The following is a 56,483-nucleotide window of genomic DNA, read 5'->3' on the forward strand; positions in this document are numbered from 1 at the left end:
ATTGCCTCCGGCCAAATCAACAGTCGGGGCGATGGAATCATAATTCGGAAGCCAACGGAATCCTCAACGCGATTCCGTGTTCAATGGACGTGCTCTATTATTCCTGCAATGATGCAAGCGTTGCAAAAATCCTGAATGCACTGAAGGACGTGTTTGACAAGTCGCCCACAGTCGACATTGCAGCTTAAGTTTGCAAACCGAAAGGGCTTACGGTTTTAAGCCGACTGGAGCGGAATTATCGGCTCCCGCAAAAAGGCCCACCGGTCACGCATTGATCCTTGGTATGCCATGACGCCGCTCTTTTTATCGGAGCGGCTGAAATTCGTGGTTTCGATCGACTTTTGCAGAGGTTATCGTCTCTCAACCACCCTCCTTTTAAATCGATAGGCTGGGTCCGATGATACCAGGTCGGGTGCGTGTCGGCGCTTGCCTATCAGGCCATCAAAAACGCCGCAGGTTCCACCGGCGCGCCCTGAAGCTCGGCACGATCGAGCCATTTCGCTGCGGTTTCATCGGTTTCCGGACGACGCATACGGTTTGCGATCAAGCGGACAAAACAGCCCCTCGCGGCCTTCGGTGACCAGGCAATATCGCCCTCTGCAGGGCCACTATTTGCGAACTCAAAATAAAACAAGTATCTGTGCAGAAATAAACTAAGGTGTTATTATACTACTTCAGACAATGGAGTAACGATGAAACGTCTAACTCTTTTCGTCAAAGGCAATGTCGACGTGCGTGATTCGTTGCATTCTTGCCGTGTCGGTGGAGAGTTGCTGTGGAATGGCGTCAATGAAGTATTGCGCATGCAATATCCTGGCGTTTCTGCCCGGGTAAAGCATGAAACATGGACACGTTCGGATGCATTATTGGCTGCAGATGGACACATCCCAGCCTCGATTGCTGGAGTTGATCTGGATCCGGGCGCCTATACACTACAGAGCCAATTCAGCGATGCGGTGTTTACAACAGTGGCCGATGCGGTGGTTTTGTCCATCCAGCCAGACGTCACCAATACGATGATGCGGCACAAGAGGGATGGCACCCTTCTTTATCCAAACGACATTCAAGGGCTTTCGGCCGAACAACGGGCCTTTCTCACCACAGAGTTTGATAGCCTGCCGCAATTGTCGGTCGAAACGGCAATGGCCAATCTTCTGGCGGTCATCGAGCGGCTGATCGCGGCCCGCGATATGCCGATCTTGATCTACAACATGTCGCCGGTCATTCCAGGCGACATGATCCATTGTTATATGGGCGTGGGAGAGACATTTGCCACGCGGATCAAACGCTTCAACCTTGCACTTGTCGATCTGTCTCAACAGACAGGCATATCGATCATCGATGTGGAGGCGCTTTTGGCCCGGCGTGGGATCGATGCCGTCAAGCTCGATGTCACACATCTGACGGCTCAAGGTTATGCGCTCATCGCAGACGAGGTCGTGCGTGTGCTTGCCGATTACGGCCTGTTTGAGGACCTGGCCGCATGAAGGCAAGTGTTGTCATTCGCACCCTTAATGAGGCTGACCGATTGCGTCTGACATTGGCCTCGCTGTCGCGGCAAAGCGAGGCGCCCGAAGTGATCGTGGTGAATGACGGTTCAAACGACCACACGGATACCGTTATTGCCGAGGCAAAGCCCGAGATCGACATCGTCACCGTCCACAATTTAATCCCGATTGGCCGATCGGCGGCATCAAATGCCGGGGCCGTGGCCGCCACGGGTGACATTTTAATTTTCCTCGACGGCGACACACTTGCGTCACCGACGCTGGTTGCGGAGCATCTTTGGCTGCACCGGCAACAAACAAAACGCGTGGTGCGTGGCTCGACCTACCACCTTCGGTCTACGCGGTCGTTTATCGATCCAGAACGGGGCACACCGCAGATCGATCAGGTCGAGCGTGTGGCGCGCATGTCGAATGCGGAACTGCGACGCAATGTGGTGACACGCCAGCAGATCCTCCATGCATTTAACGAGATCGAGGCGCGCGGCGAACCGGGTATTTATCCGGGTTTTGGCCCACGCAAGCTGTTTGAACTGGAAATGGCGGCGCTGACACACGCCCCTGATTGTCCTGTTTTATGGGCGGCAGCATCCGGCTCCAACCAGTCCCTTAACCGTCGGTCTTTCCTTGAGATCGGTGGTTTTAATCCTGAGATCGATAGTAGTGAACATCGTGAACTGGCACTCAGATTGTGCAAGCAGGGGTTTTCGATGACGGGAAGTCCGGCGCGCAGCTATCACATGACGCATCGCAGCGGCTGGCGTGATCCATTGGCCGATCATGGCTGGGAGGCCTATTTTTTTGAAGCCCATCCTTGTCCCGAGGTTGCTTTGTTGCGGGTGCTGTGGGCGAGTTTGTCGAGCACACCAGATGTGCCGGAAAAGGCCCGTTTGACGTCACTTCCGGACTTGGCACAGGCTGCCAAGCGCTGTCACGCCATCAAAGGTCGCGAGGCGATGCTTGCGGCACATTTTCGTTGGGCGGAGACGGGTTCGGTATGACCAGTTCTATTGGCTTGGCAGCCTTTGTGGCACCGTCTGAACGGGCGATTATAGAGGCCGCGTCTGCACATCTGGTTCGAGCGCTTGGGGCAACAGGCGGTCCATGGACCACCATGTGCCAATTTGCCGAAACCTTTGCCGATCTGAGCACAGCACCCAGCGGATCGCTGGTTGTGACATCACTATTGCCCGAGGTTGATCAAGACGAAGAGTGGGATAAAACCAGATCCCGATTGCACGATCAGTATGCCGGTTTAAGCGAAAACAGCGGTCCCGTGTTTATTGCGACCGTGCTGCGCCATGTCGCAAACGATGACCGCAAACTTGCGCATGCACGGCGCGTGCGCATACGCAAGCTGAATTCTCTGGCGACCGAGCTGTCGCGTGAGTTTGGGGTTTTCATCATTGATCTCGACCGGGTGCTGGCGGATATCGGTGCTGCACGAATGGGCACCGACTATCAGCTGAAGGGCGAAACAGCGATCGACGTGGCGGCAAAAACCATGGCTATCGAGATCGTCGCAAATGGCCTCGATGGATTGGCAAATATCGATGTGCAAGACGCAGCGATTGTTTATCTGAAGCAATATCAGACAGACCCCCCCCTCCCCTTAGAGATCAAATCTTTGGAGATCAGGCCGCACAATCTGATGGCTTTGGGCCCCGGCCGCCGTAAGCAGCTGGTCGAAACCATTATCGACACCGACCAAAATCGCCATGTCGGCTGGCTGATCCAACAAGCCTTAAAGGGTAAGATTAGCCCGGCCGTCGCCTTCGACAAATTAACCCAGGCGGTGCGGCGACGGGGTCCTGGCGATAGTTTTGCAATGGTGGCAAGAGCTTTGCTGCGGATAGGAAAGCGCGCGTGATCGACAGGCTGCAGGCACTTAAGGTCATGCTGTTGATCCGAGCGTTCGAAACGGCGCTCAGCCAGCAGCGCGATCACGGCTTTCAACTGTTATCGACCGGCGAAGAGGCGGTGGCTGTTGGACTGAGCGCTGCCTTAACCGCCAAGGACCAGTTGTTGACCGGCGGGCGTTCGATCGGCCCGGCCTTGGCGCGCGGCGTTGATCCGAGCCGGCTGATGGCCGAATTGCTGGGCAAAACGGCAGGCATGAACCGTGGTCGTGCTGGACGTGGCCATATGGCGGATCCGGCGGTGGGTTTTTTCGGCGCCCATGCGGTTGTCGGCGGCAATATAAGCATTGCTGCCGGCGTCGCATTGGCCATGCAGATGGACAGAACCGGTGGGATCGTGGCGGTTTTGTTCGGCGATGGCGCGTGTGGTCAAGGCGCCTTGCATGAAACCTTAAATATCGCCGCCTGCTGGAAACTTCCAATTCTTTTTTTATGTAATAACAATAGCTTATCTGTCTCGACCGAGCGCTCATCGGCCTTGGCCAGCGCCAAATTATCCGATCTTGGCGCAGCCTTTGGGCTTTGGGCACAAACGGTGGACGGCATGGATGTCGAGACAACCTCTGCTGCAGCATGCCACGCTGCAGACCATGTCAGATCAGGTGGTGGCCCGGCCTTTTTGGAATGCCTGTCGATCCGTTTTCTGTCGCATTCGACAACCGCGCGCGAGACACGATCCAAGGATGTTTTGGCCACACTTCGCGCCCAATGCCCGATCGAAAAACTGGTCCGGGCGCTGGCACTTGATGGGGCAACGGTGGAAGAAATGCGGTCGGACGCGGGCTTGCGCGTCAAAGACGCTCTCGCGTTTGCCAATGCCTCGTCTTATCCGGACCCGTCCGAGGTCTTTGACAATGTCGGCTGATGGGGCGCCTGCAATGGTCAAATTATACTTTCGCGAAGCGATCAGTCGCGCCTTTCGCGAAGAAATGCGTGCCAATCCGCGTCTATTGATCCTTGGTCAGGATGTCGGCGCGTTCGGCGGCTCTTACCGGGAATTTGACGGGCTTTATCATGAATTCGGCCCAGAGCGGGTGCGCGATACGCCGGTGTCGGAAAACGCATCGATCGGTATTGCCGTTGGGGCAGCAGCGGCCGGGTACCGGCCACTGGTCAGCATCACCTACATGGATTTTCTGATGCTTGGTTTTGATCCGCTGATCAATTACGGCGCCAAACTTCGTTACAAAACCGGCGGGCTGTTAAACGCACCGCTTGTGGTTAAAACGACCGCCGGTGCTTTGGGCCAAGGGGTTGCCCATTCGCAATGTATCGAGGCGTGGTTGATGAGCGTGCCGGGGATCAAAGTGATTGCTCCATCGACACCTGGAGATGCCTATGGGTTGATGAAAACGGCCCTTCGCAGTGATGGGCCGGTTGTTTATGTCGATCATAAGCGGCTCTTTCCTATTCCGGGCGACGTGTGTGTCGCCGAAACGGCGATCCCGTTCGGAGAGGCGATTGTCCGACGCACGGGTCACGATGTGACGATCGTGTCGCACAGTTTTATGGTGCGCAATGCGATCGAAGCAGCCGTTTTGCTTGAGGCGGCCGGCATCGATGCCGAGGTCATCGATCTTCGCAGCCTTTCTCCGCTTGATATCGAGACCGTGGCCCGGTCTGTTGCAAAAACCGGGGCATTGGTGACGGTCGAAGAAGGCCAAACGACAGCCGGCGTGGGGATCGAGGTGTTTGGGCGCATTTGCGAACATTCCGGCGCCGTTGCGTTTATGCGCATCGGCGCATTGCCCGCACCCGTCTCATCCAATCCGGTTTTGGAAAAAACCGTGGTGCCGGACGCGGCGCGGATCTTCGACACCGTGATCCGCTTTTTAAAACGATGACCATATTTGGGGAGAGGCTTTTATGATCTACCAACTGTCAGTTCCAGCTGCCGTACCGGGCGTCGAGGAAATCCGCGTGCTCGAATGGCACGGAACGCCGGGCACGGCGTTTGCCGCCGGCGATCTGGTCGTTGAACTAGAGACCCATAAGGCGGTTGTCGAGGTGCGCGCCGGCCAGGCGGGTATCCTGCGCGAAATCATGGCACAGGCGGGCGATTGGCGTGGCATCGGCGTCAATCTTGCCGTTTTCAGTGATCAGCCGGGTGAGGCAACCGATGGCGAGGCTGGCGATCTTGCGGTTGCGTTCGAGATCACCTGATCGGCGCGACCATCATTGAGGATCGAGAGAATTTCAAGGCGCAGGGCGTGCTGCAACTGACCGCTTTGGTGGATGCCGTCGGGCAGATGTTCAGCCGCCCCCATATCGGTTGCCAAAGCATCGACATCGACAATTGCCAGATCATGGCTGTCTTCGAGGTCATGGAGCATGAGGTTGAGCTCTTTGGCGGCAATGCTTGAAAGTGTCTCGCTCATCGGTGCATCAAAGGCGACATAGTTGGAAATGTTTTCATGGCCGGATGTCGACATGCGATTGATGACGAGCGCACGGGCCCCGGTTCTTTTGGCGATGGTTTCCAGCAAGTGCTGCATGTCGCGGTGGATGTCGTCGACGGTGCGTTTGATGGGTTCAAAGGCGCTTGCCAGCCAAGCATGAAAGGTCGGGCCAGCCGCCTGTTGATGGTGGCGCATCATGTGCAGATGGTAGCCAAGCGTCTTATGGCGCAAAATCGACTGTGGTTCGCTGCTGAGTGACAAAAGCACGGCATCTGCCGGTCTTGTTCGCAACAGGCCTGACGGGGTAAAAAGCGTATAGGGATCCTCGATCGGCGAGCGGGTCATCACCGATAACAACGCCCCCGCCACCATCCAGTCGTCGCCATTTGGGGTCATGCGGGATTTGCAAAAATATCCCTGAAGATCGGCGGCGATCGCGTCATCCAGCGCCGGTGTTCGATGAAGCTGATCGAGCAGAACCGGGGCGCAAGGCGCCATCGGATGATCGGGGACAAAAACCAGCTGATTTGCTGTGTTGGATGCTTCAAACATTTCCAAAAAGGCGCATTTCTCACCCAGCACAACGCCGGTTGCGTCGCAGATTCCAAGACTTAACAGGGTCGGCGGGGCGGTGTTGTCGTCGCTCCACCATGCCCGGCTACGGCCAAGCCATCCCGGCAATAGTCCGGAATGGACATCGGCCAATCCGGTGAAACGTCGCCCGGCAAGCATGAGAAGCCGTAATTGGCCAGCCTCAACGCTTGCGTCTTCTGTTTCGATCTGGGCAACGATTGCCCGCTCGTCCCAGGCATCGACACTGCGAATACTCAGATACCCGCCTCTTTCGCTGCCCGTCCAGGGCCGCACGATCCCGCCCACACGTGGGGCAAGGGCAACCTGAAGTTCGCCCTCCTCGCCAAAGGGTGACGGGCGTTTTAACCGCAGGCCGGCAGGCTCTAAGCTGACGTTACAATAGGCAAATGGCTGGTTGGCGCGGCAATATTGTCCTGGCTGCAACAACCAGCGCAGACCCGAGCGAAGGATATCAAAACCCTCGGCATGCAAAGGCCCAAGGTGCAGTGGGACCGCAGTCATTGTTTATGCCCCGACCACATCGCGTCGTGATGAAGGATGCCGGCGGTGATAAACCGGACATCCCGGGCAATCTGGTTATCGAGATCCTCATCGGGCGTGGTGCTAAACAGCGCCATTGTGTCACCAAGGCTGCAATAATCGCCTCGTTTGATGGTAAACGTGCGCAGGATCGCCGTTTCTCGCAAAACGACCCGGAAGAACGAGATGGGCGGGCATTCCTGGGCAAATGCGCTCGATAGGTCGATGCCCAGATCAAACAGTTTGGCGCCGGCTTTAAGGTCGCTATCGGGTTCGGCGTAAACACATTCAATACGGGCACCCAACATGTGGGGATTGATTGCCGGCAAACGGAAAGCGTAAATCATAGTCGGCTCCAACATCTAGATGATTTTCAGCAGTGACCTCAATTCGGCCCGCGGGCTTGCGACATAACCAACGTTCAAAGGGCGGGTGCTGATGGCGCGCAGCGTTGGCATCAGCAAACGGTGACAAAGTCGGTGTAAAGCGGTCGCGCGTTAACATCGAGCATACCAATGGCCACGCCACCGTCTTTTGCTGCCCATTGCAGGACGCACCATTGCGGCGGCTGTTCAACGCCTGTTGCACCGGTAAAATCAAACGGCATACATTGATTGGTCAGGCGTGGTTCGAGCTCGCCAAAAAAGCGATCGCGCCAGATACTATCTTGTCCGCCGCAAGATAAATCCCAGCAGTAAAAATCGAAGGACGCCCAGCCTTTGCCATCAATCCAGGCCTCGGCCCAGTAGTGATTGGTGGCAAAGGGTTGATAGAGGTAATGGCCGCCCATCAGCCTTGCGGGGATGCCAAAAGCACGACAAAGGCTGCAAAACAGGGCGCTGACAAGTTGGCAATCCCCCCAGCCGCGATCAAGCAGCCAATCCCCGGGCGCATCCCAATTAATCTGATCGTAATGGGTCGCGCATTGGCATATTTCATCCAGGCAATAATTCCAAAACGCACGCAGCGTTTGCAAGGTCGGGCTACCAGGACCGGCAAGCCGCAAAGCCAGTTCTTTGATCCGTCGGGACACAACGATCATGCCATCGCGCGGCCTGAGGTAGACCGGGTCGGGTGCTGATGTGTCAAAAGACGCGTGAGGACCGGCATAAAAAGACAGATTGGCGCCGATGGTCACCGAGGTTTCGTCGGTACTTGTTAAGCGGGCTTCGAGGCGCCCGCGGGTAACGGTCAGTTGCGCCTCGACATCGGCAAAGGGTGTAACGGTTAAAAAGGTGAGATGGTCGGATTGCAAAGGCAAGGGCATACGCAACCGCAGACGTTGTTGTGGCTTAACAAAAAATGTCCTTTTGAACGTGACGGTGAATGTCCGCGATCCGTGCGCCTGCAAATCGTCGACGAGCTGCCGTGCCGTTGGAACCATATGATCGGGCCAAAAATCATCGCGTCCTTCAAGACCAGCCTGTTTTGCGAAACTCAAAACTTCGATCGGATCGAAAAAGCGCATATGGCCGGCTGAGCGAAATGGTAACCCCTGCTCTATCCATTGGCTGACGGCGTTTTCGGCTTTGTTGCGCCCGACGGACTGATCCTCGCAGGCAAAACCTGCCAGATGCGCCATGTCGGTGATCCGCGTTTGAGGAAAATTCCGATATCGATCATCTGCCTGCAATCCCAATGACTTTTGCATCGTTAGCTCAGTCTAAAAAATGGAACTTGCTTCCGCGAATGGCCCATGGGGCCGACGAGGGGTCCATGGGGCCAGTCGTCACTTTTGCATCACGCCCATAATCGCTCCCAAATCAGAGAGTTCATATTTTTGTACTTCAATATTCAACCTCAAGTAATCATTAATACATTTTTTATTATGAAACTGTCAATATTATTACTAAAGCGCCAAGTCACACGGTACAAAATCAATCTTTGATTGCATTTTAAACAATGATATTCTATTTAATCGCCACTTTATCTACTCTTGATTGATTTTTCCGTCTCAGGGCTGATCGTGCAAGGGTCATGGCGGACCGCAACACTCACGCTGACGTCACCGGCCATAGCGGAAAAACTCATCCCATCGAAGACGGTCGATCTTTACCGGTTTGCTCCGTGATATTTTACAATCGATCAGCCGTTTGACGCTGCTGTGACGCACTCAGCCGTAAAGGTTCAGGGTGTGACCCTTTCCTGTCGGGTTACGCTGGTCGTTGAGCGATAACCCCATCGCTCAACGGCCGAAATCCTTGTGATATGCGGCGGCAGAGATAAAATGAGTTCAAGATATTTTATATTCGGCAGCGCCATTGTGTTGTCGCTTTGGCTGGCGGGTGCGACGTCGTTGTTGATCATCTTCGTCTACTGACTGGTGCTGTTGGCACCATTTCCCGGCGCGCGTTTCTTTCCCCTTTTTAAGTCCTGCCCGACCTATCTGCTTGATCCAACGGATGGCTGCGTTGAAAGCTTACTCTCCCTGTGGAGTTGAAACGACAGTCTCTTTTTGCCCAAAGGCTTTGTTTTCTTGCTGTCACACCTATGTCAGACTGGCCGTTAAAGGGTTTCGGGTATGGCAGTGCGGCAAGGGTGACCGATTTTTTTAAAGCTCATGGCATCAGATAAAAACACCGAACCAACAGCATTATGGCTTACGGGAATACCAAGGTTTGAAGGCAGCGCGGCATTTATGCCGGCGAAGGCCTACCCGCTCTTGGCTGCGCTTTTGCTGTCGCCGGACAATAGGATGTCGCGCTCTACAGCTGCTTCGCTGCTTTGGGAGGACGTCGAGCAAAAGCGGGCCCTTGGCAACCTTCGGCAACTGCTCTTGCGGCTCCATCATATTGCGCCGGATGACGGGTTTATTCTGACGCGCGATAGCTTCCTGATTGCCGGTCCCAAGACAGTCCGATCTGATCTTGCAGCATTCCTTCAATCCGTCTTGACCGATGATCCCAGCTTGCGCTTGGAGGCGCTGCTGTCGGTTCGCGGCGAGCTTTTGGAAGGGCTAGAGGCAGGACGAGAGCAATTTTACCTTTGGCTTTTATCTGAGCGGAGCCGGCTGAAAAGCCTGTTTTTTTCAGCGCTTGGCCCGGTCCTCACTGAGCTCACACGGTTCGGGCGGGGAAACACAAAGACCATTTTCGCCATTGCGGAAAAAGCGTTGGTTCTAGATGAGGATCGCGAGCAAACCTATCGAGACATTATGGCGGCTTATGCGCGGATCGGCGATCCGACGTCTTATCGGCAGATTTTTGATAGGCTGCAGACAATGCTTGCGGCAGAGGGACGTCCACCCGAGGCAGCAACACTTGCCTTGCACCGACGCGTTACATCCAATGGCGGATCCGAACCCGATTATAGCGCACAGGCGAATGACCATCGCACGGTGGACGCACCCCGCATTGCCTTCATGCGGCCGGTCGGGATCGACAAACGATCAGCCAGTCCACTCATCCAATCCTTGATCGAGGACGTTGCTTACGGGCTGACGCGATATAGAACGTTTAAGGTTTTATCACCGCATAGCAGCTACGCCGCAGACCAGCATCAACACGCGTATTTCGCGGACAAACTTCGTCCTGACTATGTCGTCAACACGACGGTTTTTGCGGACCGTTACGCATCGGTCGGTCTGGTCAAGTGTTCGTCCTCCGAAATCATCTGGTCACTTGATCTTTCGCTTGACGATGAACGGCTTCAGTCAGCCTTCAGGATCTTGTCGCGCCAGATATCGACGGCGCTGGCGGAGACTTTGGAGCGGCATCAACTGGATCTGACCGACGGGTCGCCATCGGCTTATCTACACCTGCTCAACGGCCAAAATTATCTAAAAGGTCAATGCGACCTGCCGATTTTGCGCAGGGCAAGAGCGGAGTTTCGCAAAGCAGCCGAGCTTGAGCCGAAAATGGCGGTCGCGCACGCACGGATCGGACAAACGCTGCAACTCGAATGGCTGATGCTTGGCGGCGATGATCCACAGTTGTTGCACCGCGCCCATCGGGAGGCCGAAACCGCAATGGATATTGATCCGGCCTCCGGCATCGGCCATTGGGTCAGCGCAATGGTGTCCTTATATCGACGTGATTTCGATATCTCGGCCGAGCGGTTTCTGGAGGCAGAGGCTTTGACCCCGCATTCTGCCGATTTGCTGTTACAACATGCCGATGCTCTGGCCCATTTTGGCCAGCCGGACCAGGCCTGGGACCGGTTCCAAATGGCGATAGATCTTAATCCGTTTGCGCCGGACATCTACTGGTGGGCAGGCGCCAGCATTGCCTTAAAGCAAAGCCATTATCAAACGGCGATCGACCTCTGTGGCCATATGAAACACGACGAACCGGCCTTGCGGGTGTTGATCGTGTCTTACGCCCTGCTTGGCAATATCGCTGTGGCGTCGAGCTATGCTCAACGGTTAAAAGAAACTCACCCGAACATGACTGCCCGCCAGCTTAGTCTTTTATCGCCGGACCGAGATCCGCAGGTCACCGATACGCTTTTCCACGCCTACCGGCTGGCTGGCATAAAATGATGCCATCGCGTCGATCGTCTTTTCGCGGGGCGCCTGTGATTGATGATGGCGGCACGACAAATTCCCCCTTCGCAATCGAAAGCCCAAAATAAAACACAAGCTCATCTTTCTTTTCAACTTGCACTTTACGGGAGATAGAACCGCGATCAGCGGAAAACCTGTATATAACTAAAATACAATATTGCTAAACAAATGTATTTCCGACAGAAGTCGTGCTCCGTTTATTTACATCCAAAAACTGATGAACTTACCTGACCAACAGACCGGGGAATTCAACATGGATTATCAAGTAAATGACAGTGCATCATCTGTGATCGACCAAGGTCATGATTGCCGTAAAGCCGCGGAATCGGCGCTCTCGAGCATGGTTACAATGCTTCAATCCTATGGGTTTGATGAAAGAGAGATCATGTTGTCGCTCGCCGATGTCATTGATGAGCACATCATTTTGATCGCAAAACACTAGGGCCTTGTGGGCATTAGCTGCCCCGGCGGCGGGCGCGTCAAACCGCTGTTTCTTCAAGGATGATTGCGGTTTTGTAAGAACCCAAATTCGAAGATATCTGGAAACGCCGTCAAACGATCCCGGATCAGCGGATCGGACACGATGGGGGCCAAAACCAGGTGAGCGACCACTCGAGGTGGTCTCCATCTGGTCAAGCCACCCTCCCGGGCTCCGCCACGCGCATAAATTTGACGACACCCGGTTCGATCACGGACGCGTTACCCATGCATATCTGCGATGTTGCGCATGTACAAAGGGAATTTCGCCCACTAAAAATCGGATATTTTATTAAAACACGACTTAAGGATTAACTTAGCAAACAATCTATAGTTGACATAAACTTAATTTAAGCAGTTCAATACGGCACTAAACATTATTCTCCGGGGGCGGGAAGAAATGAAAAACGAGTTTATCCCGTCTGGGATAACCATTGCATCGTCGTCCGATGGCGCTTCGATGCGGGCCGCAACAATTGAAACTGCGGTCGAAACACGAACGGGCTCGATTACGTCGCCGTTCGGGACGCTCCACACGGCGGATACGACCTCGAGCGTTGTTCACCTTCTCGACGGTGACTATGTATTCGGCTTCAAAGCTGATGGTTTTGCCAGTGGCTGGTCATCCGCCTATAGCCGGCTTTTTGCCTATCGTGTCACCGGCGAATATCTTGGCGTGATCGTGATGGATTATATCGACAATATGGATGCTGGAAGCGTCGTCAGGGATAAGAAGACGGCCTTCACCATCACCGGTGCAAAAGACAAGATCTTCGTCTGGGATTCAGGTGCGACAGCACAGGGCGGCACCGTGTCTTATGTTTCCAGCCTTGCCCGGGTGACAGAAGTGCCAAGCACCGGCCGGGAGGCAAACAGCAATATGCTCTTAAGGATCGGATTTGGCGCCTATTTGAAACAGCGTCGTGACGGACACCTCCTCCCGACGGCTTCCTAAAACAAATACTGAGCCGAACGGGTTTCGTTTTTTTAACAGCCTGCGCCCGCACACCAATTCAAAACACAAATCACCTTCCACACTGAGTGTTGTCCCGCCCTGCCCCAGGCTTTTGGTCGCGAGGCATTTTATTTCCAACCGGTCTTGCGGGTCAGACGATCCGCAGGCACAGCCCGGTTTTGCCACCGCTGCATCAACGAGGGGCGGCGTTCATCTCACCCATTCTCCCAAGGATGCTGCTCGCGAAAATCCGCACTTTCTTTGTCTTTTATGCAGAGAGAACTGTTGGGCGCTTTATAGTAACCTTCTTGAGATTTTATTTTAATCTATTATCACGCGAGAGTGATACACTATGGACTTTTGCTCAACCTCGTGCGATTTAACGGTTGAGTAACTACACTCCTCCTTAAGGGTTGTCTAATGAACATAAAGTATACTGCGTTTGCCGCGGCGTTGATGATGACGACACCGGCACTGGCTGCGGTTCCAGCCTACGAGACCGAAGCGACTGATGTTGGCGCAAAGGGGCGCCTTTCCACCATTACTCTCGTGTTCAGCTCGGCATATGACGACTGGCTTTCTGGCTGGTCTTCTGTGCTTGGATCTGGCTACACGGTGTCTGGCGCGCAGACGGGCGCATTGGCGGATTTCAGCAAAAACTTCACGTCTTTCCTGAGCTATCCGGGCATTTCGGATGCGTTTGTTTACAAGACAAGCACAGCGGTCAAGGGAAACACGACAACCTACACGTCTACTGCGACCTATAATGCCGCATCTGTGACGGCGGTCCCTGGTCCAGAAGCAGGCGCTGGCCTTGGTGCACTTGCCATGCTTGGTGTCGCCTATTGGGCAAAACGTCGTCGTGACGGACAATCCCTGACCGTCTAAGTTTTGACACCCTGCGATCGACGAAAAGGCCCGCTTGCCGCAAGCGGGCCTTTTGGTTTGTTCTGATATTACCGATTATCAAGCAGAGGCGTCTGCCTTGGCTACGGCGATCAGTTTTACAGATTGCGACAGGCTGACGATTGCGGCCCGTATGTCCGGCTCAACACCGCGTGTTGCGCCATATAAGGCAAATTTCAAAAGGCTGAGCAGGTCAGCCAGCTTTGACAGAAGGCAAGCGGAGCGATCCGCCAAATTCGCAGTTTGCGATTTCTCAAGACAATCGATGACACGCTTATAAGCAGTTTGGATCTCCGCCGACCCCAAAGCGCCCTCAAAATAGTGATTACGTATCGCGATCTTCCGGCTTTCAGCAATATAGCTTAAAATATCGTCTCGTGGCTTTGGATCAACTTGTGAAATATCCATATCTGACTTCCGATTATACACGACTGCCTTCTATCGTTAATATATTCGAAAAGAACAGCCATATTTTCTATTGCCACAGAAATTAACAAAACTATAATAACCCGCAGCTTCAATTCGTAAATAATGAACATTATGAGGATTGACATGCGTTATATTCAATACATCGCAGCTGCCGTGATAACTTTTTCCACTCCCGCTTTTGCGGCGAATGCGACAGTTATCAAGGAAATATCGGCCTCCGTTGCTGTCGGAGAATCAAACTCAAACTCTTCTCTCCTTAAGCTTATTGATGGATTTTACACGCTAAACCTCCACGTCATTAGCTCGGCAGTTGGGGCGACGAGCGCGCACAGCACTTTGTGGGAAATCGTCAATCCGAGTAGCTATAACGGCACGATCGCGGACCTTCACAAATTCCCATCAGCCGGGATCGTGGACTTTAGCGACAGTTTTACATTTGAAGTCGTTGGCGGCGCCAACAAATCGTATGTGTGGCTTTACGGGCTTGATTCCAACGGCGGAACTGCCGATTACACGACCAGCATCACTGCGGTCCCAGGTCCTGAAGCCGGAGCCGGAATTGGCGCTTTGGCAATGCTTGGCCTGGCTTACTGGGCCAAACGTCGACGTGATGAAAAAGCTCCGACTGCGTGAGGTTTTCCTCTTCGCATGAGGAGAAGGGGCTCTCCTTACCCCTGGGGGCCCCTTCATTTCTGAGATAGCAGCCACTTTTATCGGAGGCGAAAATCGATCGCACGTTCGGCTGACCATCAAACGCCGACAATGACAAAACACGCCTGGATACTTCAGCGGCCAAACTCTGACACATGGAGCGTCAGTTGAATTCCGCTTTCTGCGACAATGCGCAACGTGCGGATCATATCGGCGGCCTCCAGCAAAGCTTTGCGCAATTGAGCTTGTGAGCAGAGCTCAATGCCAGCTGCGACCTCGATCAGATCAATGACGGCATCCTTTGATGTGCCACTTCCTGGAATTCCGACATGTTCGCGCATGTCACGGATTAAAACGACCGCCCTTTGCACAAGTGCTGCAACGTCGACGGCGTCGAGACGATCGAGCAAGTTTGCCGTTCGAAGAAGCTCCGGCACGATCAGGTCGACATCAATATCGGTCAGCAAAACAGGGACCTTTAGGTGTCTTGACGGTCAAAGTCAGGCATCCAGCCTCTGGTGAAACCCCGACTGATGCAGCCTTGGGCAAGGACGAGCTGTGTTTGCAAATACGCACAATCTTTTAGAAGCGTTTCAATCGTGGCGCGTGCATCACCACCATGCCAAACCAACGCTTCATCTATGGCGTTTCGTTGCACATTTTGCCGATTATCTGCTCGCATCGTGTCGGAGACCTTATCCTCTGCGTTCAAAAGCATTGCCTTAAAAGACATGGCAATTCATTCGGACACCCAAGGCAAAAGGCACTTTCATCGTATCCGTCACCGCCGCAGCGATCGCAACAGGCTAAGGAGCCAAACGAGTCGGTGCAAGGGGGACCCGTCCATTCAAGCCGATCGTTTGAGCCTGCGATCCCACCGGCAGCGCCGATGTGGCATCCGCTGATCGGCATGGGTGATGCTCAATGCAAGCCGCCAATCCGTCTGCTCACCGGGTACTGCCGACCGGTCGAAAACGGAGAATATTTCGCCATCCTTGTGCTATCCTTTTTCAGCCGCAACGCCCTGCCCGGCATTTCACAACCAACATCGATTGCCGCCCGGTGGCGACAAAACATCGTGTTTAAACGATAGACCTCGCCTTAACCGACCATGATGGTGAGCGAGGATAACGTCTAGGCATGCGGCAAGTCCGACACGCATATCGGGCCATGCGGGGAAATAAAGAGGCGTTATCCGTACCGCCTCAACCGTCCGCGGGCTCGATCGCGGTTGGTTTTTTCAACAAGCTCGATTGCCGTTTCTAAGGCTCGCATAAAAAGAAGCTGGCTTTTGGCCGGTATTTTGAAGTCTTTAAATGCCGATAAAGCGATCTGTCGGGCGCATCCGTACACGTCTAAACGCGTCTCCACCGAATTTTCGGGGAGAGCCAAAATAGCTTGTTCAATAATAGTAATAAAATTTGCCATTGCTTCTATTCGGCTGTTGATACTCAAATAGGAGCATAATGATATTAACACCCCGATACTCTAAACGCTGACAACAAAGTACCTCTTAGAAATACACAGATATGATACATGATCAGTACTGACTTTTCCGTCCGGTAACGTACAAATCGCATTCGCCGCCGAATTTTCCGTCATGTTGGCAACCCAGTGGAGATTCGCATGTCGGCAGAAAAGAGACGCGCATTGTTTGAACGCTTGCGCGACAAAGCCCAAAAGGCTGGACTGAAATTTGAGGACGATCAGGATTTTTTGGCCAATGTCGATCGCTGGATAAACGGGGAAATAGACATCCCCAAACTTCGAGGTGACTATCTGCGGCTTCTCTACACACGCGAAGATGGCGCATGGCTTAAAGCGCAATCGATGCCGATCAAACGAAAATCGTGACAAAGCCATAAACGTAAATGCCGACGATTACGGCCGACAAGCAAAATGCGATACCGTGGATGGTGAGATTGAACTTCATGAGAACTGTCCTTTTTCCGGGTACATTCTCATACCGTTAATTAGACATTAATGCACAAGTTCTTGCTGATATCGTTAAGCCGCGGCCGTCCATTCGAAATAGCCAGTGAAACCGCCCTCTCGCAATTGGCGACAGGGGCATTGATGTCTTCATGTATCAGCCGGCCCAGGCGCGCGATTGTCGCCTCAGGCAATCTTTGCCACTGGTCGCGACGCGACCGCAAATGCCCGGCCGATCGCACGAGCCAGATGAACGGGACGCTACAAAAAATGAAATCTGGTGGGCGCAGACGGCGCATAACCCGCCGATGGGGAAAAGCTCAAAACATCCCGCGCATGGGATTTGCTCATCAACGCATAAAGCGATCAACGCCTGCGGCCGTCTGAAGGTGATCCAGGGGCTGCAACGCCCGTCCGATCCCGGTGCGAGCCTCTCGCAAACCGCCCTTATCGATCGGCACTCAGGCCATAACCGTTACCGTTTATGGGGGAATTTACAGGCGCCGGTCGCGTTGTTTTTCTTTGAGAACCATCACTAAAACAGCACCAAAATAACCGACCTGCATGAGGGCAAGCGAGGCGAATGCGAATGTGATGCTCCACCAGAACCCATTGCCCGAATATAGGGAAATACTGCCGATCAGGATCGACATGCTCAGCATGCGAAGCAGAGTACACGGCACACGAAGATACTGACAGTAATGTTCCATGACAGGCCCACAGGGTTAAGGCTTGATGAACATATCAGCGGGAAGGCACTACAACAATACCCCATACTGGTGAGCCGGACTTGCTTAAATGCCGTTTTATCGGAAGTTCAAACGCCCCGCCCCTCTTGGTACGACTTGGCGGTATCTAGGCCGACGATCATCAAATGCGCGCGTCAGGACTTGAGGACGAAATCCTCGTATCAACTGAGTGAGAAGACGGATCTTCGGCAGGCACTCTCTTTTTGACCAGCATCACCAATAACAGGTCGGGGTGTTGGTCTTGGTGGTTGTTTCAGCCCATCGCAATCTCAAAACCCAACATAAAGCGATTAGATGATCGACCAGAAACTTCGGCGATTTCCAGCGCATCGATAGATTTTACTCGCCTTTTTGCAATAATTTTCCAACATAAACAGCACGCAATATAATATTTACGCAGAATCGACAATATATCACATATTTTATTCTGTTTATATTTGGAACGATATCAGTCCGCCATCGTTAATTTCGCGTCGGAGCGGGATCACGGCTGCATCATCCACGAAGGTTAGCTGGGTTGGTCGATTTTCGACCGGCCGGCTTTGAGCCTTCGCCGAAAAAAATGGCGGGGCTTTTGCCGCGGATGGGCGTGATCCTCGAGTACGGATTGGAACGCTTCGGCCTGTCCAAACTCTTTTTGGTTTTACCGCCGACGGTCAAGGCATCTGCGCAACCGATAGGGCCGTTTCACCGACAAGGGGCGCGCCGAACTGTCCGCCTATCGTTTTAACCTGACATCAGCCACCCAAAGACGATTGAGATATCGGAGACCGGAAATATGTACAAAACACCACATATATTCATCTCGCTTTTGGCCTATTGCCTTCTCATACACCCCGTGAATGCCGCGGAATATTTTTGGTCGAGCAAAGAGGCCTGTTCTGCCAGACTGTCTCAGGTGCAGCGTATCCGCGAGGGCCTTAAAGCGGGACTGATTGAATTGCGTCTCGGCAAGATCGGAAATGTTGCGGTTGAGACCGACCCGCAATGGACGGGTCCTGATGATGTCGAGAGGACGACATTTAAAGGCCTTGATCAGTTCAGTCGCGATATCGAGCTTATTTGTCAGCTGCGTTATCCGGACTTAAGGTTTTCTCCCATTCGCAACACGGCGCGGCGCGGCGACTTTCCAAGCGCTCAATAGGCAAAGATCAGATAGGCAGGCCTTTATGATAAGCTTCGTGTACGGGCCGCTGTAGCGAATCGAACCATGTTTTTATTCATGAGGCTGATTTTATTCTGGCGGGCAGACACACGTCACTTCGGTGCAGCATGTTTTTTGTGCGTTGTTTTCTCATTATTATTTGCAAAATCCTACAAAGTTGCAGTGCGACATATGGACTCTTGCTCGATACTCGCGTAGTTTACAGACTGATAAGAATTTCGTCGAAGAGGAACACCCCGATGAATCTCAAGACCATTGCCGTCGCGCTGTCCCTGTCTTTGACGGGTGTTGCTGGCGCCTATGCTGCAGTCCCGACTTCCCTTATCTACCATAACAATGAATCTGCCACGAGCGGTAAGGCTCTGTCGCTTTTCGGCACATGGGTTGCGGCGTGGTCGGATGTGTTTGACACCCTCGGCGCACCGGGCACGGGTTGGACTTTCACCAACTTCGTTTCAAGCGACCTGTCTGTGGTTTTGGGCACCTATGCGACCACCAAGACCAATCCGATTACATATAGCGCGCAGTTCCAGTATTTCGGCGGTCTTGCGACTTATACGCTGCCTGGTGCGGCTGTTCCTGTGCCTGGCCCTGAAGCCGGTGCTGGCGTTGGCGCCCTTGCCCTGCTCGGCGCTGCGTATTGGGTTAAGCGTCGCCGCGACGAGCGGTCGATTGCAGCTTAAATTCATTCGCGTTGGAAATCATAGGGCCCCTTTTGGGGCCCTTTTTTTATCCGTATTTTTGATGAAACGTCCAATCACCGCGCGGCGCCTGAGCGGGCCCAATTGCAAGGCATCGCGTTGAGGGTATCAGGGCCGCTCACCCTCGCTTTACACGGCCTCGAAGGCGTCTTTAAAAAGAGCAGCCGATTGATCTCTCAATGACACAGGTCGTTCGTTCAGCCAGATGGGTTTGCGAGACGTTCAATTGAGGCGCTCTTGCTGTTCTTTCAGGACATGGTGAGGTGATGGACGACCAGAGATCAGCGGGGACGCGCTCACCGACTAAGAAACGGTCTGGTCGGCCTCCTCCAGGTCCGCAGACGGAAATCGCGTCAGCTTGACATTATATTAGCAATTTGGAATATATATAGGTGAGTAAAACTACCCCTCGGACCTAGTCCGGTTTTACTGAGAATAAAAGAGGTCTGGCCGTAGGGTCCAGGCCTCTTCTTTTCTTCACCAACTGTTAAAAGAACCATTCAAATTTTACTTAACTTGTTATTTTCTATGTCTTTTTCGCTACATCTGGCCGAAATACGCCATCATGACCTGGCTCTTCACGTTGGACAGTAGCGACTCCAATATCAGCATCTGCTTATCTCGCCCGACTGGCTCTGTAAGGGTTGATCGGCTGTGGGTGTCGTTGTTCCTGTCCATTTTTCGTCTCACTGGAGCCGCCCTGTTCATGTCGGGGAAGGCGATCGTATTACCGGCGTGGTCAATGGGCCACGCGAAGCCATGCGGTTTATGACCAAACAATTCCGCTTCCAGTCCGGTCAGGTTTATCAGGATGCGCGCAGCATCTGTCGCGACGCGATCGCCGGTCGTGTTGATGCTGAACTTGCCCGTGATTATTTCGTCAGCGCCTATGCGGAAGACTGCGTGCGGGCATGTTTGCTCCGCGAGCTTGCGGCCGGCGCAAGCGAAGGCCTGTCTCCTTAGACTGGATAGCGGCGGTTTTAGATGTATCCTGACGTTCGATCGGGACGGTAACCTTAAGACGTAACCACGGTTTCATCATTGACTTCAGATATTGAATTTGAAGGCGCATATAGCTCTCAGTTGTCAATCGAGCTGCGCCTTTCAGATGATTTATGCCAAACTCAAATCGTCGATGCTCCATCATGCCGAATATGATGAGGAGGCGCATATCCTGATGGTTTATTTCCGTGCGGGCAAAGTTCGCCTGTTTTCGGATGTCCCGCAGGAGATCTTCGACAAGTTATCGCGTGCCTGGTCGCCGGGCCGCTTTTACTTAAGAAAGATCAGGACAAAATTCCCACGGACGGACGCGGAATAAGGCGCCAGCAATGTCCGAAAGCGCTTCAATTCGTTGAGCTTTTGGCACGATGTGCCTTAATGGCACGGCATCCATGTGGACATTGCGTGACATTTAACCGTCGCAGATCATTGGGCCTGACGAAAAACAAACATCAGTAGAGAGATAGTTTATCGCAGATGTCACTAGACTTACCCCACTGCGGCAGAGGCTGGCGTGTACCAGAAATGGCAGCGCTGGCCTCGTTCAACATTCGATCACTCAATTCTTACTATTTGTTAACTCGTGGATTGAATTAGCACAGACTTACATGCATTGTCTCGCCATCTATGGGGATAGTGGGGACGTGGGATGCTGGTCAAACTCAAGTCGCAGCTAATTGAAGCCGTTGAGTATAACGAACAGAGGCGAATGCTTCGCATTTCTTTGGTCGATGGATCAAAGAGGATATTCTCACAGGTGCCGAGGTCGATTGTTGACGATCTGATTACAGCGCAGTCGCCGGGCAGTTATTACATCGATCATATCCGAAGTCATTTTCCCCGCCATCCACAGCCCGATCATTGATCGATCCGACAAAATGCGGGCGGCTCGTTCAGAGCAAGATTGCCGCCGGACAAGGCGTACTCATCGGGGGGGGCATCCCGGATGAAACGCCGTGATCGACTAAATCGCGATTGCGCGGCATTTGAATGAAATCCTTGACGTGACTTTGAGGCACGCGTGGCAGGTTCGATGAAAATCGGAGACGACCACCAATGTCGCAGAGACTTCGCAATTTGATTTTGTCTTTTGGCGTGTCCTTCCTGTTATGGGCGCTGCTCATTCAAGGCGGACAGAGCCTTTATCACTTAGCCTCGCCGCAGACGGATCCGATGACTGTAGCAAGCGTTGGGCGCTGACCTGACCGCCGATCTTTCCGCACAAAAATGCACGCCGGCGAAAAGTTTGCACCTTGTCCCAATTGGCGCATGATTGCCGTTTGCGTTCCGTTGTTCAGCGTCGCCGTCGGACGTCACCGATCATCAGATCAACTTGTCGAAACTCGTTAGAGATAAGCCTATCCCCAAGCCTGTGCTTGAGCCTGCATTGAACCTTCGGTCTTTGCCAAAGCCAACGTTCGGACAGTTCAAACCGTCGCCTCGTTGAGCGCCGTTTTGCTTTGGATTAGCTGTGTCCAGACCGTCCCAGATTGACGTCTCCAAAGCCTTGACATCCGCCGCTCTCGACACATTCCCGGTTCTGCCTATTGCCAGCGGTGCTGAAGCAATTTGTAAAACATCATCAGCTAATTGAGCGTTATTTATCGGCAAGAAATAAGCAGCGCTTGCCATTATCACGTTAAGGGGCTGAGAGTGATCGATTGGCTGAAACGGCGTGCCGGCATCATCTACACCGTCGGAGGGTTTACCTCGCGTAGAGCTGTTATGTCATTTTCTCTAAGAGTGACGCTGATGGTGGTTATCATTGCCGACATTCTCAACATCGTCGTGCATTTCTCGATCGATGCTGTCGGATATTTGCCATACCCGGTCGTGCCCGCAGCGACCGTCGGCGTGATCATCACAACGTTGCTCGCTGGGGTTTTGACATTCTCTGTGACCTTCATCAACGCGAGCGCAATTCGTCGACTGTCGATATCGCATGACGCTTTCGAGCGTATGAGCCGCACAGACGCGCTTTCCGGGCTTTTAAACAGGCGCGCTTTCCTAGAGGCCATCAGCCTGGAGACCGCTGAGGCGTCATTGGCCCTTTTTGATATCGACAGGTTCAAATCGATCAACGACACCTATGGTCATACCGCGGGGGACAGTGTGATCATCGCCGTGGCGAGAGTTTTGAGCGAAACGATATCAAAACAGCATGTGGTTGCGCGCATCGGCGGCGAAGAGTTCGCAGTGCTTCTGACCGGAGGGACGAAAGACGAGAGGTCTTCCGTAGCCGATCGCGCCCGCGAAGCGCTGCAAAACCATCTAATCCTTGTCGATGCAGCAACGATTAGAACGACGGTTTCGGGTGGGATCGCCGAGAATGTCGACTATCCGCAATATTCCCAGCTTTTTGCTGCAGCGGATCGGGCTCTCTACATTGCAAAAGCATCCGGCCGAAATGCGGTGGTCCACGACCACCAGGTCCAGCTTGCGAAAAAACGACCGCTCCAGAAAAGATCGTCGAAAAACTGACGCCAGAGCGCAGTTGGAAACGACAAAAGACCTGGCCGCTCCTTCAGCGACAAGCCGAAGATGTAGAAACCGGAAATTCAGGCGGTCGCCCCTGACAGCTTGCCGCGACGCCTCATGTAAAATGCAAGACCGCCCATAAAAAACGCACCAAGGCCGGCGCCGGCTTCCGGGCCCGGCACGGCCGTTACCGGCGCGGTCAAATTGTAAGTGCCAGTGCCGGAATAATTGACATCTGACCGTTCAAAGCCGAGCGATGACCAGGCGGCTGCGCTGACCGTATAGCGATAAGAGGCGATATAGTTCGTCACACCGTTGATGACCTGGGCGATCGTGCCTGTCAGATAAACGTCGACATAGGCATTGGCGGCATTGGTCGCGGAACGGCCATCGATCAGGAATGGTGCAGCGCCTTTGTCGACACTGACGGTTGGCACATTTGTGCCGCCAACGTTGAGAGTATTGTACTGGATGGTGGTGTTCGAAACGCTGGTCTGCTGCCCCCAGGTGTCGTAAATCTGGCCCCAGCCGGTCGTGCCGACGGTGGCGACGGCTGCAAAATTCTGCATGATCGCCGAAATCGCCGCGGGTACGTAATCGGCTTCCATAAAAGTCTTATAATCCGACAATGTGCCGGCACTGGATGAACATGACAGGGTGGTTGAAGCAACGCCACCTGAACAGGCGGCCTCAGCCGTTGTCGACATACAAAAGCCGATCAGCAGAGCTGCTGTGGAAAAAAGAACCTGACGCATGTCTACCCCCGAATATCTGTGGGGTGGGATAGACGCTGAAGTTTACCTTCCGTCAACCATTTGCCCGCGCTAACCTTAATTGCCAACCTTGTTTTGGCGGGGCCGGCTTTGGTCGCAAAAGGCCAACAGCGCAAATTGGCCGATCATCTCGTCGGTTTGTGACCGATTGGCCCATCACTGGCCGACATGAACGGTTTATCCGCCCAAAACGATCTGGTTGAGATATCGGCCATAGGCACTTTTGCCGTAAGCCTGCGCCAGAAAGGCGAGCTGATCACAGTTGATAAAGCCCATATGGAAGGCGATTTCCTCAGGGCAGCAGATCTTAAAACCCTGCCGGCGTTCCAGGGTCGCGACAAATTCGGACGCTTCGAGCAGGCTGTCGGGCGTGCCGGTGTCGAGCCAGGCATAACCGCGCCCCATCTGTTCCACATGCAGGTCGCCGCGGTCCAGATAGGCCCGGTTGACGTCGGTGATCTCCAGTTCGCCGCGTGGCGATGGTTTTAGATCAGCCGCGATGTCAACGACGTGTTTATCGTAAAAATAAAGGCCAGTGACGGCCCATCTTGAGCGCGGTGCGGTTGGTTTTTCCTCAATCGAGATCGCCCTTTTGTGTCGATCGAATTCGACTACGCCATACCGTTCCGGATCGTTGACGTGATAGGCAAACACCGTTGCGCCCGACGGGCGTTTCATGGCGTTGGTCAAAAGCTCGGTTATTCCGTGACCATAAAAGATGTTGTCACCGAGGATGAGGCAGGACGGGCTGTCGCCGACAAAGTCAGCCCCGATAATATAGGCCTGCGCCAGACCGTCAGGCGATGGTTGAACGGCATAGCTGAGGTTTACACCCCATTGCGAACCATCACCGAGAAGCCGCTCGAAGAGCGGCATATCGGCCGGTGTCGAGATGATCAAGATGTCACGGATGCCAGCCAGCATCAGGGTCGACAAGGGATAAAAGATCATCGGCTTGTCGTAAATCGGCATAAGCTGTTTGGAGACGACCTTGGTCATCGGATGGAGCCGGGTGCCGCTACCGCCTGCCAGAATAATGCCCTTCATGCGTATCGCCTCTAATCTGTCAGCTTCGAGCCAGTCGCTCGACAATGGTTGCGGTTGACTGTTTCCAGTCGGGAAGTTCGACACCGTGGCGGGCAAAAAGCAGGCTGCAGTCGAGCCTGGAATTTGCCGGACGTCGCGCAGGGGTTGGATAGGCGCTCGTTGGAATACGGCCGACCTCTGCACTTGGTCCACCGAGTTTGGCCGAGTGGGCAAAAATCTCGGTGGCAAAATCAGCCCAGCTGCCCTCACCCGTCCCGGTCATATGGAAGAGGCCGCGCAGTGTCGGATCATTGCTGGCCGTCAGGTTGGTAGCAACGGCCAAGATCGCATCGGCGATATCGAGTGCCGAGGTGGGATTGCCCCTTTGGTCGTCGACAATGTTCAAGGTTTTGCGGGTCTGCGCCAGTTGCAACATGGTTTTTGCAAAATTTTTGCCAAACGGGCTATAAACCCAGGCGGTGCGTAAGATCGCATGGTTTGACGTTGCCGCAGCGATCGCATGTTCTCCTGCAAGTTTGGAGCGGCCATAAGCGCTGACAGGAGCGACAGTGTCGGTTTCGATATAAGCAGACGTCTTGGCGCCGTCGAAGACATAATCGGTGGACAGATGGAGGACCGGCACGGCGAGCGCCTGCGCCGTCTCAGCGATTACGCCAGGCGCCACACCGTTGATGATAGTTGCCGCCGCCTCGTCCGTCTCTGCCTGATCAACGGCCGTATAGGCCGCCGCCGAGACGATCACATCGGGGCGTGCAGCCCGCAAGGCGGCCGCGATACTTTCGGGGCGAGATAGATCAAGATCCGGGCGCGCGAGCGCAATGATTTCAAAACGCCCGTCGACTGCGCCGCGTTCCAGAAGCGACAGGACCACCTGCCCTTCGCGCCCCGTGACGACCATGCGGCGGGGGGAAGCGATCTGTGCCAAACTCATGACGATGCTTTCTTGTCGCCAAAAAGGCCGAGCCGCGCGCCGGAATACCCCTGTCGCAGCGGCGCCCACCACCAGTCGTTTTCCAGATACCAGCGCACTGTCTTTTCGATGCCGGTGTCAAAATTTTCTCGCGCGGTCCAGCCAAGTTCGGTCTCGAGCTTGGTGGCGTCGATCGCGTAACGGGCATCATGGCCGGGTCGGTCGGTGACATGGGTGATCAATCGGGCATGCGGCTGATCGTGTGGGCGTAGTTGGTCCATCAATGCGCAGACCCGGTTGACGACGTCGATGTTACGGCGCTCGTTGCGGCCACCCACATTATAGGTCTCACCGATCCGGCCTCGCTCGGCGATGATATCGAGTGCACGGGCGTGATCCTCGACATACAGCCAGTCGCGGATATTGGCACCTGTGCCATAGACCGGCAGCGGTTTTTGCTCGAGCGCGTTCAAGATGATCAGCGGGATCAGTTTTTCGGGGAAATGATAGGGGCCATAATTGTTGGAGCAGTTCGACACCACGACCGGCAGGCCATAGGTACGTGCCCAGGCTTTGGCGAGGTGGTCGGAGGCAGCCTTAGAGGCGGAATAAGGCGAGCTCGGATCATAAGGCGTCATTTCGGTAAACAGGCCATCATCACCAAGTGAGCCATAAACCTCGTCGGTCGAGACATGCAGGAAGCGGAATGTTTCCTTCATCTCACCGTCCAGCGTCAGCCAGTAGTTCCGGGCGCATTCGAGCAGGGTGAACGTGCCGACAATATTGGTGTCGATAAAGTCCTTGGCGCCGGTGATCGACCGGTCGACATGGCTTTCGGCCGCCAGGTGCATGATCCGCTGTGGCATAAAGTCTGCCAAAGCCTGCGAGATCGCAGCACGGTCGCAGATATCGGCTTTTAGAAACCGATAACCGGCATGATGATCAACCGCCTTTAACGAGGTTTGCGTGCCGGCATAGGTCAGTTTGTCGATATTGAGAACCTCGTAGCCCTTGTCGAGCACAAGATGACGCACGACCGCCGAACCGATAAATCCCGCTCCACCTGTCACAACAACGCGCATAAGGCACCGTTCTCCATTTTTGTTATATATGCCGCGATCGCTTCAGACGCCTTGCTTTGCATTTTGCACGTCTTGCCGTTTGTGCCGCGCTTGAGCCTGGCTTTTCAGGCAAAGCTGAAATTGGCCTTTAGATCGGCAAGGACGGGCTGTTTGGTATCTTTTTCCGAGACATGCGCCTTGGCGGGTGAGACCGGCCAATCAATGGCAAGCGCCGGATCGTTCCATTTGAGGCCGCGATCGTGCTCGGCGCTATAATAATCGGTGACTTTATAACTGATCATCGTATCGGGTTTGAGGGTGCAAAATCCGTGGGCAAAACCAGGTGGCACCCAGAACTGCCAGCCGTTTTCTGGCGTCAATTCGACCGCGACATGTCTGCCATAGGTCGGCGATCCCGTTCGGATATCAACGACAACATCGAGCAAAGCACCGGTTATGCAGGAAACGAGCTTACCTTGCGCGCGTGGCTCAAGCTGGAAATGTAGACCCCGAACCGTGCCAACCTCGCCCGACAATGACCGATTATCCTGGACGAAGGTAAACGGACCGGCCTCTGCCTCAAACAGATTGGCACGAAACGTCTCCATGAAATACCCGCGGCTGTCACCAAACTTATTGGGTTTGATCAGCAGCAAACCCGGTATCTCCAGCCTGTCGAAATGCATTCTTGCCACCGATCTTTCTCATTCAACATCAAGCCTCATGGCAGGATCAGGCCCAAAATGGGTGGATCTCTTGCCAAGTCTCAAAGCCCGACAATCCAATGACACCCGGCAGCGCGCGGCTGAGAACGGCATCGTCTGATCTTCGGTTTAAGGCTGGCGCTCGTTTATCACGAAGCGAAGTGTCCGCTCCAGCCCATTCGATCAAATCGGAAAGGGTCGCAACCCGATGTTTTTGATTAAAAGGGTAAGATCTGTTGCAGGCCGGGCGTCACCGCAAATTTCCGACAAGGTCAGGCCTTGGCCAGACGCGGGTATAATTGTTTGACGATCAGGATCAGAAGAAGTGCCATAACGCAGCCCAATAGGGCCCCTGAGGATTTTACCATCACGTCGATCAGATGCGCGTGGCGGCTTGGGGACAGGAATTGCGAGGCCTCGATCATGGCCGGCACACAAAGGGATGCGATGACCGCGTAAATCCAGCGGCTCGGCCAGGCGAGAACACCAAAGGCTGCAAGCCCGGTAAACGCCAATGCCCGGTCTATATTAACGGAAATAAATACACGTGGACGCAGACCGATGGGGGACACGGTCGCAAAGATGATGAGAAGGAGGGTCACAACAAAAAGAACGGCAAAAAGTCTCTTCATATATCCATCTTCGATCAAGGATCTTACGATCTGGTTTCGCCGATCAGACGCAATATCAAGGTGGTTATCTGCGGCTGTCTGTCATTTGTCCATCGACGGATCAGGCTTGCCTGTTATTGCGGCGGAATTTTGCGACGCCCGATGGATAAGTGGTTTTCAAAGTTCCGGTAGCCAACCTTCGTTCGATCAAATTGGCCATACCGAATGTAGCCGCGTCACCAAATCAAGTACAGACACGAGATCTCGCTCATATTTTCACTATATTTCTGATTTATACTGAAAATCCAGTCACATTTCATTGACGACACCGAGAATGAAACCTAGTCTGCCGACACTTTCCGGGAGATAGATCAATGGGAAAAACGTTTCATGGGCCATTTCGCATAACGGGTGCCGATATTTCTATTGGCCGCGATGGCGACATCTATATCCATTTCAAGGATGACAAGAGCAATGTCATCGGCCTGATGCTTGAACCGGAAGCCATCAACGAGCTGACCCACACGCTGGAATCTGCGGCATTACAGGCCGTGCTCAAGCCATTGCCGGAACCGCAGATTGAGCGCTATCGACTGGCGGCTGAATAAAGGGCTTCCACCCGAAGCGGTGACGTCGAGAGGCACCAAACCATTTGATCGATGGGATTGGCCGTTCGAGGCCGAAGGCCAGAAAATTGATAGGTCTCGACAATTGCCTGGAATACGCTTTGGGCGGTAGCACGCCTTAATAGGGTCGCGCTTTTTGCATGTCTGTCGGGCAGGCCCCTCCCCCTTAAACTTAAGGCGCTTTGCCTTAATGCCCTCTCCCACAGCGCCCTTTGAGCGCCCCCCCTTGAGCGCCCTCGAACGCCCTTGAACGCCCTTGGCTTGACCATGCGCTCAAGCCCGTTTGCTTGCTTTCGAGTTGCAGCTCGCGCGCACAGCTTGACTGCAGGATGACGCTTAAAAGCGCCTTTCAGGAGAGGATTTCCGCCTCGGCTGCTGCTTCCAAAAAAGCGAGGCGCGCCCGTTCCGGCTCGACGCGGCGCCTGAGGACCTGAGAGCAGAGTTTTGCTGCCTCTTGTGCCTGCTCACCACGCACGGACGGCCATCGGTGATGGAGGAAAATCAGCGCTTCGGCGGGATTTTCGATAATCTCTTGGCGGACTGAGCCGAGCCGCAAGACAACCGGATCCCTCCAATTGGCCCAGGTCGGATCGATCACGGACAGATCGACAGTCCAGCGTCTTCGCACAGCCATAACCACCCCCGTTGATGACAACTATGAATGGTTGATTGATGCCATCACAACACTGCGCCAAGCTTGCGCCTCAGCGTCGCGTTTTGCCTCCTTTTGCCGAAAACTTAAGGGCTCCACACCGCCTGCAAAGCGGACTGAGGCGCTCACCATAGCCAGATGAAAACAGCGATGATGATGGCCCAGAGTGTCAGGGAAATTCCAAAAATGAGCAGATAATTTCGAAATCTTTTGGTCATGGCGTCAACATGCGCCCGCCACGACCAATGGTTAACCCGGCATCAATATCCATGCCTGACAAGTGATTAACGGCCCGGCCGAGATTTTGCATCAGAATGAGAATATGTACCAGATCGACACATCGACCTTGTGGATTATCGTGATCCTCAATCGTATTTCGCTCTGACAAGCATGCCGCGGTCTTTAATGTTGCAACAAACGAAGTCAGCCTGGCGGGCGATTCACCACGGTCGCGAGACAAGCGATGGCACGGAATTTGAGCGACCCGAGTTGCAGGAGTGTCGAGGGCGGCATGAGATTTGAGGGTCGCGCAGCGATCGAACCGTTCGAGGACAGCGGCTTTTGCGGATGATCATCTGCTTATTTGAGGACAGATGAGGACCGTCGACCGCTTGTCATGAGAGCACGTTATCGAAGCGGGCTTTGAGATGCAGGTTGGGAAGGACGCCGTTCGCCTCGGCGACATGATAGAGATCCCGGGCGACGACAAAACTGCCGCCCCACAAAAGCAAGCTCACCTGAAACAAGATTATGAAGATCTGCACTCTCATCGGTTCGATCATCAGGACAAATCCGACATGTTTAAGGAGGGGACGTGTTTTTGGCAGAGGGTTTCTCTACCGTCTTGTCGTTGACGGCTTGAGCCAGTTCTCGCCCACACCAATTGAGACACATCAACAGGTTTTCAGCAATCCTTGCTTGCATTTGATGACTTTCATGATAGGTGATCATATACGGTTTATGCCGTGGGGCGTGGAAACCCCTTTGGGATCAGAAAGCTATTCAAGCGACCGTGTCTGTTTCACGGTCGGGTAGCTTGTGGTTATACAACAGGCTCTCCAGCTAAAAGCCACAAGGGTCGTACCAACGACTTTCCAACTACCCGGCCATGACATGCCAGGTGTGATCCTGGCCAGGAGAGGTTGGAATGGCTGAGATTTCTTCAAATTGCGCTTTGAATTCGCCACATGCCCGGGTCAGGCATGATCGGGTGGATCAGGAAATTGGGCGGCGCATTTTTCTGCGCCGAAAACATTTGCGATTGTCGCAAACGGCTTTGGGTGACGGGATCGGCGTCTCGTTCCAGCAGATCCAGAAATATGAGCGGGGCACCAACCGCGTGGCGACATCGGCGCTTTACCGGATCGCGGTCGCGTTAAATGTGCCGATGAGCTATTTTTTCGACGCACTTCCGGTTGTCGATTGTGACCCTTCGCCGCCGCTTGAGCGTGATGCACATCTCGAATTTGTCGCGACCCAGGAAGGTCAGCGGCTGATCGACAATTTCCTCAAATTGCCAAAACCGCTGCGGCCTAAATTCATCGCCATGCTGGATACGCTGAATGCGGTGCATGACGAGGAATTGCTGGCCGGTGAGGCCTAAAGGCCCCCTCGCCGCCCGGTCATGCCCTGCCATTGCTTTCTGGATTATTCGAGGGTGTGCATGGCCTTGAGGAGCGATAACAAGGTTGCGGCAATGTCTGCGGGGAGTTCTTCGACGAGTTTTATCAGCGTTTGGCGTTGATTGGCGTCCTGGTCGTTTTTTCCAAAAAGATGCGGCGCGACAGGCAAAACCACGTCGAGCGGCGAAAAGCCCAACAACTCGCTTAATTGGACAAGTCGGGTGACGGTCAGTTTGCTTTCGCCTCGTTCGTATCGGCCATAGACCTGGGGGTGCAACCCGAGAAGGAAGGCCACATCGGCAGAGGTCAAATCCGTCTTTTCGCGGGCCTGCTTTAAGGCATCGCCGATCCGCCTTTCCAGATCGGTCAACGCCACGACGCCTTCATATCCCGGGCGCCGGAATATTGGTTTATCGCTGTCGGTATCGTGGACCTCAACAATCCCTTTGGTCTCGATATGGCTTTCGACCTTACCTTTCATCGGGCAATTTATCTCCTTGGCGATGACATCAGATCTCTCAAACAAGATAGAGGGGCGAGCGCTGCATTTGATAAGCGGTTCGCCGGCATTCGTCACGGGGATAGACGCCACTGGCACCCCGTGCCCGTCGGATCACCAACTAGATTTTCTGCAGCCAATCTGGATCAACACAGGCCAGCTTGGCCAAGTCTCCCCCAAGCGTTGACGCCAACTGGATGTTTGTGAGGCGCGGAACCGCGAAAAAAACGGTTATCAAAGACGAAAAAAGGCCGCAGGCGGCTCTCGACACGATGTGAACTTGGCTTGTGACCCCCGCTTCACAATGAGGCATAAATTGCGTTTCAACAAGAATACACGTTCTTTATCCACCGGATCGAGACAAAGATCAGTCACAGAAAAGTCTATCAGGCCGGACGGATGATCCCACCAAACGCGGCCGCGCCTTTTTATTTGTGTTGCATGACGTTTTAATTTTTTTTCTGACGCCGCACGTAGATTAATCCTGCCGGAAGGCGTGGGTCATCTGATCGGAGAGCGGTTTGGCGAAATAAGAAATGGCGGAACGATCGGCAATTTTGACGAATATTTCGGCCGGCATGCCGGGATAAAGCGACAGCGTTTTTAGTTGATCGAGGCGATCGGGATCGGGTCGGATACGGATGGGATAATAAGTTGCGCCGCTCCTCTGATCGGTGACGATGTCGGGGGAGATCGATAGGACGTCCCCTTCGATCTGTGGCGTGGTTCTTTGGTCAAAGGCGGTAAACCGGATATCGGCCTTTTGACCTGGGCGAAGCTGATCGATATCCCGGGCTGCGATTTTGGCCTCAACCGTCAAATGGTGGTCATCGGGGGCCAATAACATCAACGGCTCGCCGGCATTGGCGACCCCACCGACGGTGTGGATTGCCAGCTGATAAACGCGGCCGTCTTGAGGTGCGCGGATATCAAGGCGTTTCAGCTGATCGACAACGGCAACCCGCCGCTGCGCCATTTCGGCGATTGTCGCTTCCACCTCGGTCAGATCCTTGGCGTTTTCGGCTCGACGATCCTCGTCGAGCTGGAGGATCTGGAGATTGATTTCGGCGATACGCCCTTCGGCCTGCGCGCGGGCTGCCATACGCTCACCGCGATTGCCATCCAGTTCGATCCTTTGGCGTTTGAGCGCGTTAAGCCTTTGCATCGTGACCAGCTGTTTCTCATAAAGTGAATTGGTTGCGCGCAACTCTTCATCGATGAGTTTGGTCGCTTCGTCGATTGCCCTGATCTGCAGAGTGTTGCCGGCGATCTCCTCGTTTAACTGCGCCTTTTTCTCAACCAGTTGCCGCTTCATTCCCGCGAGCGAGGATTTTCGGGTGATAAACAGCTCGATCTCGCCATCGATCAGTGTGGGGTTGGTCTTCAGATCAATGCCATTGGTGTTCAGATCATCGAGCGAAAATTTGGCCTCGTTTTGCCGTTCGGCATTGAGCCGCGCGCGTCGGACATAAAGCTGGGTCAAGGTGCTTTCCAATATGGCGAGATTTGCCTGCAAGGATGTGCCGTCAAGGCGGACCAGAAGATCGCCTGCTTTCACCTGGCTGCCTTCTTTGACCAGAAGCTGTGAAACGATCCCACCAGTCAGGTGCTGGATGGTTTTGTGACTATCATCGATAATCACCGTTCCTTCGGCAATGATTGCGTTGGAAAGCCGGGTTGTGGCGGCCCAGCCGCCAAGACCGATCAAAACTGTCGCCGATAAAACGGCAAAAAAAGCGATATGGCGACGAAGTGAAACCTGAGACGAGGTTACAGACATGGACTATCCTATCGCCTCGCCAACGCGCTTCAAGGCAGGCTTTTGCGCGCCCTCAGCCGGGCGTTTGGGTGTCGATTGGCGTGAGATTAACGCCATGACTTCTGTTTTCGGTCCAAAGGCTGCAACACGCCCGTTTTTCATCAGCAAAACCAGATCGATATTTGCAAGTGCGTTTGGCCGATGGGCAATGACCAAGACGATGGCGCCGCGGTTTCGAAGCGTGGCGATGGCATGGCCAAGCGCCAGCTCGCCGTCTGCATCAAGGTTGGAGTTGGGCTCGTCTAAAACGATCAAAAACGGATTGCCGAACACGGCTCTTGCGAGCGCGATACGTTGGCGCTGTCCAGCCGACAGGATTGACCCTTGTGGGCCGATATCGGTTTCGTAGCCGTCCGGCAGTTTTAAGATGAGGTCGTGGACTTCGGCGATTTTCGCCGCCGCAATGATGGCATCAGCCGTCACATCCTCGCGAAACCGGGCAATGTTTTGTGCCACCGTGCCGGAAAACAGTTCGATGTCTTGCGGCAGATATCCGATATGGCGTCCGCGGTCGTCATCGCTCCATTGATCAAGGCTTGCACCGTCGAGCCTGACCGAACCATGGCTGATTGGCCAAATTCCCGTGAGCGCCCGCGCCAAGGATGATTTTCCAGAGGCGCTTGCACCGATCACGGCTACTGCGTCACCGGCTTTCAGCGAAAACCCGATATTGGCGATGATCGGCTTTTTGCCACCAGGAGGTGCGCTGAATAGGGTTTCAACGACACATGTCGTTTGCGGCGGGGGCAAGGAAAGCTGCGGGCGGCCCCCCTCACCTTCCGATAGAGCGACTTGGAGGCGCCTCCAGGATTGCCGGGCTGAGACAAAACCTGACCAATTGGCGATCGCCTGTTCGGCCGGAGCGAGTGAGCGGGATAAGAGGATCGAGGCGGCAATGATGATGCCACCGGAGGCCTGATTGTCGATGACCAGGATGGCGCCTAAGGCAAGGACACCGGATTGAAGCGCAATGCGAAAGATTTTCGATAAGGCCGAATAAGCGGTTGTCGCATCCGAAGAGAGCGCACGAAAAGATCTAAACCGGCGATTGATCGATGACCAGGAGCGCAAAAGGTCATTGCCCATTCCCATGGCCTCAACCACTTCGGCATTGCGATGTGCGGCTAAAAAAAGGGTCTCGCGCTCAAGGCTGACAGAGGCGATGGTCCGATTGGCCTTTTCTGCGCTGCGATGGGCAAGATAGGTCAAGATGATCAAGACGGCGGCGCCGCCGATCGCCACTATTCCGATCAGCGGGTGAAACAAAAAGCAGATGGCAATATAAAACGGCAACCAGGGAAAATCGAAAAAGGCCGGCAAACCTGGGCTGGATAAAAATGCCCGAACGCGATCAAAGTCGCGCATCCAGACCAGCCCATCATTGGCTTTTCCATCTTTGATCGGGGATTTTATCGCCGCCCTAAAAAGGCTTGCGGCCGATAGCTCGTCGAAAATCCCGGCAATCCGGGTGAGCATACGACCGCGCAGGATCTCGAATGCTGCCTGAGAGAAATAAAGCAGCAAGGCAAGAACGCCGAGCGCTACAAGGGTTGGGATGCTCTTGCTTGGGATCACGCGATCATAGACCTGCAACATAAACAAAGAGCTGGTCAGGTAGAGGATATTGATCAGCGCGCTGGCGATCGCAACCGCTGCGAGCCCATGTCTGCTTTTTTTGACGATGTGAGCCGTGACTACCGGCCTTTTGGGATTTAACAATGGCGCTGCGGTCTTGCTCATGGCTCAAGGACCTTCAATCCGATGATGATCTCACTCCCAGCGCAATGGCGCTTCAACAATAGAGCATGACCGATCGGGCTTCAGGAAACGGTTCCAGACCCAAGAGCGAACAGGTGATTACAAATGGATCAACACCTGTGCTGAAACAGAACAGGCAGATTAAGTAATAAGCCCGACAAGCTGTTTGGCGTCGAGGACACACTGCACGAAGGCTGACGCTGCTGATTTTCAACCGATGCTGCGCGTTTTCATCATGCTTGCGACCCGCATTTCCAAACTGTGCTTGATGATACTGGCTGTTCTTCCCGTCCGATGCAGTGATCGCAGTAAAATTTCTAGCCATCGAACTAATTAAGATGATGAAAATAATCGAATATTAAGCCGCGACTGAGAGACTTTCCTCAATTATGGGGGTAAGGCATGATTTTCCGTCGGAATGCGCGCCGAACAAATCAGCGTGCGCGCTTCAAATCCAATATTCCTTTAAATTCTGATTTCGCGGATGGTCTGCAATTTGATGCAGACGACCTCAAAAGAGCTCTATCGACAAACGAGATCTGGCCGGCATTTCAGCCGCTGGTCGATATGCAAACCGGTGGAATTTTAGGGTTTGAAGTGCTGGCCCGCTGGTCTCATCCCCAACGTGGCGCCATCACGCCGGCTGAATTTGTCCCGGTTGCAGAAAAAAGCGGCTTGATCGGCGAGTTGACGAAAAAGATAGTCGCAGAGGCCTGTCGCCAAGCCGCTCGCTGGCCGGGTGAATTTATTCTTGCGATCAACCTTTCTCCGATGCAGTTTCGCGACCCGGCCCTGTTTGAGACCTTGTCGTCGATCATCGGTGCAACGGGATTTCCGGTAACCAGGATCCATGTCGAGATTACCGAGAGCGCGCTTCTGGAAGACACTCAGATCGCCAGAGCAACGATCGCGCAGTTAAAGTCGGCGGGGATCGGCTTGGCCTTGGACGATTTCGGCACCGGTTATGCGAGCCTTAGCCAATTACATTCGTTCCCGTTCGACAAGGTGAAGATCGACAAACGGTTTGTGACGTCGATGAATGACAATACGGGCAGCCGAAAGATTGTCGCATCGGTGATCGGTCTTGGCCAGAGCCTTGGCATGGTCGTTGTTGCCGAGGGTGCTGAAACGGAAGCACAAGCCTCGATGTTGCGCCGGCTGGGATGTGATGTTGGGCAAGGATATTTGTTTGGCAAACCGCTTGACGCCCAGCAAACGGGGCTTTGGCTGGAAAATCAAAACCAGAGCCCGTTTCGTACGGAGCCGGTAAAGGCCTCGCTTTTTCATCGGGCCCATCAACTTGATACGCTTTATCACGCAGCGCCGATTGGCCTTTGTTTCCTTGATGTGGATTTACGCCATGTCAGCGTCAACAAACGTTTCGCCAGCATGTTTCATTCAAGCCCAAGCGAGATGATCGGCATCACCGTCGATGATTTTCTGGAAAAAGATGAAGCGCTTAAGGTGAGAGGTGATCTTATGCGCGTGCTGGGTGGCGAGACCGTCGTGCATGACGATTATCGCCCAGATCGCGCTGAGGGCGTGTTTTTGGTGATTAAACAGCGGGTTGATGACGAGGCCGGCGCGCCGATTGGCATTTCGGTGACGGCGATCGATGTCTCCGACCGCGAGGTGATTAACCGTGCTCTGGCGGAAAACCAAGATAGTGGGTTCGCCCCGCCCGACCATGGCGTAAATATTCCCTGGATTGCTAATCTCGAGGGTGCCGTGACGTTTATGGGGCCGGTGCCAGGGGTTGGGATCCCGGTTATGGGCGATCGCATTTCTGATTGGTATCAGCGGTTACATCCAGACGATCAATCCCGCGTCAGGCAGGAATGGCTTGACTGGCTGCCATCGGGCATGCCGTTCGTGACGATGTTTCGGATCAGGTTGGAGGGACAATCATGGCGATGGATGATCAGCCGCGCGAAACCCCATCGCAACACGTCCGGAGAGATCATCCGCTGGTATGGCGTCATCACCGAGACGCAGGAGCAGCAGGAACACGGAAACCAGACAGAACGTTTGGTGCCATCCACTGATCCGCGAACAACAGAGACGATTGATGGTTTCGATGATCGCGAAGCGTCGCCGCCTGCTGCCGAATGGCCGCCCGAAGCGGAGATCGGACCAGCCGAGCCCAGAGCAGCGGACGAGACGTCGAATTCCTTGCCGGACAGTCACCTGATTTCCATGCTGGTGCGGATGTTTGAATTTGCACCGATTGCAATGTCGATCACGACGAGCGACACGAAAACTTCGAGTTACGTGAAAGTCAATGATGCGTACCTTAAGCTGACTGGCCTGAAATGGGACGACATCAAGGGCAAAAAGCTGATTTCTGAGGGTGCGGCAATCGATAGTCCTGCCAGAGATCGTCGCCACCGGCTTTTGGTGGAAGATAGCGCCTATCAGTTGGAAGAGGTCGAGATCACCCATGCCGATGGCACGGTCATTCCGACGCTGATTTCTGCGCAAAGAACGGTGATCGATAACGTCTCTTTTGACGTCGAGGTCATCATCGATGTTTCGGCGCGCGAAAGACAGCAACGGGAGATCGAACATGCTTTGCGGGCTTCGGCACGGACGGATGCACTGTCTGGCCTACCCAATCGAGCATGTTTTGATGAGACACTTGAAGAGGCGGTCAATCGCAATCTGCGCAATGATCGGAAACTTGCGCTCGCCTATATCGATCTTAACGACTTCAAGATCGTCAACGACACATTGGGGCATCTGGCCGGCGATGAGGTCCTCAAAACGATCGCGGCGAGACTGAGGGAAAATTTCCGCGCGGCCGATTTTATTGCGCGTATCGGCGGAGACGAATTTGTCGTGCTTGTCGATCTTGATCGACGATTTGCCGGCAATCTCAAAGCGCAGCTGGTTGAAACAATGGAACGCATCTTCAAACCGATCCCGATCCACGGTCAAGTGACCTTCACGGGCGCGGCCGTTGGCGTAACTCTCCTTCAAGCCGGCGACACGCCACAATCATTCTTGAAGCGAGCCGACGAATATATGTATCTCGCAAAGGCGAGCCGAGAGCGCGTGGCGGTGTTCTACTTAGGGCAAACACTGGAAAATATAACGGCAGCCCATACAACTAATCGAAGCTGGGAGCAGGTAGAGTAGCATTCTCACGCAGCGCGAGGTACTTTCTACCTTATACCGCTTCTGCGACAGCGATCGCATTATTCAACTCGGCGACATCGATTAGCAGAGTGACTCCCCATGCCTCGCCTTTCTGTAATGACGCTCGGCCCAGTCCGAGCAGCCCTCGAAAGCCATCGTACGGCGAGCCACATTAGCGACGAAGGCGGACATACGGTCTTACACTGGAGAGACACCGAACGCTGAAAGAGAGGTCTGAAGCCAATTGTGCTCCGTTCTCGGTGATGACGGGAGCTACAATCTTCCTCCTGCAGAATACCGAAGTGGCGCCCTAAATCCCCGGACACGATCTCCCAGCCCGACACGTCCTGCCTTCATTGAGGCGCGCCGATGCATTCTTGGCAAGCAATCGACGCTGAAAACCTTATCCGCGATACTTGCCTTTAGCCAAATGATGCCATCACGCACCCGAAATGCTATCGGAGCTGGCCAACTCCCAGATGCGCCATCTTTTCACATTATACTTCCTATCCGAAGTACGCACACCTTAGAATACATTGAGAAAGTCGGCCGCAAGTGTATTAACCCATATGGGTGAGGCAAAAAAGCCTACATTTCAGGGAATTATGCAAATTCAATTGCGGCTGATACCGCATAAGGTGCATTTACGACACCCGCAATTGACTCTTTATTAATATTACGCTTCCGTTCAACTTACGGTGAATGTTCGCCGCAACGGTCCAAGGGGGCTTCCATGCGATCAAAACTCATTTTCGCTGGCTTACTGGCTTCCGCCGCTTTTATCGGTGGAGAGACATCAGCCAATGCAGCATGTACCGCGACATCGGCGGGAGTGACCTGCGCAACCATCTCGGAAACTTCGTCCGTTTGGGACACTTACACTGCAAACGGTCTCAGCGCCGCGATCAGTTATTACCAAAGTGCATTTACCTCTCTGTTCGGGGCAGCAGGTGGCGCCTCTATTGATAACTTTTCTGGCTACTACACAGTCGCCGACCGCTGGGGGCATTACAACAACAGCATCGAAACGCTGCCGTACGGTTACAACGACTTCTCATACGGACTTACAGGCTACGTCGACGGTGAATACAAGTCGGATTACGACTCTGGTTACACTGAGATTGACCGTGGCTTTACCCTTGGAACCCTCGCGAGCAATACGATCACTGCACCGGGCTCCCAACAAAGCGTGAGTGTGACTTTCTACGCCTTCCTCAGCAACGTTGTTGGAACCGTAGCCAATAATGTCGTCACATACACAGCCACATTGGACTGGGACAGCTATCTATCAGCATACGGATGCAAAACCGCTACTTGCGCCAGGACTTTGTCTACCAGCGGATCGGACGGAGACACGGTGCAAATCACGCTCGGTTCTCAAGAGATTACCGCCGTTCCCGGTCCTGAAGCTGGCGCCGGTCTCAGCGCCCTTGCAATGCTAGGCATTGCCTATTGGGCGAAACGCCGTCGTGACGACAAGTCTTTGGCTGCATAAGGTCCGCCAGCCTTAGCAGATGGAAGAGGCCCACTTGCCGCAAGTGGGCCTCTTTTGTTTTGGCGATGACATAGCAGCGATATAAATACCCTGGCATGTCTCAGACCGAGCACACCGAGCTGACCAAGATAGACGCCGAATTCGTCGAGCTGACGCGGGCGGACTTCGAGCGGTAATTCAGTCTGAAAGACTTAATCAATTACGCCCGTTTTCAGCTCGGCTACGAGATCGATGAAGGCGAGGTTTAATAGGTCCCCTACCAGTATTTCGGCAAAGACTACGCCTTGTTCGATGAGATATCGGCATTGGTTGGTCGTCGAGAAAAAGGCCCTTCGCCACCCGGGGGCCTTTCTTGATGTCAGGGCGTTGGCGTTACGGATAGGCATCTCTTTTGACTTCGTACGTGGCACCTGGGATCACGTCGCGAAACTTGTTGGCGCTCGAATTTGGGTCCGGCGTTGACGAGAAGCACGGCATCGACGCCATTCTCGGTCATTGCGCCAGTGCCGGTCAAAGCCCATTCGTTGCCCAGAATTAGGTTTCGGAGAGGATCGCCCTTACCGCCCTGTATTGTGGCCCACTGGCCGTCAACCATGGAGCTACCACGAATACGCCGCACACACACTCAAACGCCTGTATCACGCATCACAATCCCTGCTAGACCTTGGCAGCACACCGCATCCACTTTGAATTCGGCGACGTGGTGGCATATGTTAATGCCAAGATCATTCCGAAGCGCGGTGACACCATGAAACCACTGTTGATTGCAATGGCTGTCCTTGTCGGGCAAAGTGGCCAATCTCAGCCATACCAAAATTTTGAGATTCAGCGGAGTGCCCGAGGCGGTTATACCGGGACGCTTGGCAACCAGAATTTCGACATTGACACAAAAAACGGCGTGTCGGGCCAAATCGGAGGCCGGCGCCCAGGCGTTATCCAAGAGCGGCCAGCACGACAAAAGGGTAATATAGGCGCCACCCAACGGAACTGCGTTGTCGACGCAAAAGGCAATGCCTTCTGCCGATAGCTTTTTGCTCCATACCCTCGTCGGCTGATTGCAGGGCAAACAGTATCTAGACGTCTGCGACGTCATCGGTCACACCGCCCCCCGTTGAGCCAGAAAGATCAGCGGGAATGAGACGTCAGTTATGTCGTTCGACGTTTCAGACGACACGCCCTCTGCACGGTAACGCAAACCGAGAATTTCAATGTTTTTTGGGGGCCGCTGCCCAAATCCCAAAACTGTTGATCCTCGCAATCTTTTCGGCGTCTTCGAGATCACCGCGCAGCGCACGGCCACTATCGGATCGGGACAGGCGCAAAGCGCCAATGGAAACGAGCTGCTCCTCCATGAGATCAACGCTATTCATCGCGCCTGGGAAAAAATGATGTATGTAGCAGGTCGCCTGCTTTATCGGCGTGTTGAGCTCTTCAACGAAGGCACGGCAAAACAAAACTTTGGGTGATTTCAGCATAATTTGAAGTTGCAGCTTGGCATAATCGTTGCAGCTGCCGTCAAACCCATCGCGATCGCTGACCAAGTGGCCGACACAGGGCTCGACACCGTAAAGCTTGATCACCGTTTTGCCGTCGACCCGAAACTCGGTCGCCGAGAACGCTTCAAACGGTGTTGTGGTTTTTATCCCATCTCGTCGCACGACGTTGGCATGGCCTTGCCAATATTCGATGACAAAAACCAGCCGTCCTGCCACTGCCAGAGCGCGCACATAGTCCTCGTCGATGGGGCCTGCCGCATGCGCAGCCACAAGAAGTCCTGCCATCGACAGACTGGTCGAGAAAACCCAGGTCGCGAGATATCTTGTATTTTTCATCATCCTAATCTTTCGCAATGCCACTTGAAATAGATTTCAGATAGACATACAACCAAACTTAATAAGTAACAATCCCGCATGAATTTGTTGTCTGCATGATCCGCACCTTACCGGGGAGCAATGACACTCATGATGCGTTATCAACACATACGATTTGCAACAATTCCGGTTGCCTTTTTTGCTCGCCTCATCGAGCATTGCCACTGCACAAGTCTCTGTTAACAATGAGCTTAAGCGGGGATCTTCGCAGAGTTACCGCCCATACCATAAGGTTTCAAGGCATGAAGAGAAGCTAATTCCCGATCCAGAAGGCGGGCGACAGCGGCTTTTCAACGCTTTAAATTCAGGCGTTGAACCAGATCAAACCAGTGAATTGGCGTCGACTGAATATACTAAAAATAGTCTTGATATATCACCCTCTCATGCCCTAACGCCGACAATCATCCCGATGGGGTATGATACGAATTCTATAAGGTCACCGTCTTTAGCGGCAAAGGCCGAGGCGACCTCGCCAGATTTGAAAGCCGGTTTGTCACCGCCTTGCATGATGGCGTCACGGTCGGCTGAGCAGGTTCGCGACATGATCGGAGATGAAGCGCGGAGACAGGGTGTTGACGTGCCGTTTGCTCTGGCAATTGCATCCGTGGAAAGCAATTTTCAGACGTTTCGTGTTTCTTCCAAAGGGGCTTTGGGACCGATGCAGTTAATGCCGGCCACAGCCGTGCGGTTTGGCGTTTCGGACCTTTGTGATGTCGACGAAAATATCGCCGCAGGAATACGCTACCTGCGTGTGCTGAGTGACGAATTCGAAAATCCTCTTCTCGTCGCTGCCGCCTATAATGCCGGCGAAGGGCGCATTTATGAATATGGCGGGATTCCACCCTTTGCAGAGACGGTCGGTTACGTTGCCAAGATCATCAATCTTCAGCTCGGCCTGACTGCTCCCTCCCCGTTCAACCACAGACATCCAAACTTTTCGCCCGTTTCGCGGAACCGCGCGGCAAAACACGTGCTCGGCGTAATACCCGTTCATCGCGACGGCACGTTTTCTGGTGGTGTGATGCATTTTTAAAAGGGAGAGGTCTGATGCAGACGAAAATGCCATGGAGCGTAACAGCCTCCAAACATGTTGCAGCATGCGGGCTAATTTTTACCCTTACCATTGCTCTTACTGATCCCGCCCTAGCCCAAACGACGGGCAGCGGTGCCTTTGCACCGCTCGAAACGGCCGTCCAGATGATCGTTGATTTCATCACCGGCCCGTTCGGACGGCTTCTGGCGATCATCGCGGTGATCAGCCTGGGATTTCTTGCCTTCGCCGGTCGGCTGTCCTGGTTTTTTGCCGGTGGCGTGATCCTTGGCATTGGGTTGGTGTTTGGCGCGCCGACCATTGTCGACGAGATGATTTCGGCAGTGGGGCAATGATGATGGCCGTACCGGACGACGAAAAACCTGCCATCACCCCACTTGTCATCGGTCTGACCCGACCGCCGATGTTATGGGGCGTGCCTTATATGGCGGTGGTGATCACAATTGGTTTCACCATAGTCGGTTGGCTGGCCACAAACCGGCTGGCAGCTCTTGGTCTTTCGCCGGCGCTTTATCTCATCCTGTTCTGGTTGTGCGCTGCAGACAGCAAGTTCCTCGATGTCGTGCAGATCGCCTGCCAACGAACTCCTAAAACCCCGAACAGAACGTTTTGGGGCGCCACCTCCTACGGACCCTGACCATCCAGAGAGTGACCCATGCTGAACGTGATCAGACAAGAACTGGGGTTCGGGCGCACCTTGAGAGGTGAACGATCGATGGCCCGTCATATTCCGTATCTTCGCCATCGCTCAAGCAGCGTCGTTGGACTTGAGAGCGGAGCTCTCGCAAGCGTCATCAAACTTGAGGGTTTGTTTTTCCAGACCGAAGATCAGGCAGAACTTAATATGCGCTCGGTGGTGCAAAACACCATGATCCGATCTTTAGGGTCGAGCCGCTACGCGATGTGGTCGACGCTGATACGTCGGCAAACCGACGTCGATCTTGATGGTCAGTTCGAAGACGGTTTCTGCAACACGCTTGATCGCCGCTATATGGCGCAACTGCGCAGCAAAAGGATGTTCACCAACGAGCTTTACCTGACTTTGGTGCGCTCGCGCCCAAGTGGCGTTCTTGGGGCTGGCCAGATCTTCAAACAAGCCCTGGATTATGTGCGTGGGGTCTCAACGAACCAGCAGTCGGAAGAGGACGTTGCGGAATTCGAAGAATTGGTGGAGCGGGTCGTCCAGGATCTGAGCAAATACGGTGCTCGCACGCTTGGCATCAAAGATCGCGCTGATGTCGAACACCCAATCGCCGGCGGCCAGAGCGCACAGGTCTTTCCGTATTCGGAACCTTGCGAATTTTTCAACGAGATCCTCACCTGCGGCATTGCCCGGCCGATGCGATTGCCGCGAATGGGACTATGTCATTTCGTCGGCACCTCAAGGCTGCATTTTGGTCGTCGCACGCTGATGGCACAGGCAGCGACCGGAAGTGACGACCGCTACGGCGCGATGCTGTCGATCAAGGAATATCCGCCGTTTACCGCGCCTGGAATTCTTGATGGGCTGTTGCGGGTCAATCACGAGTTTATTTTAACCCAGTCTTTTACCATTGCCGACAGACCGGTTGCGCAAGAACGTATCAGCCGCCTGCAACGTCAGCTTGGCGCGTCGGACGAAGCGGGAAGCTCGGTTGAGGAAAATCTCGATTTCGCGCTCGACAGCCTGCTCAACCAAGAAGCGGTTTTTGGCACCCATCATCTGTCGCTTTTATGCCTCTCGCGCGACCTTGAGGGGCTCAATCGTGCGGTCAGCGAGCTTGGCGGCTGTCTGACGGATATCAACATGCCCTGGCTTCGCGAAGACCTCAATCTTGAGGCTGCGTTCTGGGCTCAGCTGCCAGGCAATCACGCCTATATCGCCCGCAAAGCTCTTTTATCGAGCGCCAATTTTTCAGGCCTGTCTGCGATGCATAATTTTGCGGTCGGCCAAAAAAATGGCTGCCATTGGAATGTGCCGGTGACGATTTTGGAAACGGCGTCACAGACCCCTTACTGGTTCAGTTTTCATCAGCGCGATATCGGTCATTTCCTGGTCACCGGACCGACGGGATCCGGCAAAACGGTCGCGCTGACTTTCTTGTTGGCGCAGGCCATGCGGGTTTCGCCTTGCCCGCGCGCGGTGTTTTTCGACAAGGATCGCGGTGCGGAAATCTTCATCCGCGCGATTGGCGGCAGTTATGACATTTTAACGCCGGGCACGCCGACCGGCTTTAATCCGTTGCAGCTCGACAATAGCGGGGAAAATTTTGATTTCCTGTTAAGGCTCATCAAAACGATGGTGTCATCGGGCGGCCGGTCGGAGCTTACGCAGGAAGACGAAGACACGTTGGAGCGTGCCTTAACGCGATTGATGCGTGAACCGAAGTCGGAAAGAACGTTCGCGCATTTTTCGGCATTGCTTGTTGGCGGATCACGGGCAAATGCCAATGACCTTTATGCAAGATTGCGCAGTTGGATCGATGGCGACAAAGCCTGGCTGTTTAATGCCGGGACCGACAGGTTGTCGTTTGCCGGCAATCGCGTCTTTGGTTTCGACATGACGCATATCCTTTCCAATGAGGAGGTGCGCACGCCGGCTCTGATGTATCTTTACCATCGGCTTGACGAGCTTTTGAACGGCGAGCCGGCAATGTTTTTTATGGACGAAGGCTGGCGGTTGCTGATGGATCAGACCTTCAGCGATTTTATCGTCGACAAGATGAAGACGATCCGCAAGCTGAACGGCATTGTTGGGTTTGGGACACAGTCTGCCTCTGACATCGCGCGGGCAACCGCCTCTCATACGCTCATCGAGCAGACAACGACCCATATCCACTTTCCCAATCCGCGCGCCGACGAAGACAGTTACGTGACGCGTTTCGGTCTGACGATGAAGGAATATTCCTTCGTCAAAACAAGCGCGCCGGAAAAGCGCAGCTTCCTTGTCAAACACGGCAATGATTCCGTTATTGCCAAGCTTGATCTCTCGACCATGCCCGATCTGATCAAGGTTCTGTCGGGCCGTAAGGAAAGTATCGAGGAATGTGAGAGATTGCGCGCCAGTCTCGGCGATCATCCGTCCGATTGGCTGGCACAATTTTGTGGCTGGGAGAACCGGCCATGAGCAGGCTTTCCTTGCCCTTTGTGCTTAGTTCATTTGCGCTCGTTTTGCCGCAGACCGCGCTATCGCAAATGGCGGTGATCGACGAAGCTGTGCTTGAGCGCGACACTGTCCGTGACGAGAGGCTGACATCGATTGGAGAAAAGGACGGCCGGCGTTTTTCGGTGAGTAAGGGGATCCTTTGCGCCCATTATAGACCGGGCCGTGCCGGCGACGCGGTCTCGGCGGCTACGGCCAACCCCGAAATCGTCGCACGGGCGCGGCAGATCGCCCGCGAGGAACATGTCGATGAACAGTTATTTCTGGCTCTGATCTACCAGGAAAGCCGATTTAACGCTTGTGCAAATTCGCCGGCAGGCGCGATCGGATTGACGCAACTCATGCCGGCCACCGCAGCCGAGCTTGGGGTAGATCCCTATGACGTCGACGGTAATCTGCGCGGTGGCGCTCGGTATCTCAAACAGCAGCTCGCAAATTTCGGCGGCAACACGTCGCTTGCTCTTGCAGCCTATAACGCCGGCCCCGGCAATGTCCAAAACTATGGGGGTATCCCACCCTTCAGGGAGACCAAGACCTATGTTGCAGCGATCAAAGAAAAATGGCTTCCAGCCTTCAGCGGCACGGCCTCTGGCGATGGCGCTTTGGTCACAACAGGGGGTGTAACCGCAGCTTATAGTCAGCTAAGAGATACAACGCTGTCGTCAATGGCGGTTTCGCGTGCGACCTCTGACGAACGGGGCGATGTGGCTGACTATTGGGTAAAAGTTGGCGCCCGGCAGAGTGGTACTTTGCACCAAAGCTGGGATCAAAATTCGATCAGTCGCAACGCCAATCTTGAGATGATCAATCAGATGGTTCGGACGGCTGCGATGATTGCGCAAGTAATCAGCGCCAAAAGGGCATTTGAGGCAAGCGTTCTGTCGGGATCCGCACATGCGACATCCCCGCCGCTTAAGTCACCGCAAAGCGACATAACCCTCGATCCGATCTGCCTCGATGAGGCCGAAGCGACAGAGCGGACAGAAGAAGGGTGCGACCCCAAAGGGTCGAAGGTCGCCGGTATGGCGCTGATGTTGAGTTCTCGATGAGGAGGAGTGTCATGAAGATTGGAGTTCTATGTCTCGTCATCCTATCGGTTTCGGGAAGTGCGCAAGCGCAGGTCCCGGTGATCGACAAGGCCAATTTGGGTGTTGCCAAACAGACGGCTGAAACAACCGATAAGATCCTCGACACCAATAAAGAGGTGTTAAAGACCGTTGAGGATACGCTCAAGGCCGTTACGGGTGAGCGTGCAGACGTCTCAGGTGCGCTTCAAAAGCTTGCCATTGGCCAAGGTTTCAGCGTCTCGCAGATGCCGGAATTTGACACCCTATTGTCGGGCGGCGTCGCCAATTTCGGTACGGTCAGCAGTGAGATCGGCCGCTCAGCAACGACGTTCTTGAACGGGCTGAAACTGCTTCAAACGCTCTCCGGCCAAAAGAATAGCGATTTCGCCAGCGACAAATCCTACGAGGAATTGGTCAAGACGGTGCTCGGTGTCAAAGCGTTGGTTGATGGCGCACAACAGGCCGTCCAGACAAGACGATCGGCGCTCGAAGCTGCCGGCGCAAAAATTGGCGATGCCGCGGACATCAAAGGTTCGCTTGATCAAAACACCCAGCTACAGGTGCAATCTGGGCTGACGATCAATGAGTTGATCGGGGTCATGAACGGCGCCGTTTTATCGCTGCAAGCCGACAATCAGCGGCGGCTGACGGATATGTCAAACTCCAAAAAAGCCCTCACCTACGATCGCGAGTAAGAACGATGGCTGTCCAATGTTTGACTGCCCGACATCTGGTCATCGGCGTGACCCTGCTGTCGCTGATGGGGTGCGGCAGTCGCTACAAAGAACGCAAGGCCCCCTGCCCACCGCCATCGATTGCCTCAGCCTATGGGCCACAAGGTGGTGCACCATGCGGCCCGATGACAGACATCAATAATGGTCCAATCAACGCGCTTTTTGCGATTGATACGGCACTGAAGCCATAGGAGATGATCATGGATGACGTCCTTGGCGATCTTTTAGACCGCGTCGAAAAAACCGGCGCGAGCTTTTCCGAACAGGCGTTCGAAATCGTTTCACAACAGATCCAGCCTTTGATCACCGTACTTCTTATTGCCTATATCGGTTTTTACGGCCTGCAATTGCTGTTGGGTACGGCGCGTGTTGGCTTCGGAGACATTATCGGCCGCGTGACAAGAATGGTGGTGATCTACGGTTTGGTACAAAACTGGGATAATTTCGACGCGCTTTTTTACGATTGGCTCAGCCATACGCCAGAGGCGGTGGGACGTGCGATTTTAGCGGCAAGTGGCACAGGGATCACCGAACCCACCAATGGATTATCGCAGATCTGGTCGACGGCCAATCAGGCGGCATCTGCCTTTGCCGAACAGTCGGGGTATTTTTCGGTTTTGCCGTCGATGATCGGTATCTTGATCATGTTTTGTGTCGCCGTTTTTATTGCGGTTGCGCTTGCGATTTTGCTGCTTGCCAAAGTGATGATGTGGGTTTTGGTCGGTACAGCGCCGATTTTTATCGGCTGCATGTTGTTTGAGCCGTCTCGCGGCCTTAGCCGCGCTTGGCTACAGCAAGTTTTGACCTATGCACTCATCCCGCTCTTCGTTTACGTGATCGCCGCCTTTTTGATTTCAGCGATGGATCCGGAATTAACAAAAGTGACCAATGCTGCAGGACAAAGGGAGCTGCAGCTCAGCGACGTGTCGGCGTTTCTGCTTTTATGTTGTGCCGGCGCTTTCGTGCTTTTTAACATCCAGGTCATGGCGCAAGGGATAACCGGCGGCATTGCAGCGGGCATTGGCAGGATTGCCAGCAATGTTGGCCATCTGCTGGGTGCAAGACTTCCCAAAGCCATTTTGAAAGGCGGACGGTCGCTTGCCGGCCATGCCGGCGAGATCGGTATGCAGGCACGCGAGCGCACGCATTCGGGTATGAAGCGGAATATCCGCAATCACAGCGCTCAGTCACTGGAAAGACATATCAGCCGCAATAGCCAACCCGTTTGACGAGAGCGGTTGGCCGCAGGGAGGCACTTGCATGACAAAATCGCAGGATGCAACGCTCTTGAGCTACTTCCAGGATGGTGACCGCTGGGAGTACGAGCTGTTAAAAACGGCGCGGCGTTCGCGGACAGTCGCGTGGGCGATCAGTCTGATGTTTGGCGCGACGGCACTTCTATCGCTGATCGCTTTGATTGCCCTGGTGCCGCTTAAATCTTTCGAGCCCTATATCGTCGAGGTCGACCGCAATACCGGTTACATCGAGGTCAAGTCCGGGCTGACACAACCCTTGACGCTGACACATCACCAGGCGGTGACGCAGGCGAATGTTGTGCGATTTATCCGCGCGCGTGAAGCTTATGATCCGTTTGCAATCTCGGATAATTTTGGGCTTGCGGCGCTGTTATCGACGGATGATGCGGCGCGCGAATTGCAATTGCTCTACCGAGCGGCCAATCCTGATAATCCGGCTCAGAGATACGGCAAGGATAAGTCGGTCACGGTTACCATCAAGTCTGTGGCGTTTCCCAATCAAAGCACGTCACTGGTCAGATTTTCGACGACCGAGACATCTGACACGGAAAACGTGACGAGGCATTACATCTCGATCGTCCGGTATCGTTACACGGAGACACCTGCCAAGAACGAATGGCGTTTCGATAATCCGCTTGGGTTTCAGGTTTACCAATACCGCCGTGAGCAAGAGACCGTCGATACGGGAGAAAGCCGATGAAACCGGTGTTTCCTGTTTTGATCTCCGCAGTCCTTAATGCCCTTCCGTCTGTCGCTGCACAACAGCCACGCGCTGGAAATCTCGATCATCGGATCACCAGCGTCATCTACCAGGCGAACAATGTTGTGAAGGTGGAGGCAACTTACGGGATCTCGACGATGATCGTTTTTGACGAAGACGAGACATTCGAGACTATTTCGCTCGGCGATACGGAAAGCTGGCAGGTTGCACCGGCGGAAAAAGGAAACATCCTGTTCGTCAAACCGGTCGCCCGGAATGTTGCCACCAATATGAACGTGGTGACCACGAGACGGATTTATTTCCTCGAACTTGTCGACCACGCGCCGAAAGACGGAAAACAGGTGTTTGGGATCCGCTTCAGTTATCCGGACAAACTATCGGACGCGGCTTTACGACGTGATGCTGAAAGACGTGCAGCCTTTCCGAATATTTTCGGGCTCGACAAAACGAGGATCAATTCAAGCTATGGCTTTTCCGGCGACCCTGCTTTGCGCCCCTCGCAGATGTTTGACGACGGGAAGAAGACCTTCTTGCGTTTCGAAGGTCCCGTTCCAGCCGTCTTTGCCGTGCGCTCCGGTGGGGCGGAGACCTTACGAAACTTCCGCAAAGAAGGCGCCTATCTCGTGCTTGATGGGATCGAGGGCCAATATACGCTTCGCGACGGCGATCGTTTCGGCTGTGTTTTTAATCGCCGGCCTTCACCTTTCGCGCGAAGCACTGCGGGCGGAGAGTTTCCTCGCCGATCAGTGAGGAGCGGTTCGCGATGACGATGACACCAGAACTCCAGGCTCTTCGCCATGACGACGACGTTCCAGTGGCAGACCGAAATAGCCGGCGTCACCAGAGGTTCGGAGTGATGACCTTGCTGGCTGCCGGAGCGATCGGCGCCTACCTTGTGTTATCGACATCGGCAAAACGGCCGATCGAAAATCTGCAGGCTGACGAAGAGTTTCGCACATCGTCGTTTCGCCCGCCGTCCTTTGTCCGACAAGCAGCATCTGAACCATCCTTGGCAAAACAGGCTGTTATTACATTGCCACCGCCCCCGCCGGAACCGCTTCCGGCCCCGAAAAGCGATGAGTTCAACGTCCCACCTCCCCCGATAGCTGCGGATTTGGTTGATCCTATCGAGGAGTTTCCCGACCGGTTTCGCTCAAAACTCCTGTCATTGGACAAGGCTGGCGCCACAAACGAGAAAACGGACGAAGGAACAGATACGTCCGCATCGGTTGTTGCAGGCGAAGACAAGGCCAGCCGGTATCTCAATAGTGCATCGCATCTTACCGACCGCAGTGCAAAGGCGCGCCGGATTGGGCGAATAGATGCGGTCATTCCCGAGGGCACGCTTGTGCCTGGAATATTGGAGACGGCGGTAAATAGCGATCTACCGGGCCAGGTCCGGGCAATCACCGCCGAAGACGTTTATTCCTTTGATGGACGGAGGGTGTTGATCCCGACTGGAACAAGGCTGATTGGCGAATACCAGTCGGAGATTACCCGCGGGCAAAAACGGGTATTTGTCATCTGGACACGGCTAATTCGCAATGATGGCGTCACCATTCGGCTCAACTCCATTGGCGCAGACAGTCTTGGCCGCTCAGGCCTTACTGGACATGTGGACAATAAATTCAAGGAGCGGTTTGGCGCAGCGATCATGTTGTCGATCGTTGGTGCTGGCGCAAGTTATCTCACCGGTTATGGCAGTGAGGAAGCATCCGGCGACAGCGATGACGCCGATCGGGCCGAGGAACTGGCTCGCAATACGATTGCCCGCACGTTCAGCTCGATGGCCAACACGGTGTTATCGGAAAACCTGCGCATCCAACCGACGATTAACATTCCTCAAGGGGAACGGATCTTTGTTTATGTCCGCCAGGACCTGGATTTCAGCAGCTTTTATGACGACCCGGTTGTCGAAGCGATGAAGGAGATCAGACGTGAGCGCCAGGCCAAATGAAAGCGCCCAACAGAAAAGTCAGTATTTCCTCTACCGGGCGCTTCGTCCGCTACAACCTTTTCTCGACGATCCAAAGGTGGTGGAAATCGCGGTCAACAAGCCGGGACTGGTCTTCATAGAGCGACTTGGCGCCGCAAAGATGGAGCAACACGAGATCGACGAGCTCACGGCTGAGGAAATCCGTAACATCGGCGAAAGGGTTGCGGCTTTCACCGCGCAATTCGTGAGCCGCGCAAATCCCTTGCTGAGCACCTCGCTTCCGGGAGGTGAACGCATCCAATGCGTTTTGCCACCGGCTGCCCCCGACGGCGGCGCCCTATCGATCCGCAAGCAGGTGATCAGTGACTATTCACTGGAGGATTTACAGAGGTCCGGCGCGCTCGGCCGCCCGACGGGAGATATTCAAAGAACAGGCGATATCGAGCAAAAATTGACGGCCCATCTTGATGCCGGTCGGGTCTATGAGTTTATCCAGCTGGCTTTGGCAAAACGGTTCTCGATCTTGATCAGTGGGGGCACGTCATCCGGCAAAACGACCTTGCTCAATGCCTGCCTTAAAAACATCGATCAACACGATCGCATTATCACGATCGAGGATACGCGCGAGCTTTTCCCACCCCATAAAAATGCAGTCCATCTCATCGCTTCCAAAGGCGATCAGAGCGTTACGGCCGTCACGATCCAGGCATTGCTTGAGGCGTCACTTCGAATGCGACCGGACCGACTGCTGGTCGGAGAAATCAGGGGAAGTGAAGCGTTTTCATTTTTGCGGGCCATTAACACAGGTCATCCCGGCAGTTTGTCGACGGTGCACGCCGACACTCCGCTCGGAGCCTATGAACAGGTGATCATGATGGTGATGCAATCGGGAATGGCGAGTGGGTTTTCGAAACAGGATCTGGCCTCCTACATCCAGACGGTCATTCCAATCGTCATCCAATTGCAGCGCGATGGCGGGCGCCGTGGCGTATCCGACATATTGTTTGCGAGGCGACGTTGATGGACAGACTGCGTTGGTTCACCGGTATTCTCGCGGTCATCATCGGCGTCCTCGCGTGGCTGGTGACTTATGCTTTACTCTTCCGATTGCTTTACGACGACAACAGAATCCTGACCCTGATGATAGAGAGCAGGCCGTTTGCTCCACTTGAACAATTCTGGACGTACCGATCCAACACGTTGATCAAAAAGGTAGGCCTGATATCACTAGGCCCTGCCCTGTTTCTGCCCGTTCTCACGATGTTATTGGCGACGAAGCACGAAAGTCATCCACTCGGGAATGCGTCGTTTCAGGATATGGCGTCGCTAAGAAGAGGACGGTGGTTCCGAAAGGACGGTCACATTGTCGGTCGGATCGGCAGAAGGATCCTACGCGTTAACGATGACAGACATCATCTGATCATTGGTCCGACGCGGTCGGGGAAAGGCGTGGGCTATGTCATTCCTAATGCGCTCGTGCATCAGGGCTCAATGATCGTCACCGACCTCAAGGGCGAAATCTTCAAAGCAACAGCAGACCATCGGCGAAAGCGCGGCAATCAGGTTTTCCTTTTTGCACCGGGCGCGCGCGAGACGAACTGCTACAATCCGCTTGATTTCATCAGGCTCGACCGCGGAGATCGGACGACCGATATCCAGACTATCGCTACGATGTTGATCCCTGAGACTATCGGTTCTGAGAATGCACTCTGGCAGGCGACGGCTCAGCAAGTGCTTGCCGGTATTATCAGCTACATTCTGGAAAGCTCTTACTACAGAGGCCGTCAAAATCTCGGCGAGGTGATTTCTTTTGTTAATAGCGACGAGAACCTTCAAACGAAGCTAACCGGGATCAAAGAGAACGAACCATATTTGTCAAAATTTACGCTCGAAAGTTTCAATGCGTATATCGCATTGCATGAGCGGGCAGCGCAGTCCGCGCTGCTTGATCTCCACAAGGCAATGCGACCGTTCAGGAACGAGCGGATTGTCGCCGCAACGAGCATTACTGATATCAATATCCGGGCAATGAAAGACCGGCCGATATCAATTTACTTGGCGCCAAACATCACCGATCTAACGCTGCTGCGTCCCCTCCTGGCTCTATTTGTCCAGCAAGTCATGAGCTTCCTGACCCGGGAGCTTGACCAGGCAAAACTTCAGATTCTCTTTTTGCTGGATGAGTTTTGTCAATTGAACCGAATGGACGAGATCGTCAGCAAGGTGCCTTTCGTCGCCGGCTACAATATCAAACTTGCCATCGTGATACAGGATTTGAAGAGCCTTGACGCGGTTTATGGCGAGACGGTTAGACACGCGCTGCTTGGAAATTGTGGCTACCAGCTTATCTTTGGCGCCAACGATCTGGTAACGGCCGATTATGTATCTCGCTCGTTGGGAAAACGCACTGTTCGGTTTCAAACCCAATCCAGGGCCGTTGGCGCTTACCACCGTCCCAATCACTCAAGCACGGAGCAAATCAGGCAACGCGACTTGATGTTGCCCCAGGAGGTGCGCGAGATGCCCCGCGCGCGGTTGCTTATTCTATCTGAGGGCGAGTGCGCTATCCAAGCAATGAAACTCGGACCAACCATCAACCACGAGCTGCTCTCTGTCGCTTTTTCTGGATCACGCAACCATTGAGAGTTGCGCACTCGGTATGCTTTGTTTCCCAAAAACTGGCGGGGACAAGGATCTCAGTGTTGGTTTCCACGTGAGCGATGGGGTGGACGCTCCCACTCGCCCCGCACCAACGGCTCCGGGTCGCTATCGTTTAGAAGATCTCGCCGCCACCGATAAAGTTGCGAGGGCGTAACACCGATCCGTCGTGCGATCGCCGAGATGTTCACTCCAGGTCGGCATGCCTCCTCAACAGCCCCGAGCTTAAATTCGTCGGACCAGAAACCGCGCAGCTGCCGGGGAGACCCTTCAAGTCGATCCGGCACGGCCTCAATCATATGGATCATTCTAGGGCTAGCCGTAGGCGTAGACATAGATCCTCACAACCAGAGAAATCAGATGCCTGATGCCATAGCCTGATGGCCATTATCACTGCCAGATGGGGTATGCTTGCCGCTTACGCAACATGGCGCGTCTTCGGAAAAGATCGACCGGAAGATCGAGCAGTTCGAGCTGATGCTGGAGGAGATCGAGGCCTCTCGTGCCGAAGCTGAGCTGCGCTCCGGGAAAACTCCTCTGCCGGAGTTGGATGACGCATCCGAGAAGCCGAAGCGCAAGCCTCTAGACGCATAAGGGGTCAACACTCCGAGCCGATTGACTACTTGCAGCCCGGCGCGACCGCCCTCCCCGACAAGGCATATGATACCGATGCAATTCGCAACTTCTCCAAGCGGAGGAACACTGGGCCAATATCCCTCCAAAGACCAATCGCAAACCGCGTCTCAGTTTCAGGCGACAGGTCTATCGCCAGCGCAATCTCGTGAAGCGGTTCCTCAACCACATCTAGCAGATGCGCGGCCTTGCGCCGCGTTTCGACCGGCGCGCTTACAATTAGCCTCGCCGCCCTCCGGCTCTAGGCGACAAATCTCTGGATTGCATAAGCTATCGAGCTCGAATCTTAACAACCAAACATTCTCAATCTAACTACTGCTGTCATCTGTAACGATACGGAATGGTCGGCGGATTACTCAAATTCAGGTCACGGACGTCACAGCTTTGGTCGGCTACAACTCGAAGTACATACGGAAACCCGACATCAATCCCTACGGCCGCAGCAATTCTATTGGCAAAGCGCCTAGCCAGTGGCCAAAAATGCGGCCGATGATCCGCATATACTCGTCCCCGGTATATGTACGATATCATCTGCCCCTTGCTGACTGCTAGCTCGAAACTTGCATCAGCTTCGCCATAGCTTTGCGCCACCGAAATGTAAAAATGACATTTGCTGCTCGACACCAGCAATGTCTCACCAAGGCCAAGGTCAACAATTCCTTGTGTGGAAAGGTCGTTTTGGTTCATGTACTCGGAAACAGAATGCAGGATATATTCTGGCCGAGGATCCAGTGCACGTTGGGACCAAACCAACCGCGGCGCCAAAGTTACGGCCAGTAACATTACCAGAACGATTTCAAACCGCCGTTGAGCGAACACGCGATGAAACTCCCATCTGGCAAATATACAAAGTTACGCCCATAGTTAACCAATTTACTATTGTCGATCCTTCCCCGTTATGGATGAAATCATACCAATTTGGAAAGAATCCGATGAGGGCGATGCGCGATACGTTAATTGCCACTACTGCCGCCGCAGCTCCTAAACACCAAAAAATGTTGCGAGGAGACCATCTCAGACCCTTATGTTGAGAAAAGAGAACCCAACAAAGGACTGAAAGAGAAATATTAGCGAAGGAAGAACACCCTGGCGCGATCTGCAAGTAACCCGCCTCTCCAGGAATTCGAACCAGATTGCCAACACGCTCCGTATCCGTGATGAAGCTAACCAAGATTGCATCAGCTTGGAGGACACTCTCGCTGAAGAGGCTGAAGATCCGCTTGCTCCAATACATCGGAAAGGTTGTTGCTAACAGTAACCAACCAGCCCGTCGAGAACTTGACCCCTCGGTGAAGCGAATAATCAGCAAAATTGCGAATGCAGCAAGCACCACCCATAAAAGGTTCTGAATAGGCATCAAGCATATCAGGATTGCTGCTATTAGGCACAGAACGTCAAGTGGCTGACTTCGCTTTTCGGCATCAGTTCTTAGATAAAAGAGACTGAGGAAAACACCGGCCCAAACGAAGACGCTGATGCCGAAGGTATTCACGATTGAAACAACCCAGCCACGGCTCTGGATATCGCCGATGACACCGACAGAGATTGCGTTGAACGACAAAACCCCTGCCGTGATAGCGTGTATATCACCACGAGTCATGAAGACTTTCTCAAAATGCCGACGGATTCCGGAAGGTTGAGGACCCGAGACTGGAAGGATCGATTCCGGCAACAATGTCATCAGAGGTCTCCAGCGCTAATGCAGTTGTGATAGCCCAGATAAAGATTTGATAATTTCACTTCGCCGCTAGGCGCTCTGGTCCGTAGCCGATTCTTCTGGCTGAAGCCCACTCACACCGACACAAATCCGCCGT

58 protein-coding genes and 2 pseudogenes are annotated in these 56,483 nt (G+C 54.0%); 38 read left to right on the plus strand and 22 right to left on the minus strand.

What is annotated here, in order from left to right:
- From AC2GXZ_RS19510 to AC2GXZ_RS19540, 7 genes are all read left to right on the plus strand, one after another.
- Positions 1–188, plus strand: a 188-nt coding sequence (locus tag AC2GXZ_RS19510; protein ID WP_483760874.1) for a hypothetical protein, incomplete at its 5' end; no start/stop codon positions are given.
- 504 nt (positions 189–692) lie between these two features.
- Positions 693–1,487, plus strand: a complete 795-nt coding sequence (locus AC2GXZ_RS19515; protein WP_483760875.1) for an SGNH/GDSL hydrolase family protein — start codon at positions 693–695, stop codon at positions 1,485–1,487.
- Positions 1,484–2,506: a glycosyltransferase gene (locus tag AC2GXZ_RS19520; RefSeq protein ID WP_483760876.1), complete on the plus strand. Its 1,023-nt coding sequence runs from the start codon at positions 1,484–1,486 to the stop codon at positions 2,504–2,506. Before AC2GXZ_RS19515 ends, AC2GXZ_RS19520 begins: the two co-directional genes overlap by 4 nt.
- A complete protein-coding gene (locus AC2GXZ_RS19525; protein ID WP_483760877.1) occupies positions 2,503–3,375 on the plus strand; it encodes a hypothetical protein in 873 nt (290 codons plus the stop codon). Before AC2GXZ_RS19520 ends, AC2GXZ_RS19525 begins: the two co-directional genes overlap by 4 nt.
- Before the next feature lie 26 nt (positions 3,376–3,401).
- A complete protein-coding gene (locus tag AC2GXZ_RS19530) occupies positions 3,402–4,289 on the plus strand; it encodes a thiamine pyrophosphate-dependent dehydrogenase E1 component subunit alpha (RefSeq protein WP_483761231.1) in 888 nt (295 codons plus the stop codon).
- The gene (locus tag AC2GXZ_RS19535; protein ID WP_483760878.1) at positions 4,279–5,268 is read left to right on the plus strand and encodes an alpha-ketoacid dehydrogenase subunit beta; all 990 of its coding nucleotides are present in this window, start codon (positions 4,279–4,281) and stop codon (positions 5,266–5,268) included. The genes AC2GXZ_RS19530 and AC2GXZ_RS19535 overlap by 11 nt, the downstream gene beginning before the upstream one ends.
- A 22-nt stretch (positions 5,269–5,290) precedes the next feature.
- Complete coding sequence (locus AC2GXZ_RS19540; protein ID WP_483760879.1) at positions 5,291–5,587, plus strand: lipoyl domain-containing protein; 297 nt, start codon at positions 5,291–5,293, stop codon at positions 5,585–5,587.
- Here the strand turns inward: AC2GXZ_RS19540 and AC2GXZ_RS19545 are convergent.
- The 3 genes from AC2GXZ_RS19545 to AC2GXZ_RS19555 form a co-directional block, all read right to left on the minus strand.
- The gene (locus AC2GXZ_RS19545; protein WP_483760880.1) at positions 5,524–6,918 is read right to left on the minus strand and encodes a hypothetical protein; all 1,395 of its coding nucleotides are present in this window, start codon (positions 6,916–6,918) and stop codon (positions 5,524–5,526) included. The genes AC2GXZ_RS19540 and AC2GXZ_RS19545 overlap by 64 nt on opposite strands.
- Positions 6,915–7,283, minus strand: coding sequence for a hypothetical protein (locus AC2GXZ_RS19550; protein WP_483760881.1), 369 nt, complete (start codon positions 7,281–7,283; stop codon positions 6,915–6,917). Before AC2GXZ_RS19550 ends, AC2GXZ_RS19545 begins: the two co-directional genes overlap by 4 nt.
- 110 nt (positions 7,284–7,393) lie before the next feature.
- A complete protein-coding gene (locus AC2GXZ_RS19555) occupies positions 7,394–8,518 on the minus strand; it encodes a transglutaminase-like domain-containing protein (protein ID WP_483760882.1) in 1,125 nt (374 codons plus the stop codon).
- Between the two features lie 1,113 nt (positions 8,519–9,631).
- Between AC2GXZ_RS19555 and AC2GXZ_RS19560 the strand changes: the two genes are divergently transcribed.
- From AC2GXZ_RS19560 to AC2GXZ_RS19575, 4 genes are all read left to right on the plus strand, one after another.
- Positions 9,632–11,416, plus strand: a complete 1,785-nt coding sequence (locus tag AC2GXZ_RS19560) for a BTAD domain-containing putative transcriptional regulator (RefSeq protein WP_483760883.1) — start codon at positions 9,632–9,634, stop codon at positions 11,414–11,416.
- A gap of 277 nt (positions 11,417–11,693) precedes the next feature.
- Positions 11,694–11,882: a hypothetical protein gene (locus AC2GXZ_RS19565; RefSeq protein ID WP_483760884.1), complete on the plus strand. Its 189-nt coding sequence runs from the start codon at positions 11,694–11,696 to the stop codon at positions 11,880–11,882.
- 435 nt (positions 11,883–12,317) lie between these two features.
- The gene (locus tag AC2GXZ_RS19570; RefSeq protein ID WP_483760885.1) at positions 12,318–12,872 is read left to right on the plus strand and encodes a hypothetical protein; all 555 of its coding nucleotides are present in this window, start codon (positions 12,318–12,320) and stop codon (positions 12,870–12,872) included.
- A gap of 420 nt (positions 12,873–13,292) precedes the next feature.
- Positions 13,293–13,760: a hypothetical protein gene (locus tag AC2GXZ_RS19575; RefSeq protein WP_483760886.1), complete on the plus strand. Its 468-nt coding sequence runs from the start codon at positions 13,293–13,295 to the stop codon at positions 13,758–13,760.
- 78 nt (positions 13,761–13,838) lie between these two features.
- Here AC2GXZ_RS19575 and AC2GXZ_RS19580 read toward each other — a convergent pair whose 3' ends face one another.
- Positions 13,839–14,186 (minus strand): hypothetical protein, encoded by a 348-nt coding sequence (locus AC2GXZ_RS19580; RefSeq protein ID WP_483760887.1) that lies wholly within the window; start codon positions 14,184–14,186, stop codon positions 13,839–13,841.
- Positions 14,187–14,330: 144 nt separating this feature from the next.
- Here AC2GXZ_RS19580 and AC2GXZ_RS19585 point away from each other — a divergent pair, with 144 nt between their 5' ends.
- Positions 14,331–14,840 (plus strand): hypothetical protein, encoded by a 510-nt coding sequence (locus AC2GXZ_RS19585; RefSeq protein ID WP_483760888.1) that lies wholly within the window; start codon positions 14,331–14,333, stop codon positions 14,838–14,840.
- Positions 14,841–14,992: 152 nt separating this feature from the next.
- Here the strand turns inward: AC2GXZ_RS19585 and AC2GXZ_RS19590 are convergent, their stop codons facing one another.
- On the minus strand, positions 14,993–15,325 hold the full coding sequence (locus tag AC2GXZ_RS19590; protein ID WP_483760889.1) for a hypothetical protein: 333 nt from the start codon (positions 15,323–15,325) through the stop codon (positions 14,993–14,995).
- Between the two features lie 11 nt (positions 15,326–15,336).
- The gene (locus tag AC2GXZ_RS19595) at positions 15,337–15,591 is read right to left on the minus strand and encodes a hypothetical protein (protein ID WP_483760890.1); all 255 of its coding nucleotides are present in this window, start codon (positions 15,589–15,591) and stop codon (positions 15,337–15,339) included.
- Between the two features lie 156 nt (positions 15,592–15,747).
- Between AC2GXZ_RS19595 and AC2GXZ_RS19600 the strand changes: the two genes are divergently transcribed.
- Entirely contained in the window at positions 15,748–15,951 is a 204-nt protein-coding gene (locus AC2GXZ_RS19600; RefSeq protein ID WP_483760891.1) for a hypothetical protein, read from the plus strand.
- A 98-nt stretch (positions 15,952–16,049) separates the two neighbouring features.
- On the opposite strand, the gene AC2GXZ_RS19605 is transcribed toward AC2GXZ_RS19600, so the two are convergent.
- Positions 16,050–16,286, minus strand: coding sequence for a hypothetical protein (locus tag AC2GXZ_RS19605; protein ID WP_483760892.1), 237 nt, complete (start codon positions 16,284–16,286; stop codon positions 16,050–16,052).
- Between the two features lie 198 nt (positions 16,287–16,484).
- Here AC2GXZ_RS19605 and AC2GXZ_RS19610 point away from each other — a divergent pair, with 198 nt between their 5' ends.
- The 8 genes from AC2GXZ_RS19610 (at position 16,485) to AC2GXZ_RS19645 (ending at position 22,888) form a co-directional block, all read left to right on the plus strand.
- On the plus strand, positions 16,485–16,712 hold the full coding sequence (locus tag AC2GXZ_RS19610) for a hypothetical protein (RefSeq protein ID WP_483760893.1): 228 nt from the start codon (positions 16,485–16,487) through the stop codon (positions 16,710–16,712).
- A 230-nt stretch (positions 16,713–16,942) separates the two neighbouring features.
- Entirely contained in the window at positions 16,943–17,329 is a 387-nt protein-coding gene (locus tag AC2GXZ_RS19615) for a hypothetical protein (RefSeq protein WP_483760894.1), read from the plus strand.
- A 988-nt stretch (positions 17,330–18,317) separates the two neighbouring features.
- On the plus strand, positions 18,318–18,683 hold the full coding sequence (locus tag AC2GXZ_RS19620) for a hypothetical protein (protein ID WP_483760895.1): 366 nt from the start codon (positions 18,318–18,320) through the stop codon (positions 18,681–18,683).
- A 260-nt stretch (positions 18,684–18,943) separates the two neighbouring features.
- Positions 18,944–19,387 (plus strand): hypothetical protein, encoded by a 444-nt coding sequence (locus tag AC2GXZ_RS19625; protein WP_483760896.1) that lies wholly within the window; start codon positions 18,944–18,946, stop codon positions 19,385–19,387.
- 672 nt (positions 19,388–20,059) lie between these two features.
- Positions 20,060–20,368, plus strand: a complete 309-nt coding sequence (locus AC2GXZ_RS19630) for a DUF982 domain-containing protein (protein WP_483760897.1) — start codon at positions 20,060–20,062, stop codon at positions 20,366–20,368.
- Positions 20,369–20,540: 172 nt separating this feature from the next.
- A complete protein-coding gene (locus tag AC2GXZ_RS19635; protein WP_483761232.1) occupies positions 20,541–20,726 on the plus strand; it encodes a KTSC domain-containing protein in 186 nt (61 codons plus the stop codon).
- Positions 20,727–21,056: 330 nt separating this feature from the next.
- Positions 21,057–21,272 (plus strand): KTSC domain-containing protein, encoded by a 216-nt coding sequence (locus AC2GXZ_RS19640; protein ID WP_483760898.1) that lies wholly within the window; start codon positions 21,057–21,059, stop codon positions 21,270–21,272.
- 725 nt (positions 21,273–21,997) lie between these two features.
- Positions 21,998–22,888 (plus strand): GGDEF domain-containing protein, encoded by an 891-nt coding sequence (locus AC2GXZ_RS19645; RefSeq protein ID WP_483760899.1) that lies wholly within the window; start codon positions 21,998–22,000, stop codon positions 22,886–22,888.
- Positions 22,889–22,965: 77 nt separating this feature from the next.
- Here AC2GXZ_RS19645 and AC2GXZ_RS19650 read toward each other — a convergent pair whose 3' ends face one another.
- The 6 genes from AC2GXZ_RS19650 to AC2GXZ_RS19675 form a co-directional block, all read right to left on the minus strand.
- The gene (locus AC2GXZ_RS19650; protein ID WP_483760900.1) at positions 22,966–23,493 is read right to left on the minus strand and encodes a hypothetical protein; all 528 of its coding nucleotides are present in this window, start codon (positions 23,491–23,493) and stop codon (positions 22,966–22,968) included.
- Between the two features lie 342 nt (positions 23,494–23,835).
- Positions 23,836–24,705 (minus strand): glucose-1-phosphate thymidylyltransferase RfbA, encoded by an 870-nt coding sequence (gene rfbA, locus AC2GXZ_RS19655; RefSeq protein ID WP_483760901.1) that lies wholly within the window; start codon positions 24,703–24,705, stop codon positions 23,836–23,838.
- 19 nt (positions 24,706–24,724) lie between these two features.
- The gene (gene rfbD, locus AC2GXZ_RS19660) at positions 24,725–25,636 is read right to left on the minus strand and encodes a dTDP-4-dehydrorhamnose reductase (protein ID WP_483760902.1); all 912 of its coding nucleotides are present in this window, start codon (positions 25,634–25,636) and stop codon (positions 24,725–24,727) included.
- Positions 25,633–26,697 (minus strand): dTDP-glucose 4,6-dehydratase, encoded by a 1,065-nt coding sequence (gene rfbB, locus AC2GXZ_RS19665; RefSeq protein ID WP_483760903.1) that lies wholly within the window; start codon positions 26,695–26,697, stop codon positions 25,633–25,635. Before rfbB ends, rfbD begins: the two co-directional genes overlap by 4 nt.
- A gap of 104 nt (positions 26,698–26,801) precedes the next feature.
- Positions 26,802–27,362: a dTDP-4-dehydrorhamnose 3,5-epimerase gene (gene rfbC, locus AC2GXZ_RS19670; protein WP_483760904.1), complete on the minus strand. Its 561-nt coding sequence runs from the start codon at positions 27,360–27,362 to the stop codon at positions 26,802–26,804.
- Positions 27,363–27,652: 290 nt separating this feature from the next.
- Positions 27,653–28,012, minus strand: coding sequence for a VanZ family protein (locus tag AC2GXZ_RS19675; RefSeq protein WP_483760905.1), 360 nt, complete (start codon positions 28,010–28,012; stop codon positions 27,653–27,655).
- A gap of 353 nt (positions 28,013–28,365) precedes the next feature.
- Between AC2GXZ_RS19675 and AC2GXZ_RS19680 the strand changes: the two genes are divergently transcribed.
- Positions 28,366–28,599: a hypothetical protein gene (locus tag AC2GXZ_RS19680; protein ID WP_483760906.1), complete on the plus strand. Its 234-nt coding sequence runs from the start codon at positions 28,366–28,368 to the stop codon at positions 28,597–28,599.
- 367 nt (positions 28,600–28,966) lie between these two features.
- Here the strand turns inward: AC2GXZ_RS19680 and AC2GXZ_RS19685 are convergent, their stop codons facing one another.
- Positions 28,967–29,251 (minus strand): DUF982 domain-containing protein, encoded by a 285-nt coding sequence (locus tag AC2GXZ_RS19685; RefSeq protein WP_483760907.1) that lies wholly within the window; start codon positions 29,249–29,251, stop codon positions 28,967–28,969.
- 632 nt (positions 29,252–29,883) lie between these two features.
- Positions 29,884–30,051, minus strand: coding sequence for a hypothetical protein (locus AC2GXZ_RS19690; RefSeq protein WP_483760908.1), 168 nt, complete (start codon positions 30,049–30,051; stop codon positions 29,884–29,886).
- 365 nt (positions 30,052–30,416) lie between these two features.
- Here AC2GXZ_RS19690 and AC2GXZ_RS19695 point away from each other — a divergent pair, with 365 nt between their 5' ends.
- Positions 30,417–30,872, plus strand: a complete 456-nt coding sequence (locus AC2GXZ_RS19695) for a helix-turn-helix domain-containing protein (RefSeq protein WP_483760909.1) — start codon at positions 30,417–30,419, stop codon at positions 30,870–30,872.
- Positions 30,873–30,916: 44 nt separating this feature from the next.
- Here AC2GXZ_RS19695 and AC2GXZ_RS19700 read toward each other — a convergent pair whose 3' ends face one another.
- From AC2GXZ_RS19700 to AC2GXZ_RS19710, 3 genes are all read right to left on the minus strand, one after another.
- Positions 30,917–31,372: a helix-turn-helix domain-containing protein gene (locus AC2GXZ_RS19700; protein ID WP_483760910.1), complete on the minus strand. Its 456-nt coding sequence runs from the start codon at positions 31,370–31,372 to the stop codon at positions 30,917–30,919.
- A 496-nt stretch (positions 31,373–31,868) separates the two neighbouring features.
- On the minus strand, positions 31,869–33,170 hold the full coding sequence (locus AC2GXZ_RS19705) for an HlyD family type I secretion periplasmic adaptor subunit (protein WP_483760911.1): 1,302 nt from the start codon (positions 33,168–33,170) through the stop codon (positions 31,869–31,871).
- 3 nt (positions 33,171–33,173) lie between these two features.
- A complete protein-coding gene (locus AC2GXZ_RS19710; protein WP_483760912.1) occupies positions 33,174–34,949 on the minus strand; it encodes a type I secretion system permease/ATPase in 1,776 nt (591 codons plus the stop codon).
- A gap of 420 nt (positions 34,950–35,369) precedes the next feature.
- Here AC2GXZ_RS19710 and AC2GXZ_RS19715 point away from each other — a divergent pair, with 420 nt between their 5' ends.
- Together AC2GXZ_RS19715 and AC2GXZ_RS19720 are read left to right on the plus strand one after the other, a co-directional pair.
- Entirely contained in the window at positions 35,370–38,105 is a 2,736-nt protein-coding gene (locus tag AC2GXZ_RS19715; RefSeq protein ID WP_483760913.1) for an EAL domain-containing protein, read from the plus strand.
- A 733-nt stretch (positions 38,106–38,838) separates the two neighbouring features.
- A complete protein-coding gene (locus AC2GXZ_RS19720; protein WP_483760914.1) occupies positions 38,839–39,600 on the plus strand; it encodes a hypothetical protein in 762 nt (253 codons plus the stop codon).
- Between the two features lie 625 nt (positions 39,601–40,225).
- Here the strand turns inward: AC2GXZ_RS19720 and AC2GXZ_RS19725 are convergent.
- Positions 40,226–40,693 (minus strand): hypothetical protein, encoded by a 468-nt coding sequence (locus AC2GXZ_RS19725; protein WP_483760915.1) that lies wholly within the window; start codon positions 40,691–40,693, stop codon positions 40,226–40,228.
- A 112-nt stretch (positions 40,694–40,805) separates the two neighbouring features.
- On the minus strand, positions 40,806–41,435 hold the full coding sequence (locus AC2GXZ_RS19730; RefSeq protein ID WP_483760916.1) for a hypothetical protein: 630 nt from the start codon (positions 41,433–41,435) through the stop codon (positions 40,806–40,808).
- Positions 41,436–41,610: 175 nt separating this feature from the next.
- Between AC2GXZ_RS19730 and AC2GXZ_RS19735 the strand changes: the two genes are divergently transcribed.
- The 12 genes and pseudogenes from AC2GXZ_RS19735 to AC2GXZ_RS19790 form a co-directional block, all read left to right on the plus strand.
- Positions 41,611–42,504 carry a lytic transglycosylase domain-containing protein gene (locus AC2GXZ_RS19735; protein WP_483760917.1) on the plus strand — a complete coding sequence of 298 codons (894 nt, stop codon included), beginning with the start codon at positions 41,611–41,613 and terminating at the stop codon, positions 42,502–42,504.
- Between the two features lie 14 nt (positions 42,505–42,518).
- Positions 42,519–42,857, plus strand: coding sequence for a TrbC/VirB2 family type IV secretion system protein (locus AC2GXZ_RS19740; RefSeq protein ID WP_483760918.1), 339 nt, complete (start codon positions 42,519–42,521; stop codon positions 42,855–42,857).
- A gap of 2 nt (positions 42,858–42,859) precedes the next feature.
- Positions 42,860–43,159, plus strand: a complete 300-nt coding sequence (locus tag AC2GXZ_RS19745) for a VirB3 family type IV secretion system protein (RefSeq protein ID WP_483761233.1) — start codon at positions 42,860–42,862, stop codon at positions 43,157–43,159.
- A gap of 18 nt (positions 43,160–43,177) precedes the next feature.
- A complete protein-coding gene (locus AC2GXZ_RS19750) occupies positions 43,178–45,628 on the plus strand; it encodes a VirB4 family type IV secretion/conjugal transfer ATPase (RefSeq protein WP_483760919.1) in 2,451 nt (816 codons plus the stop codon).
- Positions 45,625–46,713: a lytic transglycosylase domain-containing protein gene (locus tag AC2GXZ_RS19755; protein ID WP_483760920.1), complete on the plus strand. Its 1,089-nt coding sequence runs from the start codon at positions 45,625–45,627 to the stop codon at positions 46,711–46,713. The genes AC2GXZ_RS19750 and AC2GXZ_RS19755 overlap by 4 nt, the downstream gene beginning before the upstream one ends.
- An 11-nt stretch (positions 46,714–46,724) precedes the next feature.
- Complete coding sequence (locus AC2GXZ_RS19760) at positions 46,725–47,426, plus strand: type IV secretion system protein (RefSeq protein WP_483760921.1); 702 nt, start codon at positions 46,725–46,727, stop codon at positions 47,424–47,426.
- 239 nt (positions 47,427–47,665) lie between these two features.
- Entirely contained in the window at positions 47,666–48,694 is a 1,029-nt protein-coding gene (locus AC2GXZ_RS19765; RefSeq protein WP_483760922.1) for a TrbL/VirB6 family protein, read from the plus strand.
- 31 nt (positions 48,695–48,725) lie between these two features.
- Positions 48,726–49,421, plus strand: a complete 696-nt coding sequence (locus tag AC2GXZ_RS19770; protein ID WP_483760923.1) for a VirB8 family type IV secretion system protein — start codon at positions 48,726–48,728, stop codon at positions 49,419–49,421.
- Complete coding sequence (locus AC2GXZ_RS19775) at positions 49,418–50,209, plus strand: TrbG/VirB9 family P-type conjugative transfer protein (protein WP_483760924.1); 792 nt, start codon at positions 49,418–49,420, stop codon at positions 50,207–50,209. Before AC2GXZ_RS19770 ends, AC2GXZ_RS19775 begins: the two co-directional genes overlap by 4 nt.
- Complete coding sequence (virB10, locus tag AC2GXZ_RS19780; RefSeq protein ID WP_483760925.1) at positions 50,206–51,399, plus strand: type IV secretion system protein VirB10; 1,194 nt, start codon at positions 50,206–50,208, stop codon at positions 51,397–51,399. Before AC2GXZ_RS19775 ends, virB10 begins: the two co-directional genes overlap by 4 nt.
- The gene (gene virB11, locus AC2GXZ_RS19785) at positions 51,380–52,399 is read left to right on the plus strand and encodes a P-type DNA transfer ATPase VirB11 (protein WP_483760926.1); all 1,020 of its coding nucleotides are present in this window, start codon (positions 51,380–51,382) and stop codon (positions 52,397–52,399) included. The genes virB10 and virB11 overlap by 20 nt, the downstream gene beginning before the upstream one ends.
- Positions 52,396–53,961: pseudogene (locus tag AC2GXZ_RS19790) on the plus strand (type IV secretory system conjugative DNA transfer family protein); the annotation flags it as partial. The gene virB11 and the pseudogene AC2GXZ_RS19790, both read left to right, overlap by 4 nt.
- 113 nt (positions 53,962–54,074) lie before the next feature.
- Here AC2GXZ_RS19790 and AC2GXZ_RS19795 read toward each other — a convergent pair.
- On the minus strand, positions 54,075–54,371 hold the full coding sequence (locus AC2GXZ_RS19795; RefSeq protein WP_483760927.1) for a transposase: 297 nt from the start codon (positions 54,369–54,371) through the stop codon (positions 54,075–54,077).
- Between the two features lie 88 nt (positions 54,372–54,459).
- Here AC2GXZ_RS19795 and AC2GXZ_RS19800 point away from each other — a divergent pair.
- Positions 54,460–54,621 (plus strand): annotated as a pseudogene (locus AC2GXZ_RS19800) (IS66 family transposase); the annotation flags it as partial.
- A gap of 844 nt (positions 54,622–55,465) precedes the next feature.
- On the opposite strand, the gene AC2GXZ_RS19805 reads toward AC2GXZ_RS19800, so the two are convergent.
- A complete protein-coding gene (locus tag AC2GXZ_RS19805) occupies positions 55,466–56,350 on the minus strand; it encodes a hypothetical protein (protein WP_483760928.1) in 885 nt (294 codons plus the stop codon).
- Positions 56,351–56,483: the final 133 nt, after the last annotated feature.

The organism is Aliirhizobium sp. YIM B11859 (genome assembly GCF_057163345.1).

Coding starts and splice junctions, on each gene's coding strand:
- AC2GXZ_RS19515 (WP_483760875.1), top strand. CDS start 693: ATGAAACGTCTAACTCTTTTCGTCAAAGGCAATGTCGACGTGCGTGAT.
- AC2GXZ_RS19520 (WP_483760876.1), top strand. CDS start 1,484: ATGAAGGCAAGTGTTGTCATTCGCACCCTTAATGAGGCTGACCGATTG.
- AC2GXZ_RS19525 (WP_483760877.1), top strand. CDS start 2,503: ATGACCAGTTCTATTGGCTTGGCAGCCTTTGTGGCACCGTCTGAACGG.
- AC2GXZ_RS19530 (WP_483761231.1), top strand. CDS start 3,402: ATGCTGTTGATCCGAGCGTTCGAAACGGCGCTCAGCCAGCAGCGCGAT.
- AC2GXZ_RS19535 (WP_483760878.1), top strand. CDS start 4,279: ATGTCGGCTGATGGGGCGCCTGCAATGGTCAAATTATACTTTCGCGAA.
- AC2GXZ_RS19540 (WP_483760879.1), top strand. CDS start 5,291: ATGATCTACCAACTGTCAGTTCCAGCTGCCGTACCGGGCGTCGAGGAA.
- AC2GXZ_RS19545 (WP_483760880.1), bottom strand. CDS start 6,918: ATGACTGCGGTCCCACTGCACCTTGGGCCTTTGCATGCCGAGGGTTTT.
- AC2GXZ_RS19550 (WP_483760881.1), bottom strand. CDS start 7,283: ATGATTTACGCTTTCCGTTTGCCGGCAATCAATCCCCACATGTTGGGT.
- AC2GXZ_RS19555 (WP_483760882.1), bottom strand. CDS start 8,518: ATGGCGCATCTGGCAGGTTTTGCCTGCGAGGATCAGTCCGTCGGGCGC.
- AC2GXZ_RS19560 (WP_483760883.1), top strand. CDS start 9,632: ATGTCGCGCTCTACAGCTGCTTCGCTGCTTTGGGAGGACGTCGAGCAA.
- AC2GXZ_RS19565 (WP_483760884.1), top strand. CDS start 11,694: ATGGATTATCAAGTAAATGACAGTGCATCATCTGTGATCGACCAAGGT.
- AC2GXZ_RS19570 (WP_483760885.1), top strand. CDS start 12,318: ATGAAAAACGAGTTTATCCCGTCTGGGATAACCATTGCATCGTCGTCC.
- AC2GXZ_RS19575 (WP_483760886.1), top strand. CDS start 13,293: ATGAACATAAAGTATACTGCGTTTGCCGCGGCGTTGATGATGACGACA.
- AC2GXZ_RS19580 (WP_483760887.1), bottom strand. CDS start 14,186: ATGGATATTTCACAAGTTGATCCAAAGCCACGAGACGATATTTTAAGC.
- AC2GXZ_RS19585 (WP_483760888.1), top strand. CDS start 14,331: ATGCGTTATATTCAATACATCGCAGCTGCCGTGATAACTTTTTCCACT.
- AC2GXZ_RS19595 (WP_483760890.1), bottom strand. CDS start 15,591: ATGTCTTTTAAGGCAATGCTTTTGAACGCAGAGGATAAGGTCTCCGAC.
- AC2GXZ_RS19600 (WP_483760891.1), top strand. CDS start 15,748: ATGTGGCATCCGCTGATCGGCATGGGTGATGCTCAATGCAAGCCGCCA.
- AC2GXZ_RS19605 (WP_483760892.1), bottom strand. CDS start 16,286: ATGGCAAATTTTATTACTATTATTGAACAAGCTATTTTGGCTCTCCCC.
- AC2GXZ_RS19610 (WP_483760893.1), top strand. CDS start 16,485: ATGTCGGCAGAAAAGAGACGCGCATTGTTTGAACGCTTGCGCGACAAA.
- AC2GXZ_RS19615 (WP_483760894.1), top strand. CDS start 16,943: ATGTATCAGCCGGCCCAGGCGCGCGATTGTCGCCTCAGGCAATCTTTG.
- AC2GXZ_RS19620 (WP_483760895.1), top strand. CDS start 18,318: ATGTACAAAACACCACATATATTCATCTCGCTTTTGGCCTATTGCCTT.
- AC2GXZ_RS19625 (WP_483760896.1), top strand. CDS start 18,944: ATGAATCTCAAGACCATTGCCGTCGCGCTGTCCCTGTCTTTGACGGGT.
- AC2GXZ_RS19635 (WP_483761232.1), top strand. CDS start 20,541: ATGCTCCATCATGCCGAATATGATGAGGAGGCGCATATCCTGATGGTT.
- AC2GXZ_RS19640 (WP_483760898.1), top strand. CDS start 21,057: ATGCTGGTCAAACTCAAGTCGCAGCTAATTGAAGCCGTTGAGTATAAC.
- AC2GXZ_RS19650 (WP_483760900.1), bottom strand. CDS start 23,493: ATGGAAGCCGATTACGTACCCGCGGCGATTTCGGCGATCATGCAGAAT.
- rfbA (WP_483760901.1), bottom strand. CDS start 24,705: ATGAAGGGCATTATTCTGGCAGGCGGTAGCGGCACCCGGCTCCATCCG.
- rfbD (WP_483760902.1), bottom strand. CDS start 25,636: ATGAGTTTGGCACAGATCGCTTCCCCCCGCCGCATGGTCGTCACGGGG.
- rfbB (WP_483760903.1), bottom strand. CDS start 26,697: ATGCGCGTTGTTGTGACAGGTGGAGCGGGATTTATCGGTTCGGCGGTC.
- rfbC (WP_483760904.1), bottom strand. CDS start 27,362: ATGCATTTCGACAGGCTGGAGATACCGGGTTTGCTGCTGATCAAACCC.
- AC2GXZ_RS19675 (WP_483760905.1), bottom strand. CDS start 28,012: ATGAAGAGACTTTTTGCCGTTCTTTTTGTTGTGACCCTCCTTCTCATC.
- AC2GXZ_RS19680 (WP_483760906.1), top strand. CDS start 28,366: ATGGGAAAAACGTTTCATGGGCCATTTCGCATAACGGGTGCCGATATT.
- AC2GXZ_RS19685 (WP_483760907.1), bottom strand. CDS start 29,251: ATGGCTGTGCGAAGACGCTGGACTGTCGATCTGTCCGTGATCGATCCG.
- AC2GXZ_RS19690 (WP_483760908.1), bottom strand. CDS start 30,051: ATGATCGAACCGATGAGAGTGCAGATCTTCATAATCTTGTTTCAGGTG.
- AC2GXZ_RS19695 (WP_483760909.1), top strand. CDS start 30,417: ATGGCTGAGATTTCTTCAAATTGCGCTTTGAATTCGCCACATGCCCGG.
- AC2GXZ_RS19700 (WP_483760910.1), bottom strand. CDS start 31,372: ATGAAAGGTAAGGTCGAAAGCCATATCGAGACCAAAGGGATTGTTGAG.
- AC2GXZ_RS19705 (WP_483760911.1), bottom strand. CDS start 33,170: ATGTCTGTAACCTCGTCTCAGGTTTCACTTCGTCGCCATATCGCTTTT.
- AC2GXZ_RS19710 (WP_483760912.1), bottom strand. CDS start 34,949: ATGAGCAAGACCGCAGCGCCATTGTTAAATCCCAAAAGGCCGGTAGTC.
- AC2GXZ_RS19715 (WP_483760913.1), top strand. CDS start 35,370: ATGATTTTCCGTCGGAATGCGCGCCGAACAAATCAGCGTGCGCGCTTC.
- AC2GXZ_RS19720 (WP_483760914.1), top strand. CDS start 38,839: ATGCGATCAAAACTCATTTTCGCTGGCTTACTGGCTTCCGCCGCTTTT.
- AC2GXZ_RS19725 (WP_483760915.1), bottom strand. CDS start 40,693: ATGACGTCGCAGACGTCTAGATACTGTTTGCCCTGCAATCAGCCGACG.
- AC2GXZ_RS19730 (WP_483760916.1), bottom strand. CDS start 41,435: ATGATGAAAAATACAAGATATCTCGCGACCTGGGTTTTCTCGACCAGT.
- AC2GXZ_RS19740 (WP_483760918.1), top strand. CDS start 42,519: ATGCAGACGAAAATGCCATGGAGCGTAACAGCCTCCAAACATGTTGCA.
- AC2GXZ_RS19745 (WP_483761233.1), top strand. CDS start 42,860: ATGGCCGTACCGGACGACGAAAAACCTGCCATCACCCCACTTGTCATC.
- AC2GXZ_RS19750 (WP_483760919.1), top strand. CDS start 43,178: ATGCTGAACGTGATCAGACAAGAACTGGGGTTCGGGCGCACCTTGAGA.
- AC2GXZ_RS19755 (WP_483760920.1), top strand. CDS start 45,625: ATGAGCAGGCTTTCCTTGCCCTTTGTGCTTAGTTCATTTGCGCTCGTT.
- AC2GXZ_RS19760 (WP_483760921.1), top strand. CDS start 46,725: ATGAAGATTGGAGTTCTATGTCTCGTCATCCTATCGGTTTCGGGAAGT.
- AC2GXZ_RS19765 (WP_483760922.1), top strand. CDS start 47,666: ATGGATGACGTCCTTGGCGATCTTTTAGACCGCGTCGAAAAAACCGGC.
- AC2GXZ_RS19770 (WP_483760923.1), top strand. CDS start 48,726: ATGACAAAATCGCAGGATGCAACGCTCTTGAGCTACTTCCAGGATGGT.
- AC2GXZ_RS19775 (WP_483760924.1), top strand. CDS start 49,418: ATGAAACCGGTGTTTCCTGTTTTGATCTCCGCAGTCCTTAATGCCCTT.
- virB10 (WP_483760925.1), top strand. CDS start 50,206: ATGACGATGACACCAGAACTCCAGGCTCTTCGCCATGACGACGACGTT.
- AC2GXZ_RS19795 (WP_483760927.1), bottom strand. CDS start 54,371: ATGTCTACGCCTACGGCTAGCCCTAGAATGATCCATATGATTGAGGCC.
- AC2GXZ_RS19805 (WP_483760928.1), bottom strand. CDS start 56,350: ATGACATTGTTGCCGGAATCGATCCTTCCAGTCTCGGGTCCTCAACCT.